At 69.1% G+C, this 55,809-nt stretch carries 55 protein-coding genes (2 of these 55 only partly in view); 26 read left to right on the top strand and 29 right to left on the bottom strand.

Annotation, left to right across the window (positions count from 1 at the left end; genetic code table 11):
• From ACFXN1_RS17195 to ACFXN1_RS17180, 4 genes are all read right to left on the bottom strand, one after another.
• On the bottom strand, positions 1–213 hold the start of the coding sequence (locus ACFXN1_RS17195) for a bifunctional lysylphosphatidylglycerol flippase/synthetase MprF (protein WP_379441269.1). It extends 1,161 nt beyond the left edge of the window; the window shows 213 of its 1,374 coding nt (coding positions 1–213); the start codon lies at positions 211–213; the stop codon falls past the left edge of the window.
• Between the two features lie 112 nt (positions 214–325).
• Positions 326–1,288, bottom strand: coding sequence for a DUF5996 family protein (locus tag ACFXN1_RS17190; protein WP_379441271.1), 963 nt, complete (start codon positions 1,286–1,288; stop codon positions 326–328).
• Between the two features lie 28 nt (positions 1,289–1,316).
• A complete protein-coding gene (locus ACFXN1_RS17185; RefSeq protein ID WP_379378829.1) occupies positions 1,317–1,973 on the bottom strand; it encodes an FMN reductase in 657 nt (218 codons plus the stop codon).
• A gap of 8 nt (positions 1,974–1,981) precedes the next feature.
• A complete protein-coding gene (locus ACFXN1_RS17180; protein ID WP_379441272.1) occupies positions 1,982–3,115 on the bottom strand; it encodes an LLM class flavin-dependent oxidoreductase in 1,134 nt (377 codons plus the stop codon).
• Between the two features lie 306 nt (positions 3,116–3,421).
• Here ACFXN1_RS17180 and ACFXN1_RS17175 point away from each other — a divergent pair, with 306 nt between their 5' ends.
• From ACFXN1_RS17175 to ACFXN1_RS17155, 5 genes are all read left to right on the top strand, one after another.
• Positions 3,422–3,784, top strand: coding sequence for a hypothetical protein (locus ACFXN1_RS17175; protein WP_379441273.1), 363 nt, complete (start codon positions 3,422–3,424; stop codon positions 3,782–3,784).
• 92 nt (positions 3,785–3,876) lie between these two features.
• On the top strand, positions 3,877–7,218 hold the full coding sequence (locus ACFXN1_RS17170) for a BTAD domain-containing putative transcriptional regulator (protein ID WP_379441274.1): 3,342 nt from the start codon (positions 3,877–3,879) through the stop codon (positions 7,216–7,218).
• Positions 7,219–7,281: 63 nt separating this feature from the next.
• A complete protein-coding gene (locus ACFXN1_RS17165) occupies positions 7,282–7,662 on the top strand; it encodes a nuclear transport factor 2 family protein (protein ID WP_379441276.1) in 381 nt (126 codons plus the stop codon).
• A 2-nt stretch (positions 7,663–7,664) separates the two neighbouring features.
• Positions 7,665–9,734, top strand: coding sequence for an MMPL family transporter (locus ACFXN1_RS17160; protein WP_379441277.1), 2,070 nt, complete (start codon positions 7,665–7,667; stop codon positions 9,732–9,734).
• A 301-nt stretch (positions 9,735–10,035) separates the two neighbouring features.
• A complete protein-coding gene (locus ACFXN1_RS17155; protein ID WP_379441278.1) occupies positions 10,036–11,100 on the top strand; it encodes an AraC family transcriptional regulator ligand-binding domain-containing protein in 1,065 nt (354 codons plus the stop codon).
• Here the strand turns inward: ACFXN1_RS17155 and ACFXN1_RS17150 are convergent.
• Together ACFXN1_RS17150 and ACFXN1_RS17145 are read right to left on the bottom strand one after the other, a co-directional pair.
• Positions 11,027–11,758, bottom strand: coding sequence for a DUF998 domain-containing protein (locus tag ACFXN1_RS17150; protein ID WP_379441280.1), 732 nt, complete (start codon positions 11,756–11,758; stop codon positions 11,027–11,029). The genes ACFXN1_RS17155 and ACFXN1_RS17150 overlap by 74 nt on opposite strands.
• A 2-nt stretch (positions 11,759–11,760) precedes the next feature.
• Positions 11,761–12,513: an SDR family oxidoreductase gene (locus ACFXN1_RS17145; protein ID WP_379441281.1), complete on the bottom strand. Its 753-nt coding sequence runs from the start codon at positions 12,511–12,513 to the stop codon at positions 11,761–11,763.
• Positions 12,514–13,049: 536 nt separating this feature from the next.
• Between ACFXN1_RS17145 and ACFXN1_RS17140 the strand changes: the two genes are divergently transcribed.
• Entirely contained in the window at positions 13,050–13,466 is a 417-nt protein-coding gene (locus ACFXN1_RS17140) for a DUF1214 domain-containing protein (protein ID WP_379441283.1), read from the top strand.
• A gap of 89 nt (positions 13,467–13,555) precedes the next feature.
• Here the strand turns inward: ACFXN1_RS17140 and ACFXN1_RS17135 are convergent, their stop codons facing one another.
• The 3 genes from ACFXN1_RS17135 to ACFXN1_RS17125 are packed head-to-tail and all read right to left on the bottom strand — an operon-like array spanning position 13,556 to position 16,968.
• On the bottom strand, positions 13,556–14,668 hold the full coding sequence (locus ACFXN1_RS17135) for a zinc-binding dehydrogenase (RefSeq protein WP_379437576.1): 1,113 nt from the start codon (positions 14,666–14,668) through the stop codon (positions 13,556–13,558).
• Entirely contained in the window at positions 14,668–15,792 is a 1,125-nt protein-coding gene (locus tag ACFXN1_RS17130; protein WP_379437578.1) for an acyl-CoA dehydrogenase family protein, read from the bottom strand. The genes ACFXN1_RS17135 and ACFXN1_RS17130 overlap by 1 nt, the downstream gene beginning before the upstream one ends.
• A 9-nt stretch (positions 15,793–15,801) precedes the next feature.
• On the bottom strand, positions 15,802–16,968 hold the full coding sequence (locus ACFXN1_RS17125) for an acyl-CoA dehydrogenase family protein (RefSeq protein WP_357004228.1): 1,167 nt from the start codon (positions 16,966–16,968) through the stop codon (positions 15,802–15,804).
• 127 nt (positions 16,969–17,095) lie between these two features.
• Between ACFXN1_RS17125 and ACFXN1_RS17120 the strand changes: the two genes are divergently transcribed.
• Positions 17,096–18,049, top strand: a complete 954-nt coding sequence (locus ACFXN1_RS17120) for a patatin family protein (protein ID WP_379437580.1) — start codon at positions 17,096–17,098, stop codon at positions 18,047–18,049.
• Complete coding sequence (locus ACFXN1_RS17115; protein ID WP_379437582.1) at positions 18,046–18,630, top strand: QsdR family transcriptional regulator; 585 nt, start codon at positions 18,046–18,048, stop codon at positions 18,628–18,630. The genes ACFXN1_RS17120 and ACFXN1_RS17115 overlap by 4 nt, the downstream gene beginning before the upstream one ends.
• Before the next feature lie 31 nt (positions 18,631–18,661).
• On the opposite strand, the gene ACFXN1_RS17110 is transcribed toward ACFXN1_RS17115, so the two are convergent.
• On the bottom strand, positions 18,662–19,816 hold the full coding sequence (locus tag ACFXN1_RS17110; RefSeq protein ID WP_379437583.1) for an alkaline phosphatase family protein: 1,155 nt from the start codon (positions 19,814–19,816) through the stop codon (positions 18,662–18,664).
• Positions 19,817–19,853: 37 nt separating this feature from the next.
• Between ACFXN1_RS17110 and ACFXN1_RS17105 the strand changes: the two genes are divergently transcribed.
• Entirely contained in the window at positions 19,854–20,456 is a 603-nt protein-coding gene (locus ACFXN1_RS17105) for a GNAT family N-acetyltransferase (RefSeq protein WP_379437585.1), read from the top strand.
• A 293-nt stretch (positions 20,457–20,749) separates the two neighbouring features.
• Here ACFXN1_RS17105 and ACFXN1_RS17100 read toward each other — a convergent pair whose 3' ends face one another.
• Both ACFXN1_RS17100 and ACFXN1_RS17095 read right to left on the bottom strand, forming a co-directional pair.
• Positions 20,750–23,089, bottom strand: a complete 2,340-nt coding sequence (locus ACFXN1_RS17100; RefSeq protein ID WP_379437586.1) for a heavy metal translocating P-type ATPase — start codon at positions 23,087–23,089, stop codon at positions 20,750–20,752.
• A gap of 136 nt (positions 23,090–23,225) precedes the next feature.
• A complete protein-coding gene (locus tag ACFXN1_RS17095; RefSeq protein WP_379437588.1) occupies positions 23,226–23,519 on the bottom strand; it encodes a hypothetical protein in 294 nt (97 codons plus the stop codon).
• Between the two features lie 210 nt (positions 23,520–23,729).
• Between ACFXN1_RS17095 and ACFXN1_RS17090 the strand changes: the two genes are divergently transcribed.
• The 4 genes from ACFXN1_RS17090 to ACFXN1_RS17075 all read left to right on the top strand — a co-directional run bounded on the left by ACFXN1_RS17090 (position 23,730) and on the right by ACFXN1_RS17075 (position 27,166).
• A complete protein-coding gene (locus tag ACFXN1_RS17090) occupies positions 23,730–24,083 on the top strand; it encodes a YciI family protein (protein ID WP_354835538.1) in 354 nt (117 codons plus the stop codon).
• Positions 24,080–25,312 carry an RNA polymerase sigma factor gene (locus tag ACFXN1_RS17085; RefSeq protein ID WP_379437589.1) on the top strand — a complete coding sequence of 411 codons (1,233 nt, stop codon included), beginning with the start codon at positions 24,080–24,082 and terminating at the stop codon, positions 25,310–25,312. Before ACFXN1_RS17090 ends, ACFXN1_RS17085 begins: the two co-directional genes overlap by 4 nt.
• A gap of 42 nt (positions 25,313–25,354) precedes the next feature.
• On the top strand, positions 25,355–26,470 hold the full coding sequence (locus tag ACFXN1_RS17080) for an alpha/beta hydrolase family protein (RefSeq protein ID WP_379437591.1): 1,116 nt from the start codon (positions 25,355–25,357) through the stop codon (positions 26,468–26,470).
• A 180-nt stretch (positions 26,471–26,650) separates the two neighbouring features.
• Positions 26,651–27,166 carry a hypothetical protein gene (locus ACFXN1_RS17075; RefSeq protein ID WP_379437592.1) on the top strand — a complete coding sequence of 172 codons (516 nt, stop codon included), beginning with the start codon at positions 26,651–26,653 and terminating at the stop codon, positions 27,164–27,166.
• Between the two features lie 78 nt (positions 27,167–27,244).
• Here the strand turns inward: ACFXN1_RS17075 and ACFXN1_RS17070 are convergent, their stop codons facing one another.
• From ACFXN1_RS17070 to ACFXN1_RS17060, 3 genes are all read right to left on the bottom strand, one after another.
• A complete protein-coding gene (locus ACFXN1_RS17070; RefSeq protein ID WP_379437594.1) occupies positions 27,245–27,616 on the bottom strand; it encodes a hypothetical protein in 372 nt (123 codons plus the stop codon).
• A gap of 95 nt (positions 27,617–27,711) precedes the next feature.
• The gene (locus ACFXN1_RS17065; protein ID WP_379437596.1) at positions 27,712–28,179 is read right to left on the bottom strand and encodes a hypothetical protein; all 468 of its coding nucleotides are present in this window, start codon (positions 28,177–28,179) and stop codon (positions 27,712–27,714) included.
• An 82-nt stretch (positions 28,180–28,261) separates the two neighbouring features.
• Positions 28,262–28,573 (bottom strand): hypothetical protein, encoded by a 312-nt coding sequence (locus tag ACFXN1_RS17060; protein WP_379437597.1) that lies wholly within the window; start codon positions 28,571–28,573, stop codon positions 28,262–28,264.
• Between the two features lie 325 nt (positions 28,574–28,898).
• Here ACFXN1_RS17060 and ACFXN1_RS17055 point away from each other — a divergent pair, with 325 nt between their 5' ends.
• Together ACFXN1_RS17055 and ACFXN1_RS17050 are read left to right on the top strand one after the other, a co-directional pair.
• Positions 28,899–30,083 carry an RNA-guided endonuclease InsQ/TnpB family protein gene (locus tag ACFXN1_RS17055; RefSeq protein WP_379399345.1) on the top strand — a complete coding sequence of 395 codons (1,185 nt, stop codon included), beginning with the start codon at positions 28,899–28,901 and terminating at the stop codon, positions 30,081–30,083.
• A 217-nt stretch (positions 30,084–30,300) separates the two neighbouring features.
• Positions 30,301–30,951, top strand: coding sequence for a zinc ribbon domain-containing protein (locus ACFXN1_RS17050; RefSeq protein WP_379399346.1), 651 nt, complete (start codon positions 30,301–30,303; stop codon positions 30,949–30,951).
• Between the two features lie 7 nt (positions 30,952–30,958).
• On the opposite strand, the gene ACFXN1_RS17045 is transcribed toward ACFXN1_RS17050, so the two are convergent.
• The 5 genes from ACFXN1_RS17045 to ACFXN1_RS17025 form a co-directional block, all read right to left on the bottom strand.
• A complete protein-coding gene (locus ACFXN1_RS17045; protein WP_379437598.1) occupies positions 30,959–32,281 on the bottom strand; it encodes a serine hydrolase domain-containing protein in 1,323 nt (440 codons plus the stop codon).
• Between the two features lie 118 nt (positions 32,282–32,399).
• Positions 32,400–33,701 carry a hypothetical protein gene (locus tag ACFXN1_RS17040; protein ID WP_379399348.1) on the bottom strand — a complete coding sequence of 434 codons (1,302 nt, stop codon included), beginning with the start codon at positions 33,699–33,701 and terminating at the stop codon, positions 32,400–32,402.
• Positions 33,698–35,212 carry a tetratricopeptide repeat protein gene (locus ACFXN1_RS17035; protein ID WP_379437600.1) on the bottom strand — a complete coding sequence of 505 codons (1,515 nt, stop codon included), beginning with the start codon at positions 35,210–35,212 and terminating at the stop codon, positions 33,698–33,700. The genes ACFXN1_RS17040 and ACFXN1_RS17035 overlap by 4 nt, the downstream gene beginning before the upstream one ends.
• A 1-nt stretch (position 35,213) precedes the next feature.
• The gene (locus ACFXN1_RS17030) at positions 35,214–36,332 is read right to left on the bottom strand and encodes a hypothetical protein (RefSeq protein WP_379437601.1); all 1,119 of its coding nucleotides are present in this window, start codon (positions 36,330–36,332) and stop codon (positions 35,214–35,216) included.
• A complete protein-coding gene (locus tag ACFXN1_RS17025; protein ID WP_379437691.1) occupies positions 36,329–37,849 on the bottom strand; it encodes a hypothetical protein in 1,521 nt (506 codons plus the stop codon). The genes ACFXN1_RS17030 and ACFXN1_RS17025 overlap by 4 nt, the downstream gene beginning before the upstream one ends.
• Positions 37,850–37,997: 148 nt before the next feature.
• Here ACFXN1_RS17025 and ACFXN1_RS17020 point away from each other — a divergent pair, with 148 nt between their 5' ends.
• Complete coding sequence (locus ACFXN1_RS17020; RefSeq protein ID WP_379437603.1) at positions 37,998–38,552, top strand: lipoprotein LpqH; 555 nt, start codon at positions 37,998–38,000, stop codon at positions 38,550–38,552.
• A gap of 105 nt (positions 38,553–38,657) precedes the next feature.
• Positions 38,658–39,446, top strand: a complete 789-nt coding sequence (locus ACFXN1_RS17015; RefSeq protein WP_379437604.1) for a hypothetical protein — start codon at positions 38,658–38,660, stop codon at positions 39,444–39,446.
• 81 nt (positions 39,447–39,527) lie between these two features.
• Here ACFXN1_RS17015 and ACFXN1_RS17010 read toward each other — a convergent pair whose 3' ends face one another.
• Both ACFXN1_RS17010 and ACFXN1_RS17005 read right to left on the bottom strand, forming a co-directional pair.
• Positions 39,528–40,094: a YbhB/YbcL family Raf kinase inhibitor-like protein gene (locus tag ACFXN1_RS17010; protein WP_379437606.1), complete on the bottom strand. Its 567-nt coding sequence runs from the start codon at positions 40,092–40,094 to the stop codon at positions 39,528–39,530.
• 29 nt (positions 40,095–40,123) lie between these two features.
• Positions 40,124–40,993 (bottom strand): alpha/beta hydrolase family esterase, encoded by an 870-nt coding sequence (locus tag ACFXN1_RS17005; protein WP_379437607.1) that lies wholly within the window; start codon positions 40,991–40,993, stop codon positions 40,124–40,126.
• Positions 40,994–41,430: 437 nt separating this feature from the next.
• On the opposite strand from ACFXN1_RS17005, the gene ACFXN1_RS17000 reads away from it, so the two are divergent.
• Positions 41,431–42,255, top strand: coding sequence for an SAM-dependent methyltransferase (locus tag ACFXN1_RS17000; RefSeq protein ID WP_379437609.1), 825 nt, complete (start codon positions 41,431–41,433; stop codon positions 42,253–42,255).
• Positions 42,256–42,288: 33 nt separating this feature from the next.
• Here ACFXN1_RS17000 and ACFXN1_RS16995 read toward each other — a convergent pair whose 3' ends face one another.
• On the bottom strand, positions 42,289–43,107 hold the full coding sequence (locus ACFXN1_RS16995; protein WP_379437610.1) for a GNAT family N-acetyltransferase: 819 nt from the start codon (positions 43,105–43,107) through the stop codon (positions 42,289–42,291).
• Between the two features lie 167 nt (positions 43,108–43,274).
• Positions 43,275–44,102, bottom strand: coding sequence for a helix-turn-helix domain-containing protein (locus ACFXN1_RS16990; protein ID WP_379437612.1), 828 nt, complete (start codon positions 44,100–44,102; stop codon positions 43,275–43,277).
• 162 nt (positions 44,103–44,264) lie between these two features.
• Here ACFXN1_RS16990 and ACFXN1_RS16985 point away from each other — a divergent pair, with 162 nt between their 5' ends.
• Positions 44,265–44,699, top strand: coding sequence for a DoxX family protein (locus tag ACFXN1_RS16985; protein WP_379437613.1), 435 nt, complete (start codon positions 44,265–44,267; stop codon positions 44,697–44,699).
• Between the two features lie 18 nt (positions 44,700–44,717).
• Here the strand turns inward: ACFXN1_RS16985 and ACFXN1_RS16980 are convergent, their stop codons facing one another.
• The gene (locus ACFXN1_RS16980) at positions 44,718–45,707 is read right to left on the bottom strand and encodes a cyclase family protein (protein WP_379437615.1); all 990 of its coding nucleotides are present in this window, start codon (positions 45,705–45,707) and stop codon (positions 44,718–44,720) included.
• Positions 45,708–45,797: 90 nt separating this feature from the next.
• On the opposite strand from ACFXN1_RS16980, the gene ACFXN1_RS16975 reads away from it, so the two are divergent.
• From ACFXN1_RS16975 to ACFXN1_RS16960, 4 genes are all read left to right on the top strand, one after another.
• A complete protein-coding gene (locus ACFXN1_RS16975) occupies positions 45,798–46,232 on the top strand; it encodes a T6SS immunity protein Tdi1 domain-containing protein (RefSeq protein WP_354835595.1) in 435 nt (144 codons plus the stop codon).
• Between the two features lie 45 nt (positions 46,233–46,277).
• Complete coding sequence (locus ACFXN1_RS16970) at positions 46,278–47,447, top strand: alpha/beta hydrolase family protein (RefSeq protein WP_379437616.1); 1,170 nt, start codon at positions 46,278–46,280, stop codon at positions 47,445–47,447.
• A 75-nt stretch (positions 47,448–47,522) separates the two neighbouring features.
• On the top strand, positions 47,523–47,870 hold the full coding sequence (locus ACFXN1_RS16965) for a DoxX family protein (RefSeq protein WP_379399362.1): 348 nt from the start codon (positions 47,523–47,525) through the stop codon (positions 47,868–47,870).
• A 26-nt stretch (positions 47,871–47,896) separates the two neighbouring features.
• Positions 47,897–48,289, top strand: a complete 393-nt coding sequence (locus ACFXN1_RS16960; protein WP_379399363.1) for a nitroreductase/quinone reductase family protein — start codon at positions 47,897–47,899, stop codon at positions 48,287–48,289.
• A gap of 9 nt (positions 48,290–48,298) precedes the next feature.
• Here the strand turns inward: ACFXN1_RS16960 and hutU are convergent, their stop codons facing one another.
• Positions 48,299–49,948 (bottom strand): urocanate hydratase, encoded by a 1,650-nt coding sequence (gene hutU / locus ACFXN1_RS16955; protein ID WP_379437618.1) that lies wholly within the window; start codon positions 49,946–49,948, stop codon positions 48,299–48,301.
• Complete coding sequence (gene hutH / locus ACFXN1_RS16950; RefSeq protein WP_379437620.1) at positions 49,945–51,489, bottom strand: histidine ammonia-lyase; 1,545 nt, start codon at positions 51,487–51,489, stop codon at positions 49,945–49,947. Before hutH ends, hutU begins: the two co-directional genes overlap by 4 nt.
• Before the next feature lie 158 nt (positions 51,490–51,647).
• Between hutH and ACFXN1_RS16945 the strand changes: the two genes are divergently transcribed.
• Positions 51,648–52,439, top strand: a complete 792-nt coding sequence (locus ACFXN1_RS16945) for an SAM-dependent methyltransferase (protein ID WP_379437621.1) — start codon at positions 51,648–51,650, stop codon at positions 52,437–52,439.
• A gap of 70 nt (positions 52,440–52,509) precedes the next feature.
• On the opposite strand, the gene ACFXN1_RS16940 is transcribed toward ACFXN1_RS16945, so the two are convergent.
• Positions 52,510–53,550, bottom strand: a complete 1,041-nt coding sequence (locus ACFXN1_RS16940) for a hypothetical protein (protein WP_379437623.1) — start codon at positions 53,548–53,550, stop codon at positions 52,510–52,512.
• A 122-nt stretch (positions 53,551–53,672) separates the two neighbouring features.
• Between ACFXN1_RS16940 and ACFXN1_RS16935 the strand changes: the two genes are divergently transcribed.
• On the top strand, positions 53,673–54,026 hold the full coding sequence (locus ACFXN1_RS16935; protein WP_379437625.1) for a hypothetical protein: 354 nt from the start codon (positions 53,673–53,675) through the stop codon (positions 54,024–54,026).
• Position 54,027: 1 nt separating this feature from the next.
• Positions 54,028–55,044 (top strand): alpha/beta hydrolase, encoded by a 1,017-nt coding sequence (locus ACFXN1_RS16930; RefSeq protein WP_379437626.1) that lies wholly within the window; start codon positions 54,028–54,030, stop codon positions 55,042–55,044.
• 23 nt (positions 55,045–55,067) lie between these two features.
• Here the strand turns inward: ACFXN1_RS16930 and ACFXN1_RS16925 are convergent, their stop codons facing one another.
• A protein-coding gene (locus tag ACFXN1_RS16925) for an MFS transporter (RefSeq protein ID WP_379437628.1) crosses the window boundary here: on the bottom strand, positions 55,068–55,809 show its 3' portion. 764 nt of this gene lie beyond the right edge of the window; the window shows 742 of its 1,506 coding nt (coding positions 765–1,506); its start codon lies off the right edge, out of view; it ends in the stop codon at positions 55,068–55,070.

The raw sequence follows: 55,809 nt of genomic DNA, 5'->3' as shown, positions 1-55,809 counted from the left end.
CAGCCCGCGGGCCACGAACAGCCCGGCGAAGGACACCGCCACGAACCAGCCGTGGTCATTGCCCTCGCGGGAGGCCCGCTCGGCTGCCCAGACCAGGATCACGCTGCCCAGGACCAGCGCGCCCATCAGGCCGACACGGGTACTGGGCCCGGCGGTGAAGGTGGTTTCCCGATACGCGGTCAACGTCGGATTCGGTATGCGTTGCTCACGCATCTGGACCCCTTTTCTCCACATGCGAAAGTCTCACGGGCCCTCTCCCCATGGTGAGTCCTCCGCATCTCCCTCTTCAACACACTATGTCGGAGAGACGATTCGAGGCACCGAGTTATTCCGGCCAACCCAGCCGTGGCGAGGTGAGCACGGGGTCGGTTATGCCATTGTTGCAGGCCAGACCGACCGCGTCCCAGCCCGCGAGACTCGATCCGGCCTCGTATTGGGATTGGAAGAAGTCCAGGGCGGTGCCGACGGGGTCGGCGCTGGTACGGACGTCGTCGTAGGGCAGGTAGGCGTTGTGGCCGGACCCGGAGACCACCCAGTGGGCCTCGGCCGGTCGGAGCGGCCGATCTCTGAGTCCGGCGGGCTCGGGCGCGGTGTAGGAGTAGAAGGTCGGGGCGGGGGTCTTGTCGTCGCCGAACCAGAATCCGGCGCTGATCACCTCCCGGGAATACGCCTCACGAGTGACCGGATCCACACTGTCGGGCATCGGGATCTTGCGGTCGGAGAAGCGCTGCACGGACAGGTCGAAGGTGTGCCAGAACAGCTGGACCGGGCTGATCTTGCCGGAGTAGGTGGCGCTGAATTCTTCCAGGATGCGCCCGACCTGGCTGTGTACGTGGAACGCGCGCCGGGCGGCAGCCGGGTCGTAGGTGTGGTGTTTTTCGTCCTCGTCGAAGGGCCGGCCGTGGTCGGGCAGGTCGAAGGGGGTGGGGTGGGCCAGGACCACCTCGACGCCGAGGTTGCGCAGCGCGTTCATGGCCTCGACGTAGAAGCTCGCCACCGACTGGCCCGCGAGCGGGACCTCCTCCTCCGTGCCGCGGTCGTTGCAGATCCGCAGCACGTGGTCGAAGAAGTCGAAGGAGCAGGTGAAGACCGGGCCCTCGGTAGCGGTGCCGAGCGGGACGGTGGTCCAGCCGCGGGCGGTCAGCCGGTAGGTCAGGTGCCACCAGTGGTTGCGTCTGATGCCCTTGGCCAGCGCTACCTTGCCGATGATCTGGGCGTAGCGGTGCAGAAGTTCCTTGGTGGGCCGCCACGAGTCGAGCGGGATGGCGGGCAGTAATTCCTCGGCCATGCGCTCATGCTACCCAGCGACCGATCGACTACCGCCCGTCTCCGGCGTGCCCGGCCAGCAGCTCGCTGAACGGGCGCACCGCGCCGACGCCATTGCCGGAGCTGCGACGATGGACCGGCTCGTCCTGCAGAAAGCCCTGGACGCCTGTGGGTTCGGCGACCATGAGCTGGGCCAGTTCGGCCGCCGCGCGGTGGATGCGCTCGGCCAGTCCGGTGGAGCCGAAGTCCTCGGTGGCGGCGAAGACGCCGGTCGGTACCACCACGGACCGCAGGTAGGTGAACAGCGGACGCATGGCGTGGTCGAGCACCAGCGAATGCCGGGCGGTGCCCGCGGTGGCGGCGATCAGGACCGGCATGCCATTGAGCGCATCGGTGTCGAGGACGTCGATGAACATCTTGAACAGGCCACTGTAGCTGGCCGTGAACACCGGTGTCACCGCGATGATGCCGTCGGCGTCGGAGACCCGCTGCCGGGCCGCGGCCACCGCGGGCGTGGGCAGCCCGCCGGTGGTCATGGTGGTGGCGAGATCGCTTGCCAGTTCCCGCAGTTCGATGACCTCGACCTCGAGGCTCTCCCCGCGCCCGCCCACCGCCGCGGTGACCGCGGCGGCGAGCTGGTCGGCGAGCAGCCGGGTGGAGGAGGGCTGTGAGAGCCCGGCGGTCAGCACTACGAGTTTGCGACTCATGCTCGTCCTCAGTTCTTTTCGGCGAGCACGCGCTCGCGGGCGGGCTCGACCAGGTGGTGCGGGGCGTCCGGTCCGGCGGCGACCAGCGACGCGTGGGTGGGCGGATCGCTGGGCACTCCGGCGGGGCGGCGCGCCTCGAATTCCTTGCGCAGCACCGGGACGACCTCCTTGCCGAGGATCTCGAGCTGGTCGAGGACCATGTCCAGCGGGAGGCCGGCGTGGTCCATGAGGAACAGCTGCCGCTGGTAGTCGCCGACATTGTCGGCGAAGCCCAGGGTGCGCTCGATGACCTGTTCGGGGGTGCCGACGGTGAGCGGGGTCAGTTCGGTGAAGTCCTCCATCGACGGGCCGTGCCCGTACACGGGCGCATTGTCGAAGTAGGGGCGGAAGATCCGCTTGGCCTCGGCCTCGGTCTCGGCCATGAAGACCTGGCCGCCGAGTCCGACGATGGCCTGTTCGGCGGCGCCGTGCCCGTAGTGCTCGAAGCGGCGGCGGTACAGGTTCACCATCTGCCGGGTGTGCTGCTGGTCCCAGAAGATGTTGTTGTGGAAGAAGCCGTCACCGTAATAGGCGGCCTGCTCGGCGATTTCGGGCGAGCGGATGGAACCGTGCCACACGAACGGCGGGGTGCCGTCGAGCGGCGCAGGGGTGGCGGTGAAGCCCTGCAGCGGGGTGCGGAACTTGCCCTCCCAGTCCACCCGCTGTTCGCGCCACAGGCGGCGCAGCAGGTGGTAGTTCTCCACCGCGAGCGGGATGCCGTCGCGAATGTCCTTGCCGAACCACGGGTAGACGGGTCCGGTGTTGCCGCGGCCCATCATGAGATCCACCCGGCCGCCGGCCAGGTGCTGCAGCATGGCGAAGTCCTCGGCGATCTTCACCGGGTCGTTGGTGGTGATGAGGGTGGTGGAGGTGGACAGCACGAGCTTCTCGGTCTGTGCCGCGATGTAGCCGAGCATGGTGGTCGGCGAGGACGGCACGAACGGCGGGTTGTGGTGCTCGCCGGTGGCGAAGACGTCGAGGCCGACCTCTTCCGCCTTGAGGGCGATGCGGACCATGGCCTGGATGCGCTCGGCCTCGGTCGGGGTGCGGCCGGTGGTGGGGTCCATCGTCACGTCACCGACGCTGAAAATTCCGAACTGCACGGGTCCTCCTCAGGTCGCTGCCATTTTTGGTGGATATGGCAACCACTTGAACATAGGGGGTGGCGGGGGTATTCCGGGGCGTGAGCACGGGGTGATTCGCGCCACTACCGCACCCGCGGAGCAACCGGAGCCACAACGCCGGAATTCCGCCGACACCTGGCCGATTCGGCCTATCGGAGACTGTGCAGTACCCGCAAACTACCTGTGGGTACAGCGAAAGACTCAGTAGTGCAAGATCTTTCGACGTATCCTGAACATTCCCCGCGCAACGCCGGAGATCTCGAGCATGGACAGGGGGTAGATCCAATGGCGGACAACACCGTCGGTACGGCATACGCCGTTGTCGTCACCGCGGTCGCCGATCCGATGCAGGTGGAGGGCCTGGAATGGGATCGTGCGGTGGAATACCTGCCCAGTATCGATTCCCGCACCATGCAGAAGTGGGTGCGCTCCCAGGAGGACGGCCCCGATCCCCGCCGCGGCGTGGTCATTCCGGGCCCGCAGCGCCGGGCCGGGCACCGACATCCCTATCGCGAGGTCTGCGTCCCCTCGGCCGAATACCAGCTCTTCAGCGCGGCGGTCCGCACCAACCGCCGCCGCGCCCTGGCCACCACCTGCACCGAGGACGACGCTCGTCAGCGAGCCCGCCTGCTGTCCACGGCGCACTGACCCGTCCTATATATCCACTGACCGTCGCGTCCGGCCGCTCGGGGGGTCGAGCGGAACTCGGAGACGGGTTGGCGGCGTGTCAGACTCGCGGTATGCGCATCGCGATTCTGGGTCCGCTGGAAGTGGTGGCCGGTGACCGCCCGGTGCCGGTCGCCGGAACGCGATTGCGCGGACTGCTGATTCGGCTGGCTCTGGACCCCGGGCGTCGGGTGAGCGTGGGCGCGCTGGTCGAGGCGGTATGGCCGGAGCGGATTCCCGCACGGCCCGAACACGCCCTGCACGAACTGGTTTCCCGTCTCCGGCGCGCCCTGCCGGACGAGGTGAGGATCCGGTCGGGCGCGGGTGGCTATCGCCTCGAGGTCTCGGCGCTGTCCGTGGACGCCTACCGCTTCGAGCGGCTGGTGCGCGGCGGTCTGGTGAGCGGGGAACGCGGTGATCACGAGCGCTCGATCGCCCTGCTGCGCGAGGGACTCACACTCTGGCGCGGCCCCGCGCTGGCGGATGTCGCGGATCTGCCCTTCGCCGCGGCGGCGGCCGCCAGGTTGGAGGAGCTCCGCGTCAGCGCCACGGAATCGGTGATCGCGGCCGAACTGGCCGTACGCCCGGGCAATGCACTCCTGATCACCGAGCTGGAGGAACTACTCGCGGCGTACCCGCTACGGGAGCGCCTGCGACTGCTCCACATTCGCGGCCTGCACGACGCGGGCCGCACCGCCGACGCCCTGACCGCCTTCGATGGCTACCGCACCCGGCTGGCCGCCGAACTCGGCACCGACCCCGGCCCCGACCTGGCCGAGCTACACCTCCGGCTGCTGCGCGGTGAACTCCCCCGCACCCAACCCCCGATCGATGATGCCGCACATGGGGCGTCGGTGACCGCGCGACCGGATCCGGGGGCGGGCCCGGGGAGCGAGACGCCGGGCCGGGGGCGGGCCGGGCGGCTGCGGGTGCCGTTGACGAGCTTTGTGGGGCGGGAGCGGGAGCTGACCGAGGTCGGGGCGCGGGTCGGGCGGGCGCGGCTGGTGACGCTGGTGGGGCCGGGCGGGGCGGGGAAGACCCGGTTGGCGATGGCCGTCGCCGCGGAGTTGGGCGAGCGATTTCCGGGTGGGGTGGGGGTGGCGGAACTGGCTGCGGTGAGCGATGTTTCGGATGTACCGCAGGCGGTGGCGACGAGCCTGGGGGTGGTGATGGCACGCGGGATCGAAGCATCGAGGGCGGATCCGGTGGGGCTGCTGGCGGACGCCTTGCCGACCGCGCCGACGCTGCTGGTGCTCGACAATTGTGAGCATCTCGTCGACGGCGTCGCGGACCTCGCCGGGGAACTGCTCGGCTGTGTACCCGAGCTGCGGATTCTCGCGACGAGCCGGCAATCGCTGGGGATCACCGGGGAAACACTGTGGGAGACCGCGCCTTTGGCGGTGCCGGCGCCGAACTCACCGGACGCCGCCACCTATCCCGCGGTGCGGCTGTTTCTCGATCGGGCCACGGCGGTCCGCCCCGACCTTCCGGTGTCCGGCCCGGAGCTGGAGACGGTCGCGGAGATCTGCCGTCAGCTCGACGGTCTACCGTTGGCGCTGGAGCTGGCCGCCGCGAAGGTGCGCGTCATGCCGCTGGCCACATTGCACGCGCGGCTGGCCGACAGGTTCACCGTGCTGGCAGGCGGCAATCGCACCGGGCTCCCCCGGCATCGCACGCTGCGGGCCGTATTGGATTGGGACTGGGAACTGCTCGGCGAGGCCGAACGCACGGCGCTCGCGCGTCTGGCCGTCTTCGCCACCCAGTTCACACAGGCTGCGCCCGAGTCGCTCGGCGTCGCTGCCGCCGAGCTCGAGGCCCTGCTCGACCGGTCGTTGCTGCAACTGCTGGAGCCGATCCCCGATCCGTCGAATCCCGGTGCGCCGACACCGCAACCGCGCTACCGGGTGCTCGAAACGGTCCGCGAGTACGGGCTCGCACAGCTCACGGCCCGGGGCGAAGTCGACTCCACCCGGGCGGCGCACGCGACCTACTACCTGGCGCTCGCGGAGCGGGCGCAGCCGCGGCTCCGCAGCCGCGATCAGCTCCCTTGGCTGCGCCTCCTCGATGCCGAGCAGGAGAATCTGCTCGCGGCCCTCCGGTTCTCGCACGAGTCCGGCGACGCGCACACCGCGGCGCGACTGGGCTCCGCACTCGGCATGTACTGGGCTCTGCACGGAGCGCACGCGGATGCGGTCCGCATGCTCCGGCCGGTGCTGCACCTGCCCGCCGTCCGGCCCCATCCGCCGCTCGCGGCCGCCTTCGCCCTGCACTCCATGCTGGCCGCCCAGGCGGCCGAACTGAACGCGGCCACCGACCACATCCGCCGCTGGACCGGCGCCGGCCGCTTCGGCACATCCCCTGCACTCGAAAATCCCATGGGCCATCGGGATTTCACCAATGGATCCGCGGTGTCCGAATTCGACAAGCCGGGCGGGGATGGGGCTGTCGAATTGGCATGTGCACTAGTGGAATTAACGGCCGAGCGGATCGAGGCGGGGCTCGCACTGGTGAAACCGTGGCTGGGGCATCCGGATGCGTGGACCCGGGGGATGTTCTGGCTGGTGCGATCCTTCTTGAACGCCAATGAATCCGGGGTGGCCCGGCTGGATGAGGACTTGCGTACTGCGGCTGCGTGTTTCGAGGAGGCCGGGGAGCGGTGGGGGCAATCGACGGCCCTGACGTATCTGGCGTTCGCGCGTGCCACGCTCGGGGATCTCGATGGCGCGGCCGATGCGATGGCGGCTGCCCTGGTGGCGGCCGAAGAGCTGGGTAGCACTGTCGCACTTCGTATCTGGCTGGTCATGATTCGCTTGCACTCCGGTGAGGTCGAGGCGGCGCGCACGGATCTGAATGCGGTGCTCGCCGAATCGCTCTCGGCCCGGGACACGGTGATGGCGCGGTTCCTGGCCGCGGACATCGCGCGGATCGACGGAGATATGCCCGGGGCGGCGCGGCAGTTGCGGATCGTGGAGGCCGATCTGAATCGGGCCATGACCGAGGATCGGTCGTATCGGGCCATGTTCGGGCTGCGTATGGGTTTCTTGCGGGCGGCGGAGGGCCGGGTGGGTGCGGCGGTCGCACACTGTGCCGACGCCTGGGCGAATGCGGTGGCGATCCGGGACATGCCGATGGCCGCCGAGGTGAGTGTCGGGGTGGCGCGGACCTGTCTGGCGGCCGGACTGGCCGCGGTGGCGGCCGAGTCGCTGGGAGCCGGGCACGCTCTGCGCGGTGCGCCCGATGCCCGGTATCCCGACATCGTTTCGCTCCGAACGGAATTGGACGCAGTGCTCGGGGCCGAGGCGACTGCAGTCTACGAGCGTGGCCGGGCGCTCCCCCGCGCCCAGGCCGTTGCCGTGATCGAAGCATGCCTGTCGGCGGCGCGCGAACACCGTGGTCTCCCTGGACCGGGTGAGTAGCGTGGACGCCCGTATGAGCGGGATGTGAGCTCGGTATGAGAGTGGCCCCGCACTGTGGGCCGCATGCGAAACGAATCCGATCTGCACGAGTACCTCACCACCTATCCCCAGGAGATGGCGTTCGGCGCCGACGATCCCGCTGCCCTGGTCGACCGCTGGTTCGCACCCGACATCGACTACCGCAACGACGGCTTCCGCCTGAACCGCCACGCCCTGGTCGCGCACGCCCGCCCCGCGCGCAAGAATGCCGAGTCGGTGCGGGTGGAGGTGCACCGCGCCCTGCTGTCGGGTGACGCCATCGCCGCCCACTACACGCTGTACGCCACCCTGCACACCACCGGCCCGACCGCCACCGAGATCTGCATGGTGGGCAGGCTGGCCGCCGACGGCCGGATCGTGGAGGTCGATCAGCTCACCCGTGCCGTGCCGGTGGAGGGCGAGTAGCCGTGGGGAAGCTACTGCGCCGAATGGTGTGGGCCGCCATCGCCTTCTGGGTGGTGGCCCTCGTCGCGACCGGTGGGTTGGCCGGCAAGCTGGGTTCGGCGGAGAAGAACGATGCCACCACCTGGCTGCCGAAAAGCGCCGAGTCGACGAAGGTTTCGGAACTCGCCGGGAAGTTCACCGGAAAGGATGTGTACCCGGCGGTCGTCGTCTACGACCGGGGCGGCGCGGTCCTGAGCGCGGCGGACCAGGATCGGGCCCGCGCGGATATCGGCCGGTTCGCCGCACTGCCGAATGTGCACGGGCCGGTCGAGGGGCCGATGGTGTCCGGCGACGGCCAGGCCATCCAGGTCGTGGTCCCGATCACCGTGGGGGTCAAGGGAATCAGCGGCACCCTGCCGACGGTGAAGTCCGTACGAGCCATGGTCGCGGGCTCGGGAATGAGTGTCCATGTCACCGGACCGGCGGGTTACGGGGCCGACTCCGCGGACGCGTTCTCCGGGGTGAACTCCACCCTGCTGTATGTGACCATCGCGATCGTCGTGGCGATTCTGCTGGTCACCTACCGCAGCCCGGTGCTGTGGCTGCTACCGCTGCTCTGTGTCGGGGTGGCCCTGACCGTCGCGCAGGCCCTGATCTACCTGCTGGCCGCGCACGCCGGCCTGACAGTCAACAGTGATACCGAATTCCTGCTCACCGTCCTGGTTTTCGGTGCGGGCACCGATTACGCCCTGCTGCTCACCGCCCGCTACCGGGAGGAATTGCGCCGCCGGGAGGACCGCTATGCGGCCATGGCCACCGCCATCCGCCGGGCCGGGCCGGCGATCGCCGCGAGTGCAGTCACGGTGGCGCTGAGCCTCCTCTGCCTGGTCGTCGCGGACCTGAACTCGACCAAGAGTCTCGGTCCGGTGATGGCGACCGGTGTGCTCGTCGGCTTCGCGGTACTCACCACCCTGTACCCGGCCCTGCTGATCCTGTGCGGGCGCTGGATATTCTGGCCCGCCGCACCACGTTTCGGCGATCCGGAACCGTCCGGCGGTCGCTGGATGCGCACCCTCACCCGGTTGACGGTTGCCCGCCCGCGCCGCGTCTGGCAGCTCACCGCCGCGGCCCTCGCGGTGCTGGCCCTGGGCCTGTTCGGCCTGCACGCGGCAGGCCTGAAGCCCCAGGACACCTTCCGGACCCGGCCGGAGGCAGTGGCGGGCGAGCAGGTGCTGCTGCGCCACTTCCCAGGTGGATCGGGCGATCCGCTGCAGATAATCGGCCCGGCCGCCCAGGATGAGCGGCTGCGCGCGCTGGCCGCCGAAGTCCCCGGTGTGGTCGCGGTGTCCGCACCCGCGACCATCGACGGCCTGGCCTACCTCGAAGCGACCACAGCAGACGCCACCGACAGCGTTGCCGCCTTCGCAACCGTCGACCGGCTCCGGTCGGCGCTGCACCCGGTGCCCGGCGCCATGGTGGGCGGCGGCAGCGCGGTGGCGCTCGACACGCTGGACTCCTCCCATCATGACCGCAATCTCGTTGTGCCGCTGGTTCTCTCGGTCGTCTTCCTGATTATTGCCATCCTGCTGCGATCCCTCGTGGCGCCGGCGATGATTCTGGCGACCGTCGTACTGTCTCTCGCGGCGGCGCTGGGCGTCAGTGCCGTGGCCTTCGACAAGCTCCTCGGCTTCCACGGCGCGGATGCGGCATTCCCCCTGTGGACCTTCGTGTTCCTGGTCAGCCTGGGCATCGACTACTCGATCTTCCTGATGGCCCGGATCCGCGAGGAGAGCACCCGCCACGACACCACCACCGCCACGGTCATCGCCGCCCGCACCACCAGCGGCACGATCACCGCCGCGGGCGTCGTCCTCGCAGGCACCTTCGCAGCATTGCTCACTCTCCCTCTGGTCTTCGCGGCGGAGATCGGCTTCGCCGTGGCCTTCGGAGTCCTCCTGGACACCTTCGTAGTCCGCACAATCCTGGTTCCCGCCCTGGCCATGGACCTGGGCGAACGCCTCTGGTGGCCACGACGCCGGGCGAAGACACCGAATGCCCGGCGAGAACTCGTCTCACCGGGCATCCCGGAGTAGGGACGGGACAGGTGGCCGACATGATGGCGGTTCGTCAAGCCGCTGTCATGTTGTGGCGCAACCTATTTGACGGTGATCGTCTGCAGCTCATTCGCGACGATCACCTTGCCGGTTGTAGCCCTGTTGGGCCCAGGTGCCCATTGGGCCGGGTCGACGGCAGGCCGAGGAATACCGCGAACAACTCATGCACGAACGGAAGTTCTTCGTCGACGAACACAACAATGAGCTGTACGAGCGCGAATTCTCCCTCTGCGAACACTGATTCGACCGAACCTCATCATGGCGCAGAATCGAGATGGTGATGGATATCGCGAATCCCGCGCTCGAGCGGACCGTGTCGGGGCACGTGGTGCGCATTGTGCTGGACACGGCGGCCAGGTCCGGTATCGACGAGGTGGAGGCCACGCGAATCGGGGGCGTCGATCGGAAGTTGCTGGCCGATGACCGGATTCGCATTCCCTCGGAGAGCCAGTATCGACTGTGGGCGCTGATGGAGCACGTCGTCGGCAACGAGGCGGGCGTGCGGGCCGCGGATATGGCCGATCGCGGGCGGTTGCATATCTGGGACTACCTGTTCAGCAGTGCTCCGACACTGGCCGCAGGATTTCACGACGCGTCCCGGTTCAGCGTCGTGATCTGTGATCCGGCGGCGCAGTTGGAGGTCACCGACAATGGGTCCGCGCTCACGGTCGGGTACCGCGGCACCACCTATGGCGAGACCCGCGGCATCATCAACGAGTTCGCGGTGACCGTGGCCGTCCGGCGCGCCCGCGATGCCTTCGGCGACGCAGCGGTGCCCGTGCGAGTCGACTTCGCGCACCCGGCGCCCCGGCATCATCGATATCTCGAAGATGCCCTGGGCACCACGGTGATTCATTTCGGTCAACCGGCAGACCTGATCCACTATCGGATCACTGGAAACCGGACCGAGGCGCGGCCGCATGATCCCGGCCTGCGCCGGATCCTGCACACCGCCGCCCAGCATGCCATCGACGCGGCGCGTCCGATTCCCGGATGGATCGAATCCTTCCGCGCAGCACTGCATTCGGAGGTAACGCAGAGCGCCGGGCCGACGGACAGCTCGCCGAAGCGGGGCCCGCGGGTCGCCGCCGTGGCCGCGCGGCTGCGGATCAGTGACCGCACCCTGCAGCGGCGGTTGTCCGAGGCGGGCACCTCCTGGAGCGAGGAGCTGGCCGCGGTGCGCTGTGAGCAGGCCACCCGGCTGCTGCGTCACACCACGCTCACCGTGCAGGCCATCGCGCTGCGCGTCGGCTACAGCGATGCTCGCGCGCTCAGTCGCGCCTTCGACGGTTGGACCGGCCTGTCTCCGGATGCCTACCGCCGTGCCGACCGCCGTCGGGGGTGAGCAACAGGACGCATCCGACCTGCCCGCCCCACACGGTGAGCGTGTCGAACGCGATGCGTTCCGACACGCCCGCACCGAGACCGAAATGGTTTCTCGCGAACAGGAACACACCGCCGATCACCGAGATCGCCACGGCCAGCGCGGCGCCGACGGCCAGGCCGCGCCGCCTGCGCGCCACCTCCGGCGTGATCAGCACCATGCCCGCCAACTGCGCGAACCACTGTGCCAATGCAATGGTGTCGTGTGCCTGCGGCCGAATATCCCAGGGCGCCAGCCCGATTCCCGTTATCCCGAGACCGGCGACAGCCACCAGCGCGCACCCGGCCCGAAATCGACGACCGCTCCACATCCGCGCCCAACCCAGTGCCCCGGCAAAGGTCAGCAGGCCGGTCGACACGAACATCACGTTCTGCACCGCGTGATCGGGCGAGCACACCCATCGCGAGGCCCCATCGCGATCGACGTATTCGCCACACCGCGTGATGCCCAGGTCGCTGATGTAGTTGCCCGACATGCTGTATCCCGCCGGCCACGCGTGGGCCACCACCAGCGAGACGGGAAAGTACGACAGCGTGAGCAACCAGCAGGCGGCGGTGGCCCATGGCAGCCAGGTGCGATTCGACCGCACCCGGCCGGTGTCCACGGTTGAGGTGGGCATGCTCAGAACATCGCGCCGTTGGCCCGGATCGTCTGTCCGGAGACCCAGCCCGCCTCGGCGCTGACCAGCCACCCGACCAACGGTGCGGTATCGGTGGGGAGACCGAGACGCCCGTGCGGATTGTGCAGTGCCGCGGCCGCAATGGATTCGGGCGTCTCCGCGCCGCGGAAGAAGTCGTCGTCGACCGGACCGGGCGCGACGGCATTGACCGTGATACCGCGCTCACCCAACTCCTTGGCCGCGGCGACCACCATCCGCTCGACGGCCGCCTTCGATCCCGAATACAGCCCGTAGGTGCCGGTCATGATCGAGGTGAGGGTGGTGGACAACACGACATAGCGACCATTGTCGGCAATGTGCCGGGCCGTGGCGCGCAGCGTATTGAACGCGGTCCGGGTATTGCGCACGATCAGCTGATCGAAGTCGTCGTCGGTGGTATCCGCGATCGGCTTCTTGATGACCCGCCCCGGCACGTGCACGACGATATCCAGCTTGCCGTGGCGCGCAACGAGATCCGCGAACAGTGCGTCGACCTCCGCGGCCGAGGTAGCGTCGGAGCGGACCGCTTCCACTGTCACGCCGAATGTCTCGAGCGTCGTGAGCGTTGCCTTGGCGGCCTGCTCGTCCCCCTGATAGGTGACGATCGTGGTGGCACCGCGCCCAGCGATGTTCTTGGCGAATTCCGCACCCTGATTCCGAGTGCCGCCGATGATCAGAGCGACCCTGCCCTCGAGGTCCCGGATGACTTGCGACATCAGTCGAATCCCTTTTCTCTCTTCGGTTTCGAACCTCTGCCATTCTGTCGAGAACCGCACGCCAGGCCCAGGACCGATCGCGTCACCCCGGTAACCGACTACGCCAAGCGGACCGCTGTCGGCTCATCCCCGCAACGGCTGATAGCCATTTGTTTGCTGATCATCGTTGAGATTCCAGCTAGAGAACGCCAGCTTGCAGGACAAGACTTGAAATTAGGTTTCGTCCTCTAAATTACGCACTTCTACCCCACCGCTCGATACTCTCGCTGGGAGTTTGCTGTCAATCAGTGAGCTCGCGCTGCGTTCGAAAATACCCAACCAGGAGGATGCGGTGATCACTAGTTCGAGAACCCGGTGGGCCCGGGTGGCCATGGCGACGGGCCTCGTGGCCGCAGTCGCGGTGGCGTCAGCCGCCTGCTCGAAGAATTCATCGGAGTCGTCATCGACGACGTCGCCCTCGTCCGCGCCCAGCGGACGGCTGGAAGATCACGCGCAGCGATATCGGTGACTACGGCACCGATTACGCCACCCGCGCCATGATCGCCTACGCAGGTCTGGGCGCCAATCTGCCCCAGGACGCGATCTACCCGTCCAGCAGCGTCGACGACAAGAAGACCCAGTTGAATGCGGACAACACCTATGTTCTGCACTTCGCCGCCGACCGGATACCACCGGTCAAGGGCTTCTGGTCGCTGACCATGTACGACCAGCGTGGCTTCTTCGTCGACAACCCGTTGAACCGCTACGCGGTGCGCGGCGAACGCCTGACCGAGAGCTCGGATGGGTCGGTCGACATCTATGTTCAGCGCGAGAACCCGGGCCCGGAAAAGGAATCCAACTGGCTTCCGGCCCCCGCGTCGGGTGATTTCAACCTGATGCTGCGCACCTATTGGCCCGATCAGAAGATCGTCGACGGCAGCTGGAATCCGCCGGCGGTGACTCGGACCAACTGACATTCGACGTCGGAACCGGGCGAAGACCCGGCGAGAGGTTGGCTCGCCGGGTCTTCGCTGTCTTTCACTGCGGTGCAGCCATTCTCGATTCAGGAATGGTCGAACACGATGATCTGGCGAACCGCTGCTCCATCGGCCAGGAGATCCAACGCTTCATTGATCTCCTCGAGCCCGATTCGAGAGGTGATCAGTTTCTCGACCGGCAGCCGCCCTTCCCGCCACATCTGTTCGTAGCGTGGAATATCCCGGGCCGGCACCGCGGAACCCAGGTAGCTGCCGACAATGGTGCGGGCTTCGGCGGTGATGCTCAGCGGCGGCAGGGTGACTGTCGAATTCGGCCCGGGCAGGCCGACCGTGATGGTCATGCCGCCGGGTTCGGTTGCCGTATAGGCGGTTTCGAATGCGGCCGGATGCCCGGCGCACTCCACCACGTACCGCGCCCGGATCCCCTGGTCGGCGATCTGCTCCGGCATGTACGTCTCGGTGGCCCCGAGCTCCTTCGCCATGGCGAGTTTGTCCGCCAGCCGATCCACCGCGATGAGCCGTTCCACGCCAATGGCTTTCGCGGTCAGCAGGGCGGCCATCCCTACGCCGCCGAGCCCGACCACCATGAGACTGTCCTGCGGACGCGGATCGGCCACGTTCAGTACCGCCCCGCCGCCGGTCAGCACCGCGCACCCGAACAGTGCCGCGATCTCCGGCGGCACCGAGTTGCCGACCGGCACCAGGGAGGCCCGGTCCACCACGGCGTGTGTGGCGAAGCCGGAGACGCCCAGGTGGTGCCGCACCCGGTCGCCGCCGCGCGACAGGTGCCCGGCATGGTGCAGCAGTTCACCGGCGGTATTGGCGCGGGTGCCCGCGGTGCAGGGCAGCTGCCCGCCCCGCGCGCACGCGTCGCACTCTTCGCAGCGCGGCAGGAAGGACATGACCACTCGCTGTCCGATGAGCAGATCGGCGACCCGCTCGCCGACCGCCAGCACGGTGCCCGCGGCCTCGTGGCCGAGCAGCATGGGCAGCGGGCGGGGCCGATTGCCGTCCACCACACTCAGATCCGAGTGGCACAGCCCGGCCGCCTCGATGGCGACCAGCACCTCGGTGGGCCCGGGATCGCCGAGTTCGAGCGGGCACACGCTGATCGGCCGCGTTTGCGCGTAGGGCCGCGCACGTCCGATCTCCTCCAGGACCGCGCCGCGAATGTGCATCAGATTTCGACCATCTGGTAGTCGGCCACGTACCCGCCGAGGTAGCGCAGGTGGTCGGTGGAGTCACCGAGGGTGTGCTCGATGGCGGTGAGCCGGGCGGTGTAGTGGCCGACGGGGTATTCGTCGGTCATGCCGATGCCGCCGTGCATCTGGATGGCCTCCTGCCCGATGTGCCGGGCGGAGCGCCCGATCCGCAGTTTGGCGCGGGAGGCGACGACCGGATCGATGATGCCGTCGGCCAGCGACATGGACGCGTACATGCTCATGCCGCGGGCCAGCTCCAGCGACACGTACATGTCGGCGGCGCGCTGGGTCAGGGTCTGGAAGGTGCGCAGCGGCACCCCGAACTGCTTGCGCGTCTTCAGGTATTCCGCGGTGAGCCGCAGGGACTCCTCCATCGCGCCGATGGCCTCGGCGCACAGCGCGGCCTGCGCCCCGGCCAGGGCGGCCTGGATGGCTGCGGCGGCATCGACCGGCTCGCCGAGCGGCTCGGCCACCGCGCCGTCGAATGCGATGTCCGCGCCGCGCAGCCCGTCGTGGGTGGCGTAGGGGGTGCGCCGCACGCCCGGATCGGCGGGATCGACGAGGAACAGCCCGATACCGGCGTCGAGCGCCGCGCTCACGATGAGCAGATCGGCGCAATCACCGTGGGAGACCGGGTGTTTGCGGCCGGTGATCCGCCAGCCGTCCGACTGCCGCACCGCCTGGGTGCCGGTGTCGGTGGCGGGCCAGCGCAGCCCCGGCTCGCCGTGCGCGAAGGCGAGCTTGAGCTCCCCCTCGGCGATGCGCGGCAGCAGGTCCTTGCGCTGTGCGTCGGCGCCGACGGCGGAGATGAGCCCGCCCGGCAGCAGCGCGCAGTCCAGCACGGGTTCGGGGGCCAGAGCGCGGCCGATCTCGGTCATGACCAGCATGGCCTCGATGGGCCCGGCGCCCATGCCGCCGTCCTCCTCGGCGAAAGTCAGTCCGAGCAGGCCGATTTCGGCGAAGGTGGCCCATATCTCGGTATCCCAGCCGAGTTCGGTGCCGACGATGTCGTTGCGGCGCTCGGGGGTGTAGCCGCGGGACAGCACGTCACGCACGGTGTCGCGCAGCATGTCCTGTTCGGGGGTGAGATCGAAATCCATGGTGCTGCCTCACAGTCCGAGGATCGTCGAGGCGATGATGCCGCGCTGCACCTCGTTGGATCCTCCGTAGATCGATGTCTTGCGGTAGTTCAGGTAGGTGGCGGTGCTACGGCGGGCCCAGTCGGGATCCGACTCATCCTCGCGCGCAACGGAATCCGGTCCGGCGATGTCGACCAGCAGCTCGGTGACGGCCTGCTGGAGTTCGGTGCCGCGCAGCTTGAGAATCGAGGAGACCGGGTTGGGCTTGCCGTCGGCCGAGCCCGCGGCCACCCGCAGCTGCACCAGTTCCAGTGCCAGCAGCTCGTTTTCGAGCTCGGCGAGGCGGGTCGCGAAGAGCTGATCCTCGAGCAGGGTCTTCTCGCCCAGGCGGGTCTGCTTGGCGTGCTCCTTGGCCAGCCACAGCTTCACCTTGGTCTGACCGACCGCGGCGATGCCGGTGCGCTCGTTGCCGAGCAGGAACTTGGCGTAGGTCCAGCCCTGGTTCTCCTCGCCGACCAGCTGATTCGCGGGCACCCGGACGTTCTCCAGGAACACCTCGTTGACCTCGTGGCCGCCGTCGATGAGCTTGATCGGCCGCACGGTCACGCCGGGGGTGTCGAGCGGGAACAGCAGCATGGAGATGCCGGCCTGCTTCTTGGGCGCGTCCGGGTTGGTGCGCGCCAGGCAGAACATCCAGTCGGCGGACTGGGCGGCGGTGGTCCAGGTCTTCTGGCCGTTGATCACGTAGCTGTCGCCGTCGCGGACCGCGACCGTGCGCAGCCCGGCCAGGTCGGAGCCCGCCTCGGGCTCGGAAAAGCCCTGGCACCACCAGATGTCGAGGTTGGCGGTGGCCGGCAGGAAGCGTTCCTTGAGCTCCTGAGCACCGAAGTGCGCGATGACCGGGCCGATCATATTGGTGTTGAAGGTCAGCGGTTCGGGCACCGAGGCCAGCTGCATCTCGTCGTGCCAGAGGTGGCGCTGGATGGGGGTCCAGTCCTTGCCGCCCCATTCCACCGGCCAGTTCGGGGTGGCCAGCCCGTGCGCGTTGAGGATGCGCTGGGTGGTGACGATGTCGTCCTTGCTCAGTTCCTGCCCGTGCCGCTGCCGGTTGCGGATGTCGGCCGGGATCTCGCTCCGATAGAACGCGCGCAGCTCGTCGCGGAAGGCGAGCTCGTCGTCGGTGAGCGCTAGTTGCATGCGTTGACCTCCAGTTTCATGGCTACCCACGCCATCGCCGGATATGATACACAGAGTCACCAGTGTCTCAAATAGGGTCGTATACTCGAACGGCCGCGCACACCACCGACAGCCAAGGGAGCCATCCGTGCCCGACCACGACCGCACACTCGGCGTCGGCGAGCTCATCGCCCACCGGCATCGCGAGGGCAGCGCGCCCGGGCAGCGCACGGACTCGCATCGGCTGGCCCTCGTCATCGAGGGCGGCTCCTCGCGCGGCGCGTACTCGCACGGCATGGCCATGGCCATCGAGGAATTGGGCATCCTGCCCTGCTTCGACGCGGTGTACGGGGCGTCGGCGGGCGCGTTGAACGCCGCCTGGCTGCTGTGCGGGCGCGCGGTGGACTCGCGGCGGGCCTGGAATCCCGAGGTGATCAACCGCGTGATCAATCCGGCCCGGGCCCTGCGCGGCGGCCGCGTGGTCGATACCGAATACCTGGTGCACACCGTGTACGAGCGCATCGTGCCCATGGATTTCCCTGCGATCCTGGCCAATTCGATCACCTTCCACCCCATCGCCACCGACGCCGACACCGGCGCGGCCGTCGATCTGCATCCGGAGCTCAGCGATGTGCGCTCGGTGCAGACGGCGCTGCGGGCCTCGACCTGCCTGCCGATCCTGGCCGGGCGGCCGGTGCCGATCGGCGCGCGCCGGTATGTCGATGCCGGGCTCTCCGAATCCGTCCCGGTGCGAACGGCATTGACGCAGGGCGCGACCCGCGTCCTGGTGCTGCGCACCCGCCGCGCCGGCGAAACCATGCATCCCCCTTCGGGTCTGGAATCCCGAGTAGTGGCCCGCTTCCTGTCCCGGCACGCGCCGGGAACGGTCGGACCGTGGCTCGATCGGGTCCAGCGACACCACAGCGACGAGCGGGACTTCGACTCCGATCCGGCCGTGCTGCAGATCCGCCCGCCGCACAGCGCACCCGATATCGGGCGCATCGACCGCGATCCCGGGGTGCTCCAGCAGGCCCTCACCCTGGGGCGGGTGGCCACCGCCCGCACCTTGTCGGCATACCTGGCCCCTAAGCTGTCCGCGTGACACGCGCGGAGGGAACCAGAGCACCGGGCCGGCCCGCCTCGGCCAGCCGGGACGATGTGCTCGAAGCCGCCATCGCCGTGTTCCTGAGCGGAAAACGGGTGGACGTCAATGCCATTGCCGCCCAGCTGGGGGTGGGCCGCGCGAGCATCTACCGCTGGTTCGGGTCCCGGGACGGCCTGCTGGGCGCGGCCGTGGCGCGGCAGCTGGAGCGGGTCGTGGCCCATGCCGATCGCCGCTCCCGCGGGGCGGGCGGTGATCGGCTCACCGCGGCACTCAACCGGACCATCGATCTGCTGGTCGAGAACGACGCGCTGCGTTCGTATTTCGACAATGAATCGACCGCGGCCCTGCGCCTGATCACCCGCGGTGACGGAATCGTGCACCAGACCGCGGTGGCCCTGGTGGAGCGGTTCATCGAGCGCGCCGAATCCGAGGGCTACCAGCCTCCCATCGAGCGCGACACCCTGGCCTACGCCCTGGTCCGGCTGTGGGAGGCGTTCCTCTACAACGACGCCGTGGCCGGCTTCCGCGGTGATGTGGACCGCCTGCGCAAGGTCCAGACCGCACTACTGCGCACCTGAGCGCTGCAGCGAGCGCCGCACCCACTCGAAATCAGGGTGTGGTGATGAGGGGGACGAGTTGCTCGGCCGAGGTGCGGGCGCCGTGGTGGCCCACGAGGGCGGACTCCAGGGGCTCGAGGGCGGGGCGGACCAGGACCGCGGCACCCTCGGCGACGGCGATGAGATCGCCGATGCGGGAGGCGATCACTGGTGTGGGCGGGGTCGGGCCGAACCAGTGCTCGTCGAGCGCCTGCTCGCGGGTCACGACCGTTGCGTGCGTGGACAGTTCGGCGGTCCACGCGGAGTGGGCGTCGGCCAGGGCTTCGGGGCGGTCGAGGTAGATGTGGCGGACCCGCGCCTCGCCGCCGATCAGCCGGACATCGCGATGCAGCGCGGGCCGCGCGTCCAGATCGATGACGGTGTCCACGTGGATCATTCCGTGATCGCCGGTGATCAGCACCGTGCAGGTGGAGGGGAGCTCGGCGAACAGGCCGGCGAGGCAGGCGTCGATATCGCGGAGCACGGCCAGCCACTGTGGCGATTCGGGTCCGTACAGGTGACCGTTGGCATCGAGATCGGGGAAATAGGCGTAGGCGAAGCGGGAGTTCGTGCCGGAATGCCGTGCGACAGCGAGGATTCCGGCGCGCAGCTCGTCGAGGGTGGTGGCCGGGTGCAGGGTGCCCGGCGCGCGGAAGGCGGCCCGGGTCAGACCGGAGGTGCGCTGGTAGGCGGGGATCACGTAGTGCAGCTCGACGCCGTGGGCGGCGAGGTCCTCCAGGCGGCTGGTGCGCTGCTGCACCGACTCCGGCGGGTACGCGTCGCGGGCGTCCTCGCCGGTCGCGCTGTCGAGACTCCAGCGCAGCGCATTCAGCAGGCGGAGACGGTCGCCGACGGGCAGGGCGAAGCTGTAGCCGATGATGCCGTGTGTCGCGCAGGGCGCACCGAGAGCGAGGCTGGCGAGACTGGTCGCGGTGGTGGCGGGGAAGCCCGCGGTGAGGGTGGTGCGGACGTGCGCGGCCAGGGTGGGCGCGCTGTCGGCGTGGCGGGCGAGGAGTTCCGCGCCGAGGCCGTCGATCAGCAGCACCACCACATCCCGGTTGGGCACGAGGGCCAGCGGATTGCGCTGGTCGAGCCCGAAGGACGCGGCGACGGACGGCAGGACGTCGGCGAGCGTGGCCGGCGACGTCCCCGAGGGTGAACTGGCCATTCGCCGACTCTATTGATCTCGGCGCGATAATTCACCGGTGTTCGAATCCGCCGACTTTTCGATCAAGCCCACCCTGACCGGCGCGAAAGTTCTCCTGCGGCCGTTCATCCCCGAAGACCTCGACGCCATCCTCGCGGCCCTGCGCGATCCCGACGTCCGCAGGCTGACCGGCAGCGTCCACGCGGAGTCCACCGAGCCCGTGCCGGAGGATCCGGCCGAGCACGAGCGCTTGCGCGACTGGTACGCCACGCGCGAAACCCAGCCGGACCGTCTCGATTTGGCCATTGTCGACATCGCGACCGGCCGCTGCGTCGGGGAGGCCGTCCTCAATCGGTGGGATCCCGGCAATGGCAGCTGCAACTTCCGCATCCTGATCGGCCCCGATGGCCAGGGCCTCGGGCTGGGCACCGAGGCGACGCGGCTGATCGTCGGGTACGGGTTCGAGAAGCTCGGCCTGCACCGAATCTCCCTGGAGGTCTATGCCTTCAACCCGCGCGCCCGCCGCGCCTACGAGAAGGCCGGCTTCCGTCCCGAGGGCGTCCTGCGCGAATCCCTGCGCTACGGCGACGAGTGGATCGACGCGACCGTCATGTCCATCCTGTCCCGCGAATGGGCCGAGCACCGCGGCCACCCCGCATAACCCTGCCCGCATACGCGAAAACCGCCTCCGAGGAGGCGGTTTCGTGCGTTGTGGGGCGAATCAGGCCAGGCCCCACGCCTTCAGGAGGTAGGTGATGTTGGCGGCGATTCCGGTGACGGTGCTGGCCAGGTCGATGGCGGCGGAACCGAGGTTGACGATGGGCATGTTTCAAGTCTTTCGGGCCGGGAACATGGTGCAGTTCCACTGTATTAGCGGCAGCTAACTCCCAGCATCATGAATCCACTCACCCCTCGGCCGAGGTGTAACCCAGCGCACAGCGGTACCGGTGCGGCTCAGTCCCGTTCGGGCAGGCGCAAACGCTTCAGGGACAGGGCGTTCAGGGCCACGATGATGCTGGACCCCGACATGGACATCGCGGCGATCTCCGGTCGCAGCGTGAAGCCGAAGGCGGGCTCGAAGACGCCGGCTGCGATGGGCAGGGCCAGGCTGTTGTAGCCGACCGCCCAGGCCAGGTTCTGGTGCATCTTGCGCAGCGTGCCGCGGCCGATGCGCAGCGCGGTGGGGACGTCCAGCGGATCGGAGCGCATGAGGACCACATCGGCGGTCTCGATGGCGACGTCGGTGCCCGCGCCGATGGCGATGCCGAGATCGGCCTGGGCCAGGGCGGGGGCGTCGTTGACGCCGTCGCCGACCATGCCGATCTTCCGTCCGGCGGACTGCAATTCGATGATCTTGGCGGCCTTGTCGCCGGGCAGCACCTCGGCGATGACGGTGTCGATGCCGAGTTCGGCGGCGATGCGTTCGGCCGTCGCCCGGTTGTCGCCGGTCAGCATCACCACTTCGACGCCCATGTCGTGCAGGTCCGCAACGGCTGCGGCGGAGCTCTCGCGGGGCGCGTCGGCAATGCCGATGACCGCGGCGGGCTCGCCGTCGACGGCGGCCAGCACCGCGGTCCGGCCCGCGCCTGCCACCCGGTCGCGGGCTGCGGCCAGCTCGCCCAGGTCGACGCCCTCGCGGTCGAGCAGGCGGCGATTGCCGATGACCACGCGGCGGCCGTCCACGGTGGCGATCGCGCCGTGACCGGGGACGTTCTCGAAGTCCACCGCGCGGGCGTCGGTGGGGCCGTGTTCCTTGGCATAGCGCACCACGGCGTCGGCCAGCGGGTGCTCGGACTCGCGTTCGACGGCGGCCAGCAGGGGTAGCAGGTCGGCCTCGGAAAGCCCGGGGCCGGTGACGATTTCGGTGACCTCCGGCTCGCCCTTGGTGAGGGTGCCGGTCTTGTCCATCACCACGGTCCGGATGCGGGCCGAACTCTCCAGTGCCATCGCGTTCTTGAACAGCACACCGCGTTTCGCGCCCAGGCCGGTGCCGACCATGATGGCGGTCGGGGTGGCCAGGCCGAGGGCGTCGGGGCAGGTGATGACCACGACCGTGATGGCGAACAGCATGGCCTTGGCGAAGGTGGCCCCCGCCAGCAGCCACACCGCCAGGGTCAGCACACCGCCGATCAAGGCGACCAGCACCAGCCAGAAGGCGGCCCGGTCGGCCAGTCGCTGGCCCGGGGCCTTCGAATTCTGGGCCTGCTGCACCAGATTCACGATCTGCGCCAGCGCGGTGTCCGCGCCCACCTTGGTGGCGCGCACCCGCAGCGTGCCGTTCTCGTTGAGGGTCGCGCCGATGACCGCCGAGCCCGGCTCCTTGTGCACCGGCAGGCTCTCGCCGGTCACCATGGACTCGTCGACCTCGCTGGTCCCGTCCTCCACCAGCCCGTCCACCGCGATCTTCGAGCCCGGGCGCACCAGCAGCAGATCGCCGACTTTCACCTCGGCCGTGGGGATTTCGATTTCCTGCCCGTCCCGGATCACCACCGCCTGCGGCGGCGCCAGATCCAGCAGCGTGCGAATCGCGTCGTTGGCACCGCCCCGCGCCCGCATCTCGAACCAGTGGCCGAGCAGCACGAAGGTGGCCAGCATGGTCGAGGCCTCGTAGAAGACCTCGCCGCCGCCGGTCAGCGTAATGCCAAGGGAGTACAGCCATCCCGCCCCGATGCCGACCGCGACCAGCACCATCATGTCCAGCGTGCGCGCCTTCAGCGCCGCCCACGCCCCGGTGAAGAAAATGGTCGAGGAGTAGAAGATCACCGGCAGGCTGAGAATCAATTCCCAGATGTCCGAACGCATTCCGAACGGCACCGGCAGATGCCACCCGAACATGTCGGTGGCCATCGGCGACCACAGCATCACCAGCACCGAGAACACGGCGGCCACCACGAACCGGTTCCGCATGTCAGCGGCCATGTCCTCCATGGACATCCCCGCATGCCCGGCATGTGCACCGTGCCCCATCGCGGCATGATCCATCCCCGCATGCGCTGCATGGTCCATAGCGGTAGGCGCCGGGGCGACGGGCTCGGCCATGGGGTCGCAGACGTGGTTGGGAACCGATTGGCCAGCGCAGTACAGGCCGCATTCCTGGATCCAGGTGCGGAGGTCGGCGACGGAGGTGTGGGCGGGGTCGAAGGTGACGGTGGCGGTTTGCGAGACGGGGTTGGGGTCGACGGCGAGGACGCCCGGCCGGCGGCCGAGGACCGACTTCACCACGTTCTGCTGGCTGGCCCAGTGCAGGCCCCGGATGTCCAGGACCGTGGTCCGCTGGTCGCTCTGCCGATCCATCTCGCACTCCTCAGCCGACTCGCTCTCACCGCCCTCGACCATATACCCCATAGGGGTAATTGGCAGGGATCCGGCAGTAACGAGCCGTCAGGGCGGGCACCGGGCCCGGTGGGGTGCGGGCCCGGACACTCGGGCGTCAGGACATGGGGACGGGTTCGCCGACCTCCACGCGGCCGCCATAGGTCAGGCCCGGGCAGCCGGAGGCGAGTTTCACCGCCGAGTCCAGGTCGTCGGCCTCGACGGCGACATAGCCGGAGAGCCGGTCGGGCGCGGCGGGGTTATCGCCCAGCATGACGGTCTGGCCCACGCGATTACCGAAATCGGTGACGCGCTCGCCGATCTCGGCGAACCAGTCGGCCCACAGCTGCTCCTGCTCGGGCGTGGCTGCGCGTTTGGGGTCGTTGCGGAAGGCGAGGATGTAGGTGGACATTGTCGTTTCTCCTGTCGGGTGGACGGCCCGGTCGGCCGACTCGTGAATCCGTCGCGCGGCTCCGGCCGGGAATCGACAATCTGGTCGAGAATCTTTTTCGCGACCGTGTCGATTTCGCCGCCATCCCGAACGACGTTTCGAATGACAACGACGTCAGCAGTGACACGGCAACGGAGCCGTGCGATCCACCCCAGCGAAGGGAGCAGTGACATGCCCGAGTACCTGCTGCTGATCCACCAGGACGAACAGACCTGGCTGGCCGCGGATCCGGCCGTGCGGCAGCGCACCCTGAACGAGCACCTCGAGTTCATGGCCGCGCACGCCGACCGGCTGCGCGGCGGTAACCGCCTGCGCCCCACCTCGACCGCGACCACGGTCCGGCACGACGAGCACGGCCGCACGGTCATCACCGACGGGGTGTTCGCCGAGACCAAAGAGGTTCTGGGCGGCTACTACCTGGTCGAGGCGGCCGATCTGGACGAGGCCATCCGGATCGCCGTGGACGTACCGTCGCCGTTCGGGTGTGTCGAGGTCCGGCCGATCCACCCGCACGACGAGCCGTGACGACGCCGGAGGTGGCCGCCGCGGTCGCCGACGCGCACCGGCGCGAGTGGGGCTTCGTGCTGGCGGCGACCGTGCGGGTGACCCGCGATATCGATCTCGCCGAAGAGGCTGTACAGGAGGCGTTCACGCAGGCCCTGCAGGCCTGGCCGGAGTCGGGGATCCCGGATCGCCCCGGCGCCTGGCTGACCACGGTGGCCAGGCGGCGCGCCCTGGACGCCCTGCGCCGCGACATCGCGTTCGAGCGCTCGATTCCACTGCTGGTGGAGGATCCCGTGCCCGACCCGGCCGCCCCGGACTCGGTGGCCGACGATCGGCTGCGGCTCATCTTCATCTGCTGCCACCCGGCCCTGTCGATGGAGGCGCGGGTGGCGCTGACCCTGCGCCTGCTGTGTGGTCTGTCCACTACGGAGATCGCGCGCGCCTTCCTGGTCGCGGAACCGACCATGGCGGCGCGTATCACGCGGGCCAAGAAGAAGATCGCCGAGGCGCACATCCCCTACCGCCTCCCGTCCGACGAGGAACTGCCCGACCGCGTCGACGCGGTGCTGACCGTGCTGCACCTGCTGTTCACCACCGGCCACACCGCCCCGGCCGGCGCCGAACTGGTCCGCCCCGAACTGGTGGAGCGCGCCCTCGACCTGGCCCGCATGCTGCGCCTGCTGCTGCCCAACGACCCGGATGTGGCGGGCCTGTACGCGCTGCTGCTGCTCACCGACGCCCGCCGCGGCACCCGCACCGACGAGACCGGACGCTTCCTGCCGCTGGCCGAGCAGGACCGCGCCCACTGGGACCGCCGCGCCATCTCCGAGGGAATAGCCTTGGTGCGCAGATCATTACGCGGCCGCGCGCCGGGCCGCTTCCCGCTCATGGCGGCCATTGCCGCCGTCCACGCCGAGGCACCCGCCTTCGACGCCACCGACTGGCACGAGATCGCCGGTCTCTACGACCATCTCATCGCCGTCTGGCCCTCCCCCGTCGTCGCCCTCAATCGCGCCGTCGCCCTCGGCCACGCCCACGGCCCGCAGCGCGGCCTGGACGAACTCGACCGCCTGGCCACCGAACCCCAGCTCACCGCCTACCACTACCTCCCCGCCGCCCGCGCCGAATTCCTCACCCGCCTCGGCAGATCCGACGAGGCCCGCCTCGCCTACCAGGAGGCACTGCTGCTCGCCGAGAACAAGGTCGAAGCAGACTTCCTCACCTCCCGCCTACACGACCTCGACCGCTGAATCGGATTGCCGCATCGCGCACCGGCGGTTAGATTGCCGCTCATGGGGATCCGCGGGGCAGTGGCACTGGTGGCGATCGCGCTGGTCGTGGGTACCGGCGGCGTGGCCGCGGCGGAGCCCACGGTCGAACGCGAGTCCTTCACCTTCCAGTTCGGAGATTTCACCGGCTCGGGTGAGCTCGACTTTCCTGCGGGGGCGCGCAATGCGCCTGTGGTGGTGCTGATTCCGGGGTCGGGCCCCGAGGATCTCAACGCCGACCAACCGTCCGGCTCCCATATCTTTCTCGATATCGCGGACGACCTGACCAGCCGCGGGTACGCCGTCATGCGCTACAACAAGCGCTATGTGCGCGGCCCCGGCGATGTCGACAATGCCGACTACTGGACCAAACTCGACCTGAACGACATGCGGGACGACGCCGATCAGGTTCTGCGCGCCGCCGAGCAGGATTCACACGTCGACCCGCACCGTGTCTTCGTCTACGGCTGGAGCGAGGGCAGTACTGTCGCGGCCGCCCTGGCGACGACCCATCCGGAATTGGCCGGAACCATCTTCCAGGGCCCGGTGGCACTCCCCTGGCGCGTGACCTTCGGCTATCAGGGCGAGCAGGTCTACGCGCCGTACCTCTCACGGTTCGCCTTGAACGGCCTGCTCGGGCCCGACGAACTCGACCGCGCCTTTCACGGCGACGGCGGCCTGATGGCCAAGCTCGCGCTCCGCTTCGCCTGCGTGAACGCCGATGCCGGAGACTTCACCGTCCGCCCGACCTGGGATCTCAACCGAGACGGCAAGCTCGACGTGGACCTCGAGTTTCGCCCCGTCTACCAGTTCTACCTGGAGTCCGCGATGCGCCCCGGCGGCATCTACGACATCTACGACCCGGCCCGCGCCCTCCCCAGCGTCATCGAACAGGCCCCGAAACTGACTGCGCCCGTGCTCATCCTGCAGGGGGTGGACGACGCCAACGTCCCTCCTGCGGGTTCGTCCAGCCTCGACGCCGCCCTGGAGGCCGCCGGCAACCGCGACCACACCCTCCATCTCTTCCCCGGCCTCGGCCACTCCCTCGGCCTCACCACCGATGTCCTGCACGACAACTTCCAGCCCATCGACCAGTCGGCCCTGGACACCCTGGCGCACTGGCTGGACGCCCGCCGATGACCAGCCCGCACGTCTGCCGAACCAGCTGTACCGGGACCGCATCGCCGATCAACTCGCCCCGGCGCTGACCGCCGGGCGCTTACGCGATCGACGCTCCAGCACCGCCAACAGCCCGGTCGGCAGGAGGGCGAGGGCGGAGCCCGTAAACACCCAGCCGAAGGTCACCGCGAAGGCGTCCCCGTGGCCAGGCCGGCCGATCCCGCCAGGCAGGTGCCGTTGCAGGATCACGACGAAGGCGGCGGTGCCGATCGAGCCGCCGACACGCTGCATGACGGTGAGTTGCGGTGTGGCGTCGATGATTTGGGAGGGAGTCAGATCCCGCATGGCCGCCGTCATGGCGGGAGCACCCAGCAGGCAGGTGAGGGCGCCGACGCGCTCGTACTGGCCGATCCCCGCCCGGCCCGCCTGCTGGTGCGGCGCGGCCTTACCGGAAGTGGTTCCGCCACCGACTATTTGGACGGATCGGCCACTGTCGACGCCGATCTGGAGAACCTGACCCGAGCCCAGGAACGCGGCGAGATCTCCCCCGGGATCGACCCCGCCTTCATCAGAATGGCCCTGATGGGCATGATCCTGGCACCTGTCATGCTTCCCGAGACAGCCTTGCAGGCGACCGGAAAGCAGCCCGGCTCACCGGAATTCGAAGAGTATTACAGTGCGCAGCTGCGCAAATTGATCCGGCTACTCGGCCGGTGAGTTTCGGAATTCACTGCGAGAGTAGCGGTTCGGAGCGATCTCACCGAGGGCGAGTCAGGATTTTCGACTGCGGGGGAATTATCTGCAGACCGTGGAATATCGGGTGCACACCGTCCAGCCAGTGCCATCGGGGCGGGCGACGGGCATCCAGGTGTGGTCCGAACCGCCGGTGCTGAGCCGGTTCGCGGTAGCCGGGTCGGGGGCGGCGGATTGTGGGGCGGGGTCGACGTATTCGTACTGGTAGGAGTAGCCGTCGGGGTCGGTCGAGTAGGTGATGACGGTGTGGTGGGATGTGCCCGGGGTGGTGGATCCGGCCCCGGAGCCGCCCGAGATCGTCGAGCCCGGCGGTTCGGCCGCGGCGATGCCGGCGGCGGTGGCGAACAGGGCTCCGGCCGCGACCAGGCAGGTCAGCGGTTTCCGGACGGCGATCAGGGCGTTGTTGGTGTGCATTGAATGAACCTCCTCGTTCGCCCTAGATACGACGCCGGGTTACGTGGTGGTTCGGTAGTTGATCGAACAGTGAAGGCCGACAGTGGATTACGAGATCAGAAGCCCGGTCCGGGCGGCGGCGGCAAACGGCGCTCGCGGGGGATCAGCAGGAGCAGTAGCGACAGCACCAGCCCGCCGCCGACCAGGTACAACCCCCAGGTCCCGCTGAGCAGATGCCGATAGTCGGTGCGCAGCTCGTGATCGAAGCGCTGGTCGAGCCGCCAGGTCAGCACGCCGAGCCCGGCCAGGCCGACGAGGACGCCGATCCAGCCCAGGATCCGCGATCCGAACAGCGCGGCCACCAGCACCACGGCCGCCACTCCGAGCAGCCCGATGGCCAGGGAGGTCGTGAAGGACCCTGACCGCGCCCCGATCTGGTCCAGTGACCGGCCCGAAGCGAATCCGCTCCGCAGGTCGGAGAACTGGACATTCCGCGCGTCGACCGTGCCGACCAGCGGACCGAAAACCCCGACCGCCACCGCGATGGCGGCGGCGAACAGCAGCAGATGAACGAAAGTGCGCATACTCCACGGTATTGCGCTTCCGGTCCCCCGGCACGCCCTCGAACCTTACGGTCCGAAACACGCCGGAGAACCGGCGGATGAATCAGGCGCGACGGTCCACCGTGGCCCACGCGGCCACCGCGACCACACCGGACACGACCGCGACCGACGGCCAGGCGCCGATCTTCTTGGCGAGCGGGTGCGAGGCGCCCATCGCGCCGACGGCGAGCCCGGTCAGCGCGGCCGCACCACCGGTGCCGACCGTCTTGCGCCAGCGCGGGAAGGCGGCCGCCGTGCCCGCCGCGAACACTGCGCCACCGAGCTGACGCTTCTTGGTGGCCTGAGCGAGGGCGAAGCCACCGGTGAGCCCTCCGGCCACCAGCAGCGAGGTCGGTACCGCGGGAATCCCTGCCATCTCCATACCTCCAACAGACGAGCGAACGAACTATCGCTCCCGACATTAACCGGAGTCAGTTCCACCGGTTCGATCCGGGTCTGTCACCAGCGACCAGTTCAACTGTTCTGTGCTCATCGGCGTAAGCGAGTGAGGTTCCGTGCGATGTACCAACCACCACCGACAACGACGCGCCGAACCGATCCGGCGAGATAGGAACCCGATCACAGGAGGACCCTGCCGGTCAGCAAACCAAAAGTCCTCGAAATGCATAGGCAGCAGCAGCATTTCAGGTGAATGCCGGTGAACACCAGGTGACCATGAACCAACACGCTATGGTTGGCGGGTGAGCGATCGCGGGGGTCGAACGGCCAGGTATACGTACCGGCTGCGTGTCTCCGTGGTCGCGGAGGGTTGCTTGAACGCGGAGTGGGGTCGTTGCCGGTGGGTGTGGAACCAGTGCGTCGCCGAATCCCGTGCCGCGCACAAGGCCGGAGTGTCGTGCGGCCCGGCCACTTTGGACAAGATGTTGACGGGCTGGCGCGCCGAACATCAGTGGCTACGCGATGGTGCGTCAGTGCCGCAGCAGCAGATCATCCGTGACTTCGCCAAGGCCCGCGCGAAAGCGTTGAAAGACATCAAGAACCAGCTGCCGATGCGGCAACGCACCGGGATGCCACGGTTCAAGAAGCGTGACGTCGCTGACCCGACACTGAACTACACCAAACGTGGGTTCCGAATCCATGACGGGAACCTGTACCTCGCGGGCGGCGTGGTCGTGTCCGTGGTGTGGTCGCGCGGATTGCCCTCCGAACCGTCCTCAGTGCGCGTCTACCGCGACAGCATCGGCCACTGGTACGCCTCGTTTGTCGTAGAAACCAGCGTCGAGCCGTTACCGGCGACCGGCGCGAGCATCGGGATCGACTGGGGTGTCAGGGAAACCGGCACCACCACCAGCGACCAGCACGACCTACCGCACCCTGAATACGGGAAGAAAGCTGCCGCGAACCTCGCCCGCTATCAGCGGATGATGGCTCGCCGCCGCCCAGCAAAGGGCACAACGGCGTCGAAGCGGTACCGGAATGCGAAACAGAAGACGGCGAAGGCGCAGGCAAAGGTCGCCCGGCAACGCCGAGACACCGCGCGCAAGTGGGCAAAAACCATTGTGCGTGACTTCGACCAGATCGCGGTCGAGGACTTCCGCCCCAAGTTCCTCGCTGCATCCGCGATGGCGCGCAAGGCCGCCGACGCCGCGATCGGCGCCACCAAGGACGCGTTGATCGAGATCAGCCGTAAACACGGGCGTGATGTGAGGCTCGTGCCCCCAGCGAACACAACAACCGATTGCAGCAACTGCGGAGCGAGAACCAAGCTGCCGCTGTCGCAACGCATCTATTCGTGCACGGTGTGCGGTTTCGAGGCCCCCAGGGACAAGAACTCCGCGCTGATAATTCTCGCCAGGGCTGGTTTCAACCCTGCTGATGTCGAGGGCGGAAGACCCGACCGTACGCAGTGCGGCCGGGCAGCCTGAGTCAGGAATCCCCACCTTCGGGCCGGGGAGGAATCAATACCTCCAACACACGAACCCCCCCACCCCGCCACCGTCCCCGCCCCGGCCGCGGGGGATTCGTGGGATGTGTTGCGGGCGAAGCGAGTCATACGATAAGAACCTGACGAAACACGGTCCGGGGGGCTCCGGGCGCGTCCGTTCACAGAGTTCCGCTCAGCCGCAAAGGAATAACTCGACCATGACCGGTCCGGTCGTCTTCACCAGCTACTACCACGACGAATCCAACGACGACGGATTCCAGTGGGAGTTCCGCTGTGATCGCTGCAGCACCGCTTACAAGTCGCCGTTCGAACAGAACTACTTCTCCCGCGGCCGGGGTGCGCTGCGTGTGCTGCGCGATCTCTTCGGCGACCAGGTGCGCGCCATCGACAAGATCTCCAACGCCGCGGAGAGCTACTCGAACCACTGGGGCGGCTCCTCCTCCAGCACCAAGGACAAGGCGTTCGCGCGCGCGGTCGAGCAGGTGCGCGACGACTTCCGGCTGTGCGGCGGCTGCGGCCGCTGGGTCTGCCACCAGGTGTGCTGGAACGAGCAGGTCGGTCAGTGCACCAATTGCTCGCCGCAGGTGGCGCACCAGATTGCCCAGGCGCAGGCCGAGGCCCGCGGCTCGCAGATCCGCGAGGCCGCCTATCAGCAGGACTGGGCGTCCCAGCACGATGTGGCCACCCCGGCCCGGGTGTCCTGCCCGACCTGCGGCGCGCACACCACGGGCGGCAAGTTCTGCTCCACCTGCGGCACCGCCCTGTCCCTGCAATCGAATTGCCGGGGTTGCGCCCATCAGGTGCAGGTCGGGGCGGCCTTCTGCGCCAACTGCGGTCAGCCGCAGTAGCGTTCGGTCAGCGGATGCCGGGGGTCGCCGGGTCGGTCCCCACGCAGCCGAGGATGAAGCAGCCCGGCGGCCAGTCGCCGAACGGCGGATACAGCGGCTTGCCGAGGCATTCCAGAATGCCGCAGCCCGGGTAGGCCATCGGGCCGAGACCCAGCGCGGACAGCGTGGCGTCCGGGTTCATGAACATCGGGTCGGTGAGGCTGGTGTCCGGCCGCGGTACGTACGGACCCGGATCGGGCAGGCTCGGGGTCCGGAACGCGGTGGTGAGCCCACGCAGCACGTCGTGCGGAAAGCTCACCGCGCCACCGGGAACCGTGACACCGGTCCAGCTGACCAGCAGGCCCAGGCTGGGGACGATGAAGTTGTCCTGGCGCATCATCCCGGCCATCTGGATGGCGTCCTTGGGCAGTCCGGGGAACAGGTCCTCGCAATCCGGGCCGTTGACGGTGATCAGGAAGCCGTAGCAGGGATTGACATCGTTCGGCGTCGTGGCCGCGGCCAGGTAGCCGGTGGAGATCAGCTGCCGGCCATGCCAATTGCCGCGATTCACCAGCAGCAGGCCGAGTTTGGCGTAGTCGTCGGGCGGCAGCACCAGGTGAGCGTGCCCGTAGGTGTTGCCGCTGCGGTCCCGCGCCCAGAGATAGTCGGACTTCTCGATACCCAACGGGCCGAACAGATTCCGCTGCGCGTACGCCTGGAAGTCCTCGCCCACGGCCTGCTGGATGACATAGACCAGCAGGTCCACGGCCCGCTGACTGTACTGCCAGGTCTCGCCCTGCGCATGCTCGATCGGCATGGCCAGCGCCTGCGCCACCACGTTCGGGTCGAGCCGGGCCAGCCCGGTGACGCCCTCGGAGGCAATGGCGACCTCCATCCCGGAGGTCTCGGTCAGCAGGCTGCGCACGGTGATCGCGCGATGTCCGGCATCGCCGAGCCCGGCGGGCAGGTAGAGGTCGATCGGATCGTCCACGCGCAGTTTGTGTTCGTCCACGGCGATCCCCGCGACCAGGGACACCACGCTCTTGGTGCCGCTCCACAGATTCCACGCGACGCCGCCCGCGCGTTGATTGGTGGGCCCACCGCCGATCAGGCAGTTGTTGCGGAATACCTGCACGGTGAATCGGGTCGGGTCGGAGGCGAAGTCCACCGCCTGCCGCAGCGCGGCCGAATCCAGTCCCACCTCTTCGGGTGTCGCGGTCTCGGGCTGCCGGCCCGCGCTGACCTCGCAGTGCCGCAGGCCATCCGGCTCGGCGCGGCCGATCGGCCCCGCGATCAATGCCAGGGCGGCCGCCAGCGCCGCCACCACGATGCCTGTCACGATTCGCGCCATTCGCCCTCCGCTCCCGATCTTTCGTGAAGCTTCATCGGAGAGCCTGTGGGGCCGTTATCCTTTCGTGACCCGTGACTTCCTGGGGCGATAGTTCTGGGGGCTCAGCCGTTCCGGTGGCTCAGCGGCGGGCGTCGACCGTGGCGAAGGCGGCCCAGATCAGCGGGGAATGCTGGATCTCGCCGGTGCTGCGCCAGGCGGCCAGATGCGCACGCTGCCACGCATTGAGAGCGGCGACGGGATCGGGCGATTCGTGGGCAGCGTCGATGGCGCATACCGCTTCCTGGAAGGGGTGCGTGGTGGTGGGCGTGCCCGCGAAGCGATGGAAAGCGAGATCGGTGGGCAGTGGCCAACGTCCGGCCGTCACCACTTCCGCGCCTCCGGTGAGCATGGCCGCGACCAGGCCGAGGGGCTCGGCGAAGCGGAGATCGCCGCCGCTCTCACAGGCGATCAGGGCGACCCGGCTCGGGATCGGCCAGATTTCGGGTCCGGTGCGCGGAACCGCCGCGCCGTGCCCGTTGCCCGAATAGTCATGGCCTGCACCGTCCGTGAGCGCATGTGTGCCGAGCAGCAGGTCGCGGGCCGAGAGCGGGCGGTGGTCACGGTAGGCGGGTGCGCAGCCCGGACTGGCGGCGGTACAGGACAGGTGCAGGGTGGCCGATTCACTGCGGCCGGATTCGGGGGCCGCGGCGGTGACGTGACCGACGTACAGCAGGCGGGCCGCGCCCGCGTGCAGGGTGCGGCTCAGCCAGGCCCGGTCCAGATCGGTCCGGCGGAACGCCGCGAGGGGATCGCCGACGGCCGGGCTCAGCCGATCGGCGGCGGCGTGCGTGGCGACCAGGGCGGCGAGTGGCGCGTCCGCAGCCATCCGGCCGAGCACCGACCCCAGTGCGGAGTCGGCCCGGAAGCCGGGCACCCGTGGATCCAGGATGGCGACCACCGGCAGCGTCCGGGTCTCCGCCCACGACCGCGTCGCGCGGGCGGGCGCGTGCACGATGCCGGTGGGCGCGAGCACGCTCACGTCGGCGATCTCCACCAGCCGCACCTCCGGATCGGGAGCGATGAGCTCCCACGGCACCTGCGCGGTGCGCGGCGACGGCTGGATGCGGATGTGCGGCCGGATGCCCTGCGAATAGAGCTCGTGCAGCCGCACCGCCAGGTTGTAGGGCAGGAACGTCGACGAGAGGTATTGGGCCAGCGTGTTTTCCGCCGGATAGGAGGCCAGTTCACCGGTGGTGAGCGCGGATTCGAGACCACCGGCCACGCCGGGCGCGGGCAGGGCCGCCGCGAACCGGGCCACGGCCGCCGCGACCTGGTCCTCCGGCACCACGCCGACGCCACCGGGCGCGCTCTCGCCGGTCCAGCGCCAGGTCAGGTAGAGGTCGCCCGCATCGGCCATGCGGACACAGACGGTCGGTGTCATACGGGTATCACCCGCTCGGCGCTGACGCGACGGCCGTAGCGCTGCTCGGCGGCATCGAGCCAGGCGGACAGGGCGATATGGCCGTCCGGCGGAATGGAGACCCGTGGCGGCGGGCTGACGGGCAGGCCCGCGCCGGCCGCCACCGCCGCGAGCGCGGTGCCGAGTTGCAGCGCGTCCTGAACGGCGGCCGACTCGGACGGCGGTTCGAACGGCTGGAACAGATCGAGCGGCGCGGGCGGTTCCGCGGACAGCCTGTCGATATCCACAATTGTTCCCGCACACTGATTTTCGATGAGATCGGCGACCAGCCGGGCATCACCGGCCAGATACGAGTACCGGAAGGCCAGGCGCAACGCGGGATTCACGATGCGACGGTTCCAGGTGTCGCGCTGGGCGCCGTCGGGCAGCTCGTAGCGGACGGCGTCCAGGGCCAGCGCCGCCGGAACCGCGAGATCCACTGCCCGCGCGAGCAATCCGGGCACCTGGGCGACGAGCGGCTCCAGCAGCCCGGCGTGCCAGTAGTCGAGCTGCGCGCAGTGCAGGCCCAGGCCGCGCACCGCGTAGATGGCGCGGGCGGTGGCCAGCTCGGATTCGCCCTCCTCGAACCGCCCGGCCGCGAATGCCGTGGCGGCCAGGCGGAGTCGCACATCCGCGGTGTCGATGACCGCCCGTGATTCCTCGAATCGGCGCAACGCCTCGCGATAGCGGGCCTGCGCCACCTCCGGCCGACCCCGGTGCTCGGCGATGAATCCCATGACCTTCAGCCCGATTCCGGCGCGATGCGCCGCACCGGCCGCCTCGAAGTGCTCCTGGGCGGCGGCGAGCAGCGGCTCGGCCTCATCGAAGGATCCGGTACGCGTGTACATCAGCGCCAGGTTCTGCCGGGTCTCGGCCACCCCCGCGCTGTCGTTCACCGCCGCGAAGGCCGCCAGCGCCTGACCGGCGAAATCCTGTGCCAGCTCCCAGCGCCCGGTCTCGAAGTGGGCGGCGGCCAGGTTCATGAGCGGGTGCCCGACCCGCTCGGGATCGAAACGCCGTGCCGCATCCAGGGATTCGACCGCCAGATCGAGGGCCCGCCACCAGTGCTGCCGATGCAACGCCATCGCCGTGCACGACACCAGGCACGCCAGGCGCAGGTCCCCAGGCGCATCTGCGCGACCCAGCGCCGCCCGAGCCCGCTCGAGCGCCTCCTGCGCCCCATCCAGATCCCCGAGGTGCTGCATGGCCTGCGACAACCCGATCAGCGCACCCGGATACATCCGCCGCGCGTCGGAAGACATCTCCTCCAACGCTTCCCGAAACCGCTCCACCGCCGCCGCGTGCTCCCCCAGCTGATCTGTCACCACTGCCACGTCCACGAGTGCGCACAGCCGCAGATCCCCGGTTTCGGTCTCCGCGGCCTGCTCGAAGACCCGCAGCGCCTCCCACAACTCGCCCCGCGCGACCGCGTCGGCCCCGGCCCGCAGCAATGGACTCTCCGCTGTGTCGACCCCCGACTCCCCGTACGACATGTCAGTAGTCCGAATCTGCCTCTGCGGCCGCGATTTCGGCGAGCAACGGGGCCAGCGGGCCGGAGTCGTCGGAGGCCGGGCCGGCCGCTGTGCGGAGCCGGGCGGCCGCGAAGTCGCGGATCTGGCGGCGCAGGGCGGCCGCGGTGTCGGCGGCCGGGCCATCGGCCGGGGCCGGGCCGGCCTCCGGATCCGGTCCGAAACCGGGGACGTGGATGGCGACCCGGACGGCGGAAGCCGGTGCGGACAGGACGGATTCGCCGATCCAGGTGTCCTCGGCGGCCCGCAGTTCGGTGTCGAGCTCGCCACGGCCGGTATCGATGCGGGCCCAGGGCCGCAGGTGGGCCGGAACCACATCGGGCAGGCCCGGGTGGGCCGCCACCGCGATGGCCACGCTGGTCGCTCCGGCGTCGCGGACGAGTTCCCAGGACACCGCGGATTCGGAGGCGTCGACCAGCCCGGGCGGGCAGCGGCGCCAGTCCCACCCGCCGGTACCGCGGGCCAGTACCAGGGTGCCGCCGGGCCGGGCCTCGTCACCGGCGGCGAGGGCGTAATCCGAAGCGCGCAACGATGTTTCGAGATAGGCGGGAGCCGGCGGGGCGAGCGCGTCCGCGCCGTCCACCAGCAGTTCGCACTCCTCGGTGAGCAGGGCGATATCGCGGTCCAGCAGCGCCGGGTCGAGGTCGGCGATGCCGTCCAGGGTGGACGCCGGCCACCACCGCGATGCCCAGTGCGCGTACGCGAGTCGGCGGGCGCTGACGGCCTGGGACCGGAGCACGGGAGCGGCGGGCACCTCGACCGGGCGCTCGTCCGTGGCGACCGCCGGCACCGGCTGATCGTCCGCTGTCGCGACCGGCCCGCCCGCACGGACGGAGTCGAGGGCCAGGGCGGCGGATTCGCCGTAGAGCGCCCACACCCATTCCTGCGCGGCATCCACATCGTCGATGAGGGCCGCCGGAAGTTCTTGTCCGGCAAGCACACTCCAGATGAGGTGGCCGCCGACGACCTCGAGCACCATGGAGTCGGGCCCCGGGGCGGTGTGCAGGGCGGCCGGGTCGCCGACCGGGACTATGCCGCGCAACCCGTCGGGGTAGCGGTGGATCGTGACCGCCGAGTTCGTCATCCCACCCTCGATTCCCGATCGCCGGGCTCGGCCGCCGCGCCGACGGCCAGGGCCCGTTTCACCCGCATCCGGTGGTCCAGGATCACCGATCGGGCCACGCCGTCCAGCAGATCCCAGAGCTCGTCCACGGCGTACACGGGGAACTCACGTACATCCCGCCCGTGCAGTCGCGCCCATAGTCTGCGCAGGTAGGGACGCCACGGCACACGTAGATCCGCCGCTATCGCCCCCAGTGGACCGTCGACCGCTTCCACCCGCACCGCCATGCGCCGCGCCTGCAGCACATAGGCCTCGCGCTGCCATCGCCCATTGATCAACCGCGCCGCCGCACCGCCGCTCGATGGCGCGCCCGGCCGGGTCGGACCGGATGCGGCACTGGTCAATCCGGCGACGGCGCCCGTCACCCCGGCCGCGGTACCCGCCAGCCCGGTCGAGCCGGCGAGCAGCCCGGCGGCCGTGCCGGTCAGGCCGACGGCCGCGCCCAGCAGACCGGTGGCCGCACCGGCCAGGGTGACAGTGGATCTGGAGGCAGGGGCGGCGTCGCCGTCCGGGGCGTAGCCGGTGGGAAGCGGTGCACCGAGGGGGCGGAGATCGACCGCCAGGGTGGCGCCGGCGGCAGCGGCCACCCGGAGGGATTCGTCCAGCAGGGCCCAGGGGGCGCAGGCACGGGCGATTTCGGCGGCGACCAGTTCGGGGATCTCAGGCAGGTCGGACCGTTCGCTGGAGGCTTGCAGAACGGTGAAGATCCGCTCGTGGATGGTCCGGTCCAGGGGCAGCCCGAGGGTGGCGGTGGAGGCCGAGAAGCCGACCTGGGGCGGGAGCGGGAGGGGGTACAGCGTGAGTCCGAATTCCTGTGCGGTGCAGCCTATTTCATTGATCCACAGCCGGATTCCGGTGTGGGTGCCGACGTACGCGTCGATGACGGCGTCGATATCGGCGGGGTCACCGGCGCCGTCGAATCTGGTTGCGGCGCAATCCTCCAGGAGTCCGGCCAGCAGCTCGGAGTGGTCGGGCACCTCGGTCAGCGGGCGCCGCCGCCAGGCGGTCTGGATCAGTTCGGTCAGCTCGCCGACCCGGGCCGGTTCGGACAGGTATTCCTTGAGCGCCTGGGTGGTGCGGCCGGCGGCGAGCCCGTGGATCTCGCGCAGCGCGGCTTCCGCGGCGGCCCGGTCGCCGACCGGGTCCGGCAGGCCCGAGACGGTGGCGAGTTCGAAGCAGCGCTGGAAGTACAGGTCCTGGGCATTGCCCTCGGTGATCCGCAGCGCCCGGCGCGTCTGCTTGAGCAGTGTGAACCAGGCCGCGGTGGCGCGCAGGACATCGGCGGCGGCGTGAATCCGGGTGGCCAGCAACACCGCTCCGTCGGCGGAGAGCATCGAGCCCGCGCACTGCGGATGCTGAACCGGGCGGATGACCAGCGGATCCAGGATCAGCTTGACGGTCCGCCGCAGCGGTCCGCCGTGCGGTCCGCTCAAGGGTTCGACCCCGTCGAGGCGGCGCCACACCTCATCCAGCACCATGGCCCGCGGTCGTCGCATTCGCCCAGGTTAGCCCAGTTTCACCGCCTTTCGCGTGCCGGAAGTTGGGATCGGTAGGCCGGGTGCCGATTTCTACGGTTCTGACATCGGTTCCACCACGGAGCCAGCATCACGAGAACGAGGAATGACCATGAACTCCAAGCCCGTCCGCCTGACCACCGCCGTCCTCGCCGCCACCGCCGCGGCGGCCCTGCTGGTCACCGGTTGCTCCAGCAACTCGAGCAGCTCCAAGTCCAGCCCGACCACCGCCTCCCCCGCGGCCACCTCGGCCCCGGGCTCCGCGGCCCCCGCCGGCGGCGCGTCCTCGGCCTCGGTCGACGGCAAGGCGATCACCGCCAAGTTCGAGACCACCTGCGCCAAGCAGGGCGGCAATCTGGCGCTGGCACTGACCGACAGCGGCAACTCCACCTACGGCACGCTCAGCGCGAGCGCCACCATCACCGGCGACACCACCGTGCAGGCGGTCGGCATCACCGGCACCAAGGGCGGCGACAACGGCCAGCCGTACGCGCTCGGCTTCGGCAACGGCATGCCGGGCGGCAACGCCAAGGTGACCAAGAGCGGCAACACCTACACCGTCACCGGCGAGGGCGTCGGCACCCCCGATCTGTCCAACCCGATGGCCGGCCCGAAGACCGAGAAGTTCGAGATCGTCTTCGCCTGCAGCACCATCGTCGGCGGCTGAGCCGGTCCGTCCGCCGGCCCCCGACGCGGGGGCCCTGTTCTCCCCGCTCGTGCCATCGGGCATGAGCGGGCTCTTCCTCCCCCACGTCCCCGATCCGGAAAGCTCATGAAGAACCAAATCCGCTACGCAGCACTCGCTCTCGGCGTCCTGGCCATCGGCTACTACCTGTGGCACGGCCTCACCTCCGACAGTGTCTTCGGCTGGGTCGGCCCGCAGATGGCGCTGCCGATCATCGCCCTGACCATCGTCCCCATCGCCTTCGCCTTCACCGGCGACGGCATCGTGTCGGCCTTCACCGGCAACAACAGCTCCCAGTTCCGCGCTGGCCTGGTGGGTCTGGGCACCGTCGAGGGTGTCCGCCAGACCGGCGTCTATCTCAACGAGCAGCCGCAGGTGCGCATCGACTTCCGGGTCGAGGGCGCCGACGGCAAGGTCTTCGCCTCGCACGCCAAGATGATCGTGCCGCTGACCCAGCTGGCGCTGCTGCGGTCCGGCGTGGTGCTGCCGGTCCGCTACCTGCCCGACCGGCTCGAGAAGGTCGAGGTGGACATGTCCGGAGATACCTCCGCGGCGCAGGAGGCCATGAACGCGGCCAACATCCGCAAGGGCTTCACCACCCCCGCCAAGCTCGATATCGCCCGGCGCGGCATCGCGGCCCAGGCCGTGGTGCGGTCGCTGTCGGTGCCCGGGGAGATCCGCGACGGCCACTCGCGGCTGGATCTGGTGCTGGCGGTCACCCGCCCCGACGGCAGCACCTTCGAGACGCGCACCGAGAAGTTCCTGCCCCCGGCGGCGGTCTCGATGGTCCAGGTCGGCCGCGTGGTGAACGTCCACTATCTGCCCGAGAACGAGCAGGAGGTGGTGCTGTCGCTACCGGTCAACACCGCCAACTGACAGTGGTATCCGAAAAGAACAGAGCCGCAGGCCTATCGGGCCGCGGCTCTTCGTCATGTCCAGGGTCTCTTTCGTATCCCGTCAGGGACGTTCGTAGAAACCGTCGATCCGGCCCCGGGCATGCGCCCTGGCAGCGGCGAGTACCGCCCGCGGCTTGGCCGATTCGGGAGCGCCGCCGCCGGGGATGGTGACCGGTTCTGTCAGCGCGAAGACCTGGAAGACGTACCGGTGCGGCCCGTGCCCCGGGACCGGACCCGGACCCAGGTATCCGCGCCCCCAGCTCGAGCGCAGCACCTCGACACCGTCGATGGTGGAGCCGGAAGCCAGTGCGCCACTGGGCAGTTCGCCGATCTTCGGATCGAGCAGTGCGAGCACGTGCACGAAGGGACCGCCGAACGGCGCGTCCTGATCCTCCACCACCAGCAGCAGCTGCGCGGTGTCCGCGGGGACTCCCGACCAGGCCAGTGCGGGCGACAGGTCCTGTCCCCCGACCCGTTTCATGGCGTGCCGGACATCGAGCGCCGCCTCGTGCTCGAAATCCGTGCTGGTCACCTCGAAGACGTCACCCGCTGCCAGATTCGGCCGGCACCAGGCCAGGTCCTCGGGCCCGGCGCGCCGGTTCCGCAGCAGTCTGCCGATGATCGCCATTCCGTTCTCCTTTCGGCGGATAGACCTTTTCAGAGCTTGCGGGCGTCCGCTGACGACAGCAGCGGCTCGGCGAAGCGCCAGATCTGCTCGGCGGCATCGAATTCCAGCGACACCGCCGAGCCCGGGCTGCCGGCCCAGGGTTCCGGCACAGGTGTGCCGGGCCAGGTGTGGCCACCGCCGAAGACCGTCCACTCCGATACCACGGTGCCGCCCACGCCCTGGCTCACAGTGGTGCGGCTCGACCGGTCGGTGGTGACGGTCTCGGCGGGCCCGGCGCAGCCGTCGAGCTCGCGCCAGTACCGCGCGGAGTCCGCCAATCCCCTGGTACCGCCTCGCGATTCACCGTTCGGACCGAGATGCCGCGAGTAGCCGCCGGTAATGGGCACCACCGGATCGGCATCGCCGTTGATGAGCATGGCCGACACCGCGTGCCCGGGGCGGATCCCGGTCAGCGCCTCCGGCAGCCCGCCCGCGACGGCGGCGAAGACCGCCACCCGCTCGCCGGCCTCGAGCGCCATCCGGTGCGACATGAACGCGCCGTTGGAGATGCCGGTGACGACCGCGCGATCGTCCTGGGTGTCGAATTGCGCAGCGCACCAGTCGATCACGGCCCGCAGGAAGGCGACATCGTCCACGCCCGCCTCGTCCGCCGTGGTGACCCCGCGACCGTCGGCCCAGCAGCCTTCCCACCCGTCCGGGTAGACGACCCCGATCCCCCACTCGTCGGCGTGCCGGGCGAAGCTGGTCCAGTCGTACATCAACCGCTCGGTCGTCGACGGGCCCTGGTTTCCGTGCAACACCAGCACGAGTGGCGCGTGTTGCCGCCGCGGTGGGCGCACCCCGAAGGTCCGGCGCAATCCATCGATGCTCAGTTCACCTTCGACCAGGTCAGCGGCCACGGTCGTCCCTCCTGCCAGGACGGCGCGGCCTGATGTTCCGCGAAACCGAACCCATGTTCACTATGTGCGCCTGTCATGGTAGTTCAAGTCGAATGTCCAGCTGGACCGGGTATTCCGGCGGCGCGAGGGCATGCCGGTCGAGCAATCCACTCCCACCCCCTGTGTCGAACTACCAAGGGACCCCAACCTGAGGCGTCAACACCGAACCCTCAACCCCGACCCTCTGATCCCGCACCGTCGACGTACTCGACTCGGGAGGAGATGTTGGCCGACAGGCCCGCGCGGTGGGACCGAACATGCAGGTTCGGCCGATCATGGAAGTTGCTTTGGGGCAACATGTTCGGACTAGTATACGGGCTGGGTTGCACTGTGTAGCGTCGGAGGACGCCGGAGGTGCACGACCGGGTCGGGGGCGGGCAGCACGGCTGGTGTGGGGCGTGTGCATCGACGAAGGAATGGAATTCGACGTGAACGAGACCGGACCGGTGATCCGTACCGATATCCCGCATTCGGCGCGGATCTGGAATTTCTGGATGGGCGGCAAGGACAACTACGAGATCGACCGGGAGGTCGGTGAGCAGAGCCTGAAGATCGATCCCGACATCGCGACCATGGCGGTGCAATCGCGCGAGTTCCTCATCCGCGCGGTCCGCCACCTCGCCCGCGAAGCCGGGATTCGTCAGTTCCTCGATATCGGCACCGGCCTGCCCACAATGCAGAACACCCATGAGGTCGCCCAATCTGTAGCGCCGGAAGCCAAGATCGTCTACGTCGACAACGACCCCCTGGTACTCGCCCACGCGCGCGCGTTGCTGACCGACACCACCGCTGAGGGTGTCACCACCTATATCGAGCGCGACTTCCACGATCCCGAGCAGATCATCGCCGAGGCCCGCACCGTGCTGAACTTCGACCAGCCCATCGCGGTGATGTTCATGGGGGTGCTCGGGCACGCCCGCACCTACGACGACATGCTGCGGATCGTGCGCACGGTTATGCAGGCAGTACCGTCGGGCAGCTATCTGGTGCTGTGGGACGGCACCACCGACAGCCGGCCGTACGTGGAGTTGTGCGAGGAATACGCCAAATCCGGTGGCGTCCCGTACTACCCACGTACCCAGGAGCAGATCCGGGCAGCCTTCGACGGCCTGTCCTTCGACGAGCCGGGGTTCGTGCGCATCACCGAATGGCGCATCAACCCCGCCCGAATCGGCGAACCCGCCCCGATCGCCGCCTACGGCGGCCTCGCACACAAGGCGTGACCGTCCTTCACTTAGCAGAAGGTGACACGACGCTCACTCGAAGGCGTAGTGCACCTCGTCCATGACCGCCTCGAATCCGATGGCGCGGTAGATCTTGTTCGAGGTCGGATTGTCGATGTCGGCGTACAGGCAGACCTCGGCCCCGGTCTCGCGCAGCCGCCGGGAAACCTGCGCGACCAGTGCCGAGGCGTAGCCGTGGCCGCGGGCGGCCCGGGGCGTGAAGACCGGCCCGATCCGGACCCAGCCGTTGACCGGGACCTGGTGCGCCGTCAGGGACACCGGTTGTCCGTCGTCCTCCCACAGCCACCAGCGTCCGGCCTCGATGCGGGCGCGGATTCCTTTGTCGTTCATGGCCAGGTGCTTATCGCCCAGCTCGCGGGCCATCTCGGCGAGCCAGCGCCCGCTGACATCGATATCCGCCGTGGTGGCGGGGCGAGCCCTGCCCGGGGGCGCAAGCGGCGGGCGCAGCGGCCCGAGCCGGTACAGCCGCGCACCGTGGTCCGCGTGACAGGCCCTGCCGCGCAGCGCACTCCACGCCGCCGCGAACGGCCCGGCCAGTGGCTCGGTGCCGTGCACGTCGTCGATCTGCGGCAGGAGCTCGGCGAACCGGGTCAGCAGGAGCGGCACCGCGTCGATCGGCAACTGCCCCAGCCACACTCCGCGCCCGGCGCTCCGCATGGCAACGCCCACAACGTCTTCCGTGTGTACCGACGCGAAATAGGAAGGCTCACGGGCGATGGTGAGACCGGCGATCTCATTGGCGAGGACCGTCGACATCACCGTGTGCCGCAAGGGATCACGCCCGAGAAACCCGGCCACCCGCCGCTGGAATTCCGCCGGATCGCTCGTCATCTCCACCCGCACCGGCCCAACCTAACGCGACGATCCGAGAGGTCACAGCCGAATCGCCCGGCAATCACAAAATTCCCCGAAACGATCTGTCGTGCTGGCGGCGCCGATGCCCGGACCGTCGGGCTCGAACAGCGTGCCGCGCGGTGATGCTTCGCCTCGGGCCGGATCTATTGCCCGGTGAGGTCCAGGCGGAAGCGGGTGGGGGTGGTGGCGGTGTTCGCGCGGAAGAACTTGGTGAAGTTGGCGGGGTCGTCGAAGCCGAGGCGGCGGGCGCATTCGGCGGTGGTGACCGGCTCGTGGGCGAGCAGGCGTTTGGCTTCGAGGGTGACGCGGGCGTTCAGGTACTGCTTGGCGGTGGCGCCGATCGCCGATTGCACGGCGCGCGAGAGGGTGCGGGGCGAGTAGCCGAGTTGGGCGGCGTACCAGGCGACTTCGCGGGTTTCGGAGTGGTACCGCTCGGCCAGGCGGGCGAAACGGTCGAAGAGGTCGGTGGGATCGGGCAGGGCGGGCAGACCCGCGGCCAGCCGGAGCGTCACCGCGCTGAGCAGGTGGTGCAGGATGGCCGTATTCGGCGGATCGACGGCATATTCACTGGTCAGATGTTCGAAGGCGGAGTCGGTCAACGGATTCGCGGTCACCACCGGGGGTGTGGCCGGGGACGGCAGGTGCCCGAGGGCCGCGGCGGGCACCAGTTCCGAGCGGCACAGGATGAGATCGCCCTTCAGCTCGGCGATGTCGTCCCAGCGGTGGGTCCAGCCGGGGCGGATCCAGGCGACCGTGTCCGCGGCCAGGTCGTGCGCGACGAAGTCGATGGTCATGCGCCCGCTTCCGGCGGTGCAACGGGCCAGGACGTGGAAGTCGCCGCGGATCACCTCGTGGCCGGCGGCCACCGGCATCCGGCGCAGCTGGTCGAAGGTCAGCAGTTCGAGACCGGTGGGGGAACCGGCCGTCGGCGCGTATTGCAGTGTCCGGATGGGCTGTCCAATTTTGACCATGAGCGGTGCCGAATCTACCGGGCCGGCCCGGGTTTCGGGCGCATACCGCCGAGCCTCGTCCCGACGTCCGGGGTGGTCTGCCATCGTGGATATCCGGAATAAATAGTCGCTGATGATCATTCATGTCCCCGTCAAGATTGATCTCCCCCAGAGGAGTCCGCGATGGCACCGCTCATCGTTCTCGTCGTCGTCTCCGGCCTGGCCCGCGCGGCCGGGTGGCTCGATATCACCGATTGGCTGAACTCCTGGCCGCACGCCGCCCGGATCGGCCTGGCCGCCATGTTCGCGCTGACCGCGTCGGCGCACTTCCTCCAACCCCGCCGCGACGGCCTGATCGCCATGGTCCCGCCGCGCCTGCCCAATCCGGCGGGCCTGGTGACCCTGACCGGTGTCCTCGAATTGGCCGGAGCCATCGGCCTGCTCATCCCGTGGGCCGCGCCCCTGGCGGCCGTCTGCCTGGTCGTCATGCTGGTCTTCCTGTTCCCGGCCAACGTCCGGGCGGCCCGCGCCGACCTCGGCATCAAGTCGATGTCGCTCCCGCTGCGGGGCCTGGTGCAGGTGGTCTTCATCGCCGCCCTGGTGCTGGCGGCGTTCTGAAAGGTGTTCCCGGCCGGTTTATTTGATGGCGATGGGACTGATCGGGCTCCCCACCGCACCCGGGATCCGCAGGGCGGGCGCGCACAGCAGGAAGTCGTGGACACCGTCCTCGGCGCAGTCGCGGGCCAGGGCTTCGAGGTCCCAGATCTCGCCGAGCGGCAGTCCCATGTCGCGCAGCGCGAGCATGTGCAGCGGCATCATGACGCCGTCCTCGGGGCGCATGACCTCGACGGCCGGATTGTCCACCGCGACGGCGGCGATGTCGTGCTCGTGCAGCCATTCCGCGCAGCGCCAGCTCAGGCCGGGGCTGCCGCCGAACCATTCGGCGGCCCTGCGGGTTTCGAGGAATCGGGTCCACCAGCCGGTGCGCACCAGCAGGATGTCGCCGGGGCGCAGCTCGACGTCCTGCGCGTCCGCCGTCGCCTGCAGGTCGTGCGGCGTGACGACGGTCCCGGCCTCGAGCCGATCCAGGTTGTGGTGCCGGGCCACGTCCAGCAGCACGCCGCGGCCCACCACGCCGCCGCGCTCGGCCACATGTTCGATGCCGAGCTTGGCGGCGCCGAAGCTGGTGACGGCCGCGGCCGGATAGCCGTTGTAGAGCAGGCCGTCGTAGTACACGTGGGAGAGCGCGTCCCACTGCGTGGCCGTCTGCAGCGGCATCATGATGTAGTCGTCGTTGTAGCGCATCGGACCGGCGGCGTACATGCCCGCCACCTGTGCCTCGTTCCGGCCGCCCCAGCCGTCCAGGGCGGTCGCGAGGTCGGCGTCGCCGCCGTCCACGGCCATGAGGTGGATGGGGTTGCGCCGGAAGCCGCTCGAGCCCTGCGGGCCGTACGCGTCGAACGGGATGCCCAGCTGGATGGCGCGGCCCGCGCGTGCCCGGGTGGCGGCAAAGGCGATGCGGTCCGGGGTCAGCAGGTTCAGGGCGCCGAGCTGGTCGTCCTCGCCCCAGCGGCCCCAGTTGCGGACGCGCTCAGCGACTTTGCGCCATTCTTCGGTCACGGGCACCTCCACTACGACGGGTGATTCGATCTTCGCGCGGTGCGGCCGGACCTGTCGAGGATCGGTCCCGGTCGCCGGTCTGGTTGGATGGGCGCAGTGACCAGCGTTCCCTTCCGTTTGATCGGCGACCAGCGTATGGACCGGGTGATGCCGGCCTGGGCCGAACACTATCCGCAGTTCGACACGGTGGTCGGCTACTCGGATCTGGGGTGCGCGTTCCTGATGAGCAGCCGGACCGGCGAGTACGGGATCCTCGATCCGTACAGCCCCGGCGTGAAGCCGTACGGCGTCTTCACCGAGATCACCGAGTTCGTCAGCCGGGTCCTGTTCGATCCGAACGTCATCACCTATGTCCTCCAGCCGGGGCACGTCGCCGAGATCCGCCGGCGCCTGGGCCCCCTCGCCGACGACGAGGTGTACATCGCCACCCCGTACCCGTTCCTGGGCGGATCCGAGACACCGGACGCGTACCAGAAGGGCGGCGTCTGGGTGTTCTTCGATCTGGTGGCGCAGGCCCACGGGATGGAATGACGACGGTATGGTCGGGGGGTTGCCCGCCGAAAGGGAGTGATGGCCATGCCGATTCGTCGCAGGTTCGCAGCCGCGGTCCGGCAGGCCGCACTGGCGGCGGGCACGATGAGCGCCTGCGCCGCGCTGACCGCCACCCTGACCGTGACGGCGGCGCCGGCCACGGCCGACAGCAATGATCTCGGGCGGCTGAGCGGGATCGAATTGCTCAATGGCGCATGGTCTTTCGATAGGGCCGCGGAGTCGCTCGGCTTCACCTACACCACCGTCGATCAGCGGGAGAATCCGGCCCGGGCCGGCGCGGCGCTGTATCTGCCGTCCGGGCTGCCGCCGCAGGGTGGCTGGCCGCTGGTGGTGTGGGCGCACGGCACGACCGGGATCGGCAATGACTGCGCGCCCTCGCATCGGCCGCAGTCGGATCGAAATCGCAGCTATTTCAACCAGATTCTGGACCGGGGCTACGCCGTGCTGGCACCCGACTATCAGGGTCTGGGCACCGGCGGCAATTTCAGCTACTACAACACCGCGGTCGAGGGCCGCTCCATTCTCGACTCGATCACGGCGGTCCGCGGTCTGCCCGTCCCGCTGTCGGCGCACTGGGTGCTCATCGGCCAGTCCGAGGGCGCGCACGCCGTCATGAGCGCGGCCGCCCTGTACGCCCGGAACCCGTCCGCCGTCAGGGGACTCACCGGCGTGATCGCCACCGGCCTGCGCACGAATCCGGCCAAGAGCCTGCGTGAGATGTTCCGCCGCGGCTCGACCGGCTCCGAGAACCAGGTCGGCTACGCGGGCTACTATCTCGCCGCGCTGGAGGAGCTCGCGCCCGGCACCGTGACCCCGTACCTGTCCGACTTCGGCAGGCAGTACGTGGAAAAGGCCGCCACCGCATGCCTTTCGGATCTGGTGGCCGCCGCCGGGGGCCGCCGTCCCGAGGCGCTCGTCGCCGATCCGGACAACCCCACCCCGACCTTCGAGGCCGACATCAGATCGCTGGTCTCCTATCAGGAGGACCTGGTCCCCGCCGACCTCATGATCGGCTACGGCACCGCCGATATCGACGTCCCCCCGGCCGACACCCCCGCCTACGGTGCCGCCCTCCAGGACCACAACCCCTGGGTGCAGGTCACCGTCACGGCCTACCCCGGCAAGGACCACAGCGGCGCGTTCCTCGCCTCCCTGCCCGACGCCCTCACCTTCCTGCAATCCCACCTCCCCTGACCCCGATGTCACTCCTCGGGCTCCCGCTTCGTCATTCAGGTAAGAGCACAGCAAACCTGAAAGGACGTGGCTCCCATGAACCTCGCTTACCACATCGTCGGTGTCGTCTCGGCCCTCTGGATCGGCTTCTCCGGCTACTCCCTGTTCACCAAGCAGCAGTTCGTCGTGGACCCGCTGATCGACTACGGCGTCCCCCGTACCTGGTGGAACTGGCTGGCCCTGGCCAAATCGGCCGGTGCGCTGGGCCTGGTGGCCGGTTTCTTCCTCCCGCCCCTCGGCATCGCGGCCGCCATCGGCGTGATCCTCTACTTCACCGGGGCCGCGGCCACCACCATCCGCGCCCACTCCTACAAGACCACCCCCTTCCCCCTGCTATACCTGGCCCCCGCCGCCGCCACGCTGGCCCTGCAACTGGCCCGGTGAGCCGCGGCCGGTGCTAGCGTCGGCTCATGCCGAGCCGACGCGATCTGCAACACGCCATGGTCACGACACTTCAGCGGAGGGTGGGCAACCCGATCCTGGGCCGCCTACCCATCCAAACCCTGCTGGAGACCACCGGCCGGGTCAGCGGCCGCCCCCGCCTCACCCCCATCGGCGGCCGCCGCTCCGGCGCGTCCTTCTGGCTGGTCTCCGAATTCGGCACCCGCTCGCAGTACATCCGCAATATCGAAGCCGACCCCCGCGTCCGCCTCCGCCTCCACGGCCGCTGGTACACCGGCACCGCCCACCTCCTGCCCGACGACGACCCCATCGCCCGTCTGCGCACCCTCCCGAAGGCCAACAGCGCAGCCGTACGGGTGATGGGCACCGACCTCCTGAGCGTTCGCATCGACCTGGATTGAGGCGCCGGATCAGCCCTCCCACAACGGAATTCGAATATTCTTCGCGCGGGCGACCGATTCCGCTTCCGGGTATCCGGCGTCCACGTGACGCAGCACGCCCGTGGCCGGGTCGTTGGTGAGGACCCGGTCGATCTTCTGCGCGGCCAGCGGGGTGCCGTCGGCGACCGTGACCTGACCGGCGTGGATGGAGCGGCCGATGCCCACGCCGCCGCCGTGGTGGATGGAGACCCAGCTCGCGCCGGACGCGGTATTGACGAGGGCATTGAGCAGCGGCCAGTCCGCGATGGCGTCGGAGCCGTCGGCCATGGCTTCGGTTTCGCGGTAGGGCGAGGCGACCGAGCCGCCGTCGAGGTGATCGCGGCCGATCACGATGGGGGCCGCGACCTCACCGCCGGCGACCAGCTCGTTGAATCGGAGTCCGGCGGACCGGCGTTCGCCGTAGCCGAGCCAGCAGATACGGGCGGGCAGGCCCTGGAACGCGACCCGGTCCCGCGCCAGGCGGATCCAGCGGGCGAGGGACTCGTTCTCGGGGAACAGCTCGAGAATGGCGCGGTCGGTGGTGGCGATATCGGCCGGGTCTCCGGACAGGGCGACCCAGCGGAACGGGCCCTTGCCCGCGCAGAAGAGGGGCCGGATGTAGGCGGGCACGAAGCCCGGGAAGTCGAAGGCGCGCTCGTATCCGGCCAGCTTCGCCTCGCCGCGAATGGAATTGCCGTAGTCGAAGACCTCCGCGCCGCGGTCCAGGAAGCCGACCATGGCGCCGACGTGGATGGCCATGGAATCCCGTGCGCGCCGGGTGAATTCGTCGGGCTTGCGGCCCGCGTAGTCGTCCCAGTCCTCCAGTGCGACACCGATCGGCAGGTAGGTCAGCGGGTCGTGGGCCGAGGTCTGATCGGTGACGATGTCCACCTCGACCTCGCGGCGCAGCAGTTCCGGCAGTACCTCGGCGGCATTGCCGATGAGCCCCACCGACAGTGGCCGCCGTTCGGCCTTGGCGGCGAGCACCCGGGCCAGGGCGTCGTCGATGTCGTCCGCGATCTCGTCCAGGTACCGGGTCTCGACCCGGCGGCGGGCATGCCGCGGATTGCATTCGACGCACAGCGCCACGCCGCCGTTCATGGTGACGGCCAGCGGTTGGGCCCCGCCCATGCCGCCCAGACCCGCGGTGAGTGTGAGGGTTCCGGCCAGGGTGCCGCCGAATCGCTTGGCGGCCACCGCCGCGAAGGTCTCGTAGGTGCCCTGCAGGATCCCCTGGGTGCCGATATAGATCCAGGACCCGGCGGTCATCTGCCCGTACATGGTCAGCCCGGCCGCCTCCAGGCGGCGGAATTCGGGCCAGTTCGCCCAGTCCGGAACAAGATTCGAGTTGGCGATGAGCACGCGTGGCGCCCATTCGTGGGTGCGCAGCACGCCGACCGGCCGGCCGGACTGGACCAGCAGGGTCTCGTCCTCGCGCAGGTCGAGCAGGGTCCGCGCGATGGCGTCGAAGCTGGGCCAGTCCCGGGCCGCCCGGCCGGTCCCGCCGTAGACGACGAGATCCTGTGGCCGCTCGGCCACCTCGGGGTCCAGATTGTTGTGCAGCATGCGCCAGGCCGCTTCGGTCTGCCAGGTGCGGGCGGTGAGCGTGGCGCCGCGGGCGGCCCGGACGATTCGGGTCATGACGAAACCCCCTGGTCGAGAAGGTGATCCGCCGCACCCGACCGCACCAGTGCGGCCACGGTGGCGATATCCGGTGCGAGGTGGCGGTCGGGCCCGGGTCCCGGCACCCGTGCTCGCACCAGGTCCCGCAGCGCCCCTGTCATCGGAGCGGGCCGCAGAGGTGCGCGGAGATCCAATGCCCGTGCGGCGGTGAGCAATTCGATGGTGAGCACGGTGGTCAGCCCATCCACCGCGCGCCGCAGCTTGCGGGCCGCGGTCCAGCCCATGGACGCGTGGTCCTCCTGCATGGCGCTGGAGGGGATGGAATCCACCGAGGCCGGCACCGCGTACCGCTTCAGCTCGGTCACCACTCCGGCCTGGGTGTACTGGGCGATCATGTAGCCGGAGTCCACGCCCGGATCGGCGGCCAGGAATGCGGGCAGCCCGTGTGATCGGTGCACGTCCAGCATGCGGTCGGTGCGGCGTTCGGCCATGCCGGCCACGTCGGCGACCGCGATGGCCAGGAAATCCAGCACGTAGCCGACGGGGGCGCCGTGGAAGTTCCCGTTGGACTCCACCCGGCCGTCGGCGAGCACCACGGGATTGTCGATGGCGGACCGTAATTCGCGTGCGGCGACGGTCTCGGCGTGGTCCAGGGTGTCCCGCGCCGCGCCGTGCACCTGCGGCGCGCACCGCAGCGAATACGCGTCCTGTACCCGCGGGCAGTCCTCGCCCCGGTGACTGGCCACGATCTCGGACCCGGCCAGCGCCGCCAGCATGCGCGCCGCCGACACCGCCTGTCCGGGATGCGGGCGCAGCTCCTGCAGATCCGCCGCGAACACCCGATCGGTGCCCAGCTGCGCCTCCACGCTCATGGCCGCGGTCAGATCGGCCAGATCGAACAGCCGCCGCAGGTCCTCGATGGCCAGCACCAGCATGCCCAGCATGCCGTCGGTGCCGTTGGTGAGGGCCAGGCCCTCCTTCTCCGCCAAGGTGATCGGTGTCAGCCCGTGCTCTTCCAGCGCGGGCCCGATCGGGCGCGGACCGCCGGGCCCGAGCACCGATCCCTCCCCGATGAGTGCCAGCGCCACCGCCGCCAGCGGGGCCAGGTCACCCGAGCAGCCCAGCGAACCGTATTCCGGCACAACCGGAATCAGCCCGCTGTCCAGCAGTGCGGCCAGCGCCCGCGCGGTCCCGGGCCGCGCCCCGGTGTGCCCGGACAGCAGGGTGCGCAAGCGCAGCAGCATCATCGCCCGCACCACCTCCGCCTCCACCGGTGCACCGGCCCCGGCGGCATGCGAACGAATCAGCGAGCGCTGCAGGTCGGTTCGCCGGGCCGGCGGTATGTGCCGCAGCGCCAGCGCCCCGAACCCGGTGGACACCCCGTATACCGGCCGGTCGCTGTGTGCCAGCGCGTCGATGTGCTGCCGCACCCGCGCCAGCTCCGCCAGCGCATCCGGGTCCAATTCCACTCGTGCGCCGCGCCGGGCCACCGCCACCACGGCCGCCCGTGTCAGGGGTCCCGCTCCCACCGGCACCCGTTCGGCTCCGATTCGAGTCATGGGCACTATTCCAGCGCTTCCGGCCGCGCAGATCGAGCACCCTCGGCCCGGTTTCGCGGGCTTTTTCCGACGCCTGGCAGGTTGCCGACAAGCTGCGCATTTCTCTCTGGCGTGCGCCGGAAATTGTTACGATCGGCGGGGATCTCGAGGGAGGTGCGGTGTCTGAGCTCAATCGAGCACCGGTGGGCGTGGATCCATTCCGGCCCAACGCTGCTCGCGTGTACAACTACATGCTCGGTGGCAAGGACAATTACGACGCCGACCGCGCACTCGGCGACAAGATGCTGCAGGTCGCCCCGGACACCCGGGAGACCGCCTGGCACAGCAGGCAATTCCTGCTGCAGGCGGTGCGACGCGCGGCAGAGGACGGCATCCGTCAGTTCGTGGACATCGGCGCGGGCATTCCGATCAGCCCGAATGTGCACGAGGTGGCACAGGAGGTCGACCCGTCCGCCCTCGTCGCCTCCATCGATTACGACCCCGTGGTGTACGCCCACAGCAATGCGCTGCTCACCGGCGCACCGGGCGTCACGCCCATCCTCGCGGATATTCGCGAACCGGACAAAATTCTCGAATTAGCGCGCACCGAGGGCGGAATCGACTTCTCCCTGCCGGTTGCCGTCGTGATCGTCGGAGTCCTGCACTTCGTCATGGACGACGAGAAGCCCTACGAGGCCGTGGCACGCCTGCGTGACGCCATGGCGCCCGGCAGCCTGCTGGTCATCCAGCACGCCTCCACCAATACCCACCCGTTCTTCCAGAACGCCTCCACCAGCGACACCGTCGGCAGCCCCTCCCAGATCGACTTCCGGCCGCCGGAGCAGGTCGAGCGCTTCTTCGAAGGGCTGGAGATGTTGCCGCCCGGCCTCGCGCCCGCCAATGAGTGGCTCGCCGGCAACCTTCAGCCCACCCGCCTGGTGGTCCTCTGCGGCATCGGCCGCAAGAACTAGCCGCCCGAACTCGAGCCGCCGCGCCGTCGCGGAACCCGCTGTGGCGTAACCGAACCCGCGCTGGCGCCGCTCAATCCGCCGCAGCCAGCGTATCCGCCCGCGCGACCAGCGCATCGGCGATCGGGCGGGGACGCCGGCCCAGGCCGCAGGCGCTGGCGACGCCGTCGACCGGGCGGCCCAGCACCGATTCGATGGTGCGCAGCGTCTGGATCTGCTGAGCCTCGGTCGGGGTCTCGTGCACGAAACCCGCATAGAAGCGGGTCGTCGGCGGTAGGCCCAGGCCCGCGAGCGGGGCATAGAACTCCGGGCGGGTGGAGGGCGGAATCTCACCGGCCGCGAGGGGGCCGTGGATGAACTCCAGGGTCCGGCCCGAGGGCCATTGCCGGGCAATGGAATTGGCCAGTTCGACCAGGGGGCGGGTATCGCGCAATGTGGTCCGTGCCCTGTTGCGCATGCTGCCCAGGCACAGGTGCACGCCGATGCGGGTGCCCTCCGGGGTGGCCGCCGCGAGCTCGGCGATGCCGCGGCCCAGGCCCAGCGTCGCATCGATACGCCGGTGCAGCGGCTGGGTTTTGGCCATCAGCACCATTTCGGCGGTGGCCTCGAACTGCAGCACCACCTGGTCGCCGGCCCGCGCGCGAATGGCCTCGATATCGCGAATCGTGGCGTCGCGGAAGGCTTTCCGATACCGTCGCACCCCGCCCACCCCCATCGCGATGAAGGCCATCGTGAAATCGGTCGGCATACCGATCTGGAGTAACAGCTCGGGTAGATCCCGTTCCGAGCGTAGGGTTTCGAAGGTCGGCAGCGCTTCTTCGGCCTCGCCGCGATAGCCGAACTCCATCATGTCTCCGGTCAGCCCGGCGTCCCGGGCGGCGCGGTGGATGGTCCGCTCCCGGCTCGACGACCATGAACCGCTGCGTTTCACTTCCAGCGCACCCTGAGTAACCAGATTGTCGATGATCGGCTGGATGTACCACTCGTAGCGTCTGGTCTCCCCGGTCGGCAGCGTCCGCAACCGGGTGCCCGCACCGTCGAGCATCGCCCGCATCGCATCGCCGGTGCTCTCGGCCGGAAAGCTCCCGACGAAGTGCACATTTCGCGCGCCCATACCGTGCATAGTAGATCTTCGACCACGTTCCCGAATGCACCGTTCACGGATCATTGTGTGGAGTATCGTCATTCGCCAGAGAATGGCCGGACTCGGAACCGCTCCTGGGAAGAATTTCGGTGATGAAGAAGCTCTATGCCCGTTTGATGAAGGCCTCATGCCCCGTCGATCCGGAGTCGATGGCGGTCAATCTTCCCATCATCCAGGGTGAGGTCGTCCCGTACGCCATGTCGGATCCGGGTGCACGCCAGATCTTCTTCTTCCTGGACGAGCAGGACGGGACCATGTTCTCGATCACGCTGTACGACACCGAAAAAGACCTCGAACACGCCATGCGGGACGCCGACAGCGAGCACCGCCACACGACGCTGGCGCGGCTGGGCTGCACACCCATCGACGCGCGCACGCTCGAGGTGGTGGCGGGCGCGGTCGCCGACGACGCCGCGAAAGTCGACTTCAGCCAAGAGATTTCCTGACATGCGCACCTCGTTGCGGGCGCTGGCCGTCTGCGCGGCCACGACCCTGCTCTCCCTCACTCCGGTACTGGCACAGGCCGATCCCGCGGTCCCGGCCGATCACTGCCAGGACGTGACGTTCCCGGTCCCGCAGGGCACCATCGCGGGCACCCTGTGCCTGCCGGACGGGCCCACGGACACGGTGATGATCCTGATGTCGGGATCCAACTACAACCACCTGTACTGGGACTTCCCGTACCAGCCCGACACCTACAACTTCCGGCGCGCCATGAACGCGGCCGGCTACGCGACGCTGGTGGCCGACCGGCTCGGCAATGGCGCGAGCAGCCGGCCGCCGAGTCTCAGCCTGACGGCCTCCGAGACCGCGGAGGCCCTGCACACCATGGTGCAGGCGCTGCGCGGCGGCTTCGCGGGCAATGCCCCCTTCACCAAGGTGGTCACCGCCGGTCACTCGCTGACCTCCGGCACCTCGGTCATGGAGGCCACCAGTTACCACGACGTCGACGGCGTCCTGCTGACCGGCTACTCGCACACGCTCAGCGTGCCGGACGTGCTCGGCGTCATCAGCACCTACTACCAGGCGGTCAATGATCCCGAATTCGCCGGGCGCGGTTACGATCCCGGCTATCTTGTCACCCGCCCGGGCACCCGCGCCGCCGATTTCTATGGCATGAACCCGGACCCCCGGGTCATCGCGCTCGACGAGGCCAACAAGGAGACCTTCTCCCTCACCGAGTACCCCGACGGCCTGCTCTCCACCCTGCCCGGCATGTCCAGCTTCATCACAGCGCCGGTGCTCATCGTGAACGGGAGCCGGGATCGCATGAGCTGCGGCCCGGATTTCGGCACCTGCACCGACACGACCACCCTGGATGCGGCCGAGCGCCCGTACTTCTCCCCCGCGGCGAAGCTGCGCACCTTCGTGCTCCCCGACAGCGGCCATGCCATCAATCTCGCGCCGAATACGGGTGACTACCGCGCAGTGGTCCTCGACTGGATGAAGTCGCTGGCCAACTGAGATCCGGTGCGGGCCTGCCGGACTCAGGTCGAGAACGGCGAGCCCGCGCCCTCCGCCCGGGCCGTACCCTCGCGCCGGGTGGCCGCCAGGGGCAGGGCGATGTCCTCGAGCGACCGGCCCTCGGCATCCACCGCGAGGAGCTGGGCCACCACACCACCCGCGATCATGACCGCCGCGCCCAGCAGATAGCCGAGGAACAGGCGGACCGGATGTGAGCCGTCGCCGATCAGCGCACCGTAGATGACGGGCCCGAGCGCGCCGAAACACTGTGCAATGGCGAAAAATACGGCGATCGCCTTGGCCCGGACCTCGAGCGGGAAGATCTCGCTCACGGTGAGATAGGCCGAACTCGCGCCCGCCGAGGCGAAGAAGAAGATGACGCACCAGCACGCCGTCTGGGTGATCGCATTCAGGACCCCGGCGTAGAACAGCACCGCCGAGATCGCCAGCAGCACACCGGAGAGGATGTAGGTGCCCGCGATCATGCGACGGCGGCCGATGGTGTCGAAGAAATGCCCGATGGTGAGCGGCCCGGCCAGGTTTCCGACCGCGAAGGCGATCAGATAGATGGGCGTGGAACCGGAGGGCACCCCGTAGAACTTGCCGAGCACCAGCGTGTAGGTGAAGAAGATCGCGTTGTACAGAAACGATTGGCTGATCATGAGACTCGCGCCCAGGATCGCGCGCTGCGGATACTCGCGGAACAGCACCCTGGTCAGTGCCAGATAGCCGATGCGATCGGCGGGTTTCACCGCCATGGCCCGG

This window comes from Nocardia sp. NPDC059154 (assembly GCF_042755705.1).
GTDB lineage: Bacteria > Actinomycetota > Actinomycetes > Mycobacteriales > Mycobacteriaceae > Nocardia.
This window is presented reverse-complemented; position numbering and strand designations above follow the sequence as displayed.

Coding starts and splice junctions, on each gene's coding strand:
- ACFXN1_RS17125 (WP_357004228.1), bottom strand. CDS start 16,968: ATGCAACTAGCGCTCACCGACGACGAGCTCGCCTTCCGCGACGAGCTG.
- ACFXN1_RS17010 (WP_379437606.1), bottom strand. CDS start 40,094: ATGGCGATCATCGGCAGACTGCTGCGGAACCGGCGCGCCGGGCCCGAG.
- ACFXN1_RS17080 (WP_379437591.1), top strand. CDS start 25,355: ATGGGGATCCGCGGGGCAGTGGCACTGGTGGCGATCGCGCTGGTCGTG.
- ACFXN1_RS17130 (WP_379437578.1), bottom strand. CDS start 15,792: ATGGATTTCGATCTCACCCCCGAACAGGACATGCTGCGCGACACCGTG.
- hutH (WP_379437620.1), bottom strand. CDS start 51,489: ATGACTCGAATCGGAGCCGAACGGGTGCCGGTGGGAGCGGGACCCCTG.
- ACFXN1_RS17060 (WP_379437597.1), bottom strand. CDS start 28,573: ATGGCAGGGATTCCCGCGGTACCGACCTCGCTGCTGGTGGCCGGAGGG.
- ACFXN1_RS17025 (WP_379437691.1), bottom strand. CDS start 37,849: ATGGTGCTGGATGAGGTGTGGCGCCGCCTCGACGGGGTCGAACCCTTG.
- ACFXN1_RS17135 (WP_379437576.1), bottom strand. CDS start 14,668: ATGCACATTCGCGGCGCGGTCCTGGAGGAGATCGGACGTGCGCGGCCC.
- ACFXN1_RS16960 (WP_379399363.1), top strand. CDS start 47,897: ATGCCGAGCCGACGCGATCTGCAACACGCCATGGTCACGACACTTCAG.
- ACFXN1_RS17140 (WP_379441283.1), top strand. CDS start 13,050: ATGATCGCCTACGCAGGTCTGGGCGCCAATCTGCCCCAGGACGCGATC.
- ACFXN1_RS16935 (WP_379437625.1), top strand. CDS start 53,673: ATGAAGAAGCTCTATGCCCGTTTGATGAAGGCCTCATGCCCCGTCGAT.
- ACFXN1_RS17045 (WP_379437598.1), bottom strand. CDS start 32,281: ATGGCGCGAATCGTGACAGGCATCGTGGTGGCGGCGCTGGCGGCCGCC.
- ACFXN1_RS17050 (WP_379399346.1), top strand. CDS start 30,301: ATGACCGGTCCGGTCGTCTTCACCAGCTACTACCACGACGAATCCAAC.
- ACFXN1_RS17095 (WP_379437588.1), bottom strand. CDS start 23,519: ATGTCCACCTACATCCTCGCCTTCCGCAACGACCCCAAACGCGCAGCC.
- ACFXN1_RS17185 (WP_379378829.1), bottom strand. CDS start 1,973: ATGAGTCGCAAACTCGTAGTGCTGACCGCCGGGCTCTCACAGCCCTCC.
- ACFXN1_RS17165 (WP_379441276.1), top strand. CDS start 7,282: ATGCGAAACGAATCCGATCTGCACGAGTACCTCACCACCTATCCCCAG.
- ACFXN1_RS17155 (WP_379441278.1), top strand. CDS start 10,036: ATGGATATCGCGAATCCCGCGCTCGAGCGGACCGTGTCGGGGCACGTG.
- ACFXN1_RS17065 (WP_379437596.1), bottom strand. CDS start 28,179: ATGCGCACTTTCGTTCATCTGCTGCTGTTCGCCGCCGCCATCGCGGTG.
- hutU (WP_379437618.1), bottom strand. CDS start 49,948: ATGACCCGAATCGTCCGGGCCGCCCGCGGCGCCACGCTCACCGCCCGC.
- ACFXN1_RS16995 (WP_379437610.1), bottom strand. CDS start 43,107: ATGACGAGCGATCCGGCGGAATTCCAGCGGCGGGTGGCCGGGTTTCTC.
- ACFXN1_RS16965 (WP_379399362.1), top strand. CDS start 47,523: ATGAACCTCGCTTACCACATCGTCGGTGTCGTCTCGGCCCTCTGGATC.
- ACFXN1_RS17040 (WP_379399348.1), bottom strand. CDS start 33,701: ATGACACCGACCGTCTGTGTCCGCATGGCCGATGCGGGCGACCTCTAC.
- ACFXN1_RS17170 (WP_379441274.1), top strand. CDS start 3,877: ATGCGCATCGCGATTCTGGGTCCGCTGGAAGTGGTGGCCGGTGACCGC.
- ACFXN1_RS17145 (WP_379441281.1), bottom strand. CDS start 12,513: ATGTCGCAAGTCATCCGGGACCTCGAGGGCAGGGTCGCTCTGATCATC.
- ACFXN1_RS17110 (WP_379437583.1), bottom strand. CDS start 19,816: ATGGCCAGTTCACCCTCGGGGACGTCGCCGGCCACGCTCGCCGACGTC.
- ACFXN1_RS17175 (WP_379441273.1), top strand. CDS start 3,422: ATGGCGGACAACACCGTCGGTACGGCATACGCCGTTGTCGTCACCGCG.
- ACFXN1_RS17030 (WP_379437601.1), bottom strand. CDS start 36,332: ATGACGAACTCGGCGGTCACGATCCACCGCTACCCCGACGGGTTGCGC.
- ACFXN1_RS17190 (WP_379441271.1), bottom strand. CDS start 1,288: ATGGCCGAGGAATTACTGCCCGCCATCCCGCTCGACTCGTGGCGGCCC.
- ACFXN1_RS17070 (WP_379437594.1), bottom strand. CDS start 27,616: ATGCACACCAACAACGCCCTGATCGCCGTCCGGAAACCGCTGACCTGC.
- ACFXN1_RS17100 (WP_379437586.1), bottom strand. CDS start 23,089: ATGGATCGGCAGAGCGACCAGCGGACCACGGTCCTGGACATCCGGGGC.
- ACFXN1_RS16940 (WP_379437623.1), bottom strand. CDS start 53,550: ATGGGCGCGCGAAATGTGCACTTCGTCGGGAGCTTTCCGGCCGAGAGC.
- ACFXN1_RS17150 (WP_379441280.1), bottom strand. CDS start 11,758: ATGCCCACCTCAACCGTGGACACCGGCCGGGTGCGGTCGAATCGCACC.
- ACFXN1_RS17020 (WP_379437603.1), top strand. CDS start 37,998: ATGAACTCCAAGCCCGTCCGCCTGACCACCGCCGTCCTCGCCGCCACC.
- ACFXN1_RS17035 (WP_379437600.1), bottom strand. CDS start 35,212: ATGTCGTACGGGGAGTCGGGGGTCGACACAGCGGAGAGTCCATTGCTG.
- ACFXN1_RS16970 (WP_379437616.1), top strand. CDS start 46,278: ATGCCGATTCGTCGCAGGTTCGCAGCCGCGGTCCGGCAGGCCGCACTG.
- ACFXN1_RS17090 (WP_354835538.1), top strand. CDS start 23,730: ATGCCCGAGTACCTGCTGCTGATCCACCAGGACGAACAGACCTGGCTG.
- ACFXN1_RS17015 (WP_379437604.1), top strand. CDS start 38,658: ATGAAGAACCAAATCCGCTACGCAGCACTCGCTCTCGGCGTCCTGGCC.
- ACFXN1_RS16990 (WP_379437612.1), bottom strand. CDS start 44,102: ATGGTCAAAATTGGACAGCCCATCCGGACACTGCAATACGCGCCGACG.
- ACFXN1_RS16985 (WP_379437613.1), top strand. CDS start 44,265: ATGGCACCGCTCATCGTTCTCGTCGTCGTCTCCGGCCTGGCCCGCGCG.
- ACFXN1_RS16930 (WP_379437626.1), top strand. CDS start 54,028: ATGCGCACCTCGTTGCGGGCGCTGGCCGTCTGCGCGGCCACGACCCTG.